General features: G+C 51.2%; 52 protein-coding genes, 2 tRNA genes, 2 other RNA genes, 1 pseudogene and 1 other annotated feature (2 of these 58 only partly in view). Of the genes and pseudogenes, 26 read left to right on the top strand and 31 right to left on the bottom strand.

Annotation, left to right across the window (positions count from 1 at the left end):
• Positions 1-729, bottom strand: the 5' portion of a protein-coding gene (pgpB, locus tag HVZ52_RS10400; RefSeq protein WP_181599206.1) for a phosphatidylglycerophosphatase B. 36 nt of this gene lie to the left of the window's left edge; 729 of the gene's 765 nt are visible here — the first part of the coding sequence; the start codon lies at positions 727-729; its stop codon lies beyond the left edge, outside the window.
• Between the two features lie 202 nt (positions 730-931).
• Here pgpB and ribA point away from each other — a divergent pair, with 202 nt between their 5' ends.
• Positions 932-1,522 (top strand): GTP cyclohydrolase II, encoded by a 591-nt coding sequence (gene ribA / locus HVZ52_RS10395; protein ID WP_016153247.1) that lies wholly within the window; start codon positions 932-934, stop codon positions 1,520-1,522.
• A gap of 50 nt (positions 1,523-1,572) precedes the next feature.
• Here the strand turns inward: ribA and acnA are convergent, their stop codons facing one another.
• The 5 genes from acnA to topA form a co-directional block, all read right to left on the bottom strand.
• Positions 1,573-4,248, bottom strand: coding sequence for an aconitate hydratase AcnA (gene acnA / locus HVZ52_RS10390; RefSeq protein WP_181599205.1), 2,676 nt, complete (start codon positions 4,246-4,248; stop codon positions 1,573-1,575).
• A 267-nt stretch (positions 4,249-4,515) separates the two neighbouring features.
• The gene (locus HVZ52_RS10385; RefSeq protein ID WP_181599204.1) at positions 4,516-4,686 is read right to left on the bottom strand and encodes a hypothetical protein; all 171 of its coding nucleotides are present in this window, start codon (positions 4,684-4,686) and stop codon (positions 4,516-4,518) included.
• A gap of 3 nt (positions 4,687-4,689) precedes the next feature.
• Positions 4,690-4,830 (bottom strand): YmiA family putative membrane protein, encoded by a 141-nt coding sequence (locus HVZ52_RS10380; RefSeq protein ID WP_220132811.1) that lies wholly within the window; start codon positions 4,828-4,830, stop codon positions 4,690-4,692.
• A 314-nt stretch (positions 4,831-5,144) separates the two neighbouring features.
• Positions 5,145-6,119, bottom strand: coding sequence for an HTH-type transcriptional regulator CysB (cysB, locus tag HVZ52_RS10375; RefSeq protein WP_016153251.1), 975 nt, complete (start codon positions 6,117-6,119; stop codon positions 5,145-5,147).
• A gap of 208 nt (positions 6,120-6,327) precedes the next feature.
• On the bottom strand, positions 6,328-8,925 hold the full coding sequence (topA, locus tag HVZ52_RS10370; protein WP_016153252.1) for a type I DNA topoisomerase: 2,598 nt from the start codon (positions 8,923-8,925) through the stop codon (positions 6,328-6,330).
• 397 nt (positions 8,926-9,322) lie between these two features.
• Here topA and HVZ52_RS10365 point away from each other — a divergent pair, with 397 nt between their 5' ends.
• Positions 9,323-9,574 (top strand): YciN family protein, encoded by a 252-nt coding sequence (locus HVZ52_RS10365; RefSeq protein WP_003020616.1) that lies wholly within the window; start codon positions 9,323-9,325, stop codon positions 9,572-9,574.
• Positions 9,575-9,627: 53 nt separating this feature from the next.
• Here the strand turns inward: HVZ52_RS10365 and sohB are convergent, their stop codons facing one another.
• Positions 9,628-10,674: a protease SohB gene (gene sohB / locus HVZ52_RS10360; RefSeq protein ID WP_016153253.1), complete on the bottom strand. Its 1,047-nt coding sequence runs from the start codon at positions 10,672-10,674 to the stop codon at positions 9,628-9,630.
• 210 nt (positions 10,675-10,884) lie between these two features.
• Here sohB and HVZ52_RS10355 point away from each other — a divergent pair, with 210 nt between their 5' ends.
• A complete protein-coding gene (locus tag HVZ52_RS10355; RefSeq protein WP_016156651.1) occupies positions 10,885-11,646 on the top strand; it encodes a YciK family oxidoreductase in 762 nt (253 codons plus the stop codon).
• Positions 11,643-12,233, top strand: a complete 591-nt coding sequence (gene cobO, locus HVZ52_RS10350) for a cob(I)yrinic acid a,c-diamide adenosyltransferase (RefSeq protein WP_016156652.1) — start codon at positions 11,643-11,645, stop codon at positions 12,231-12,233. The genes HVZ52_RS10355 and cobO overlap by 4 nt, the downstream gene beginning before the upstream one ends.
• 83 nt (positions 12,234-12,316) lie before the next feature.
• On the opposite strand, the gene rluB is transcribed toward cobO, so the two are convergent.
• The 3 genes from rluB to rnm all read right to left on the bottom strand — a co-directional run bounded on the left by rluB (position 12,317) and on the right by rnm (position 14,788).
• Complete coding sequence (gene rluB / locus HVZ52_RS10345; RefSeq protein WP_006684306.1) at positions 12,317-13,192, bottom strand: 23S rRNA pseudouridine(2605) synthase RluB; 876 nt, start codon at positions 13,190-13,192, stop codon at positions 12,317-12,319.
• Between the two features lie 100 nt (positions 13,193-13,292).
• On the bottom strand, positions 13,293-13,913 hold the full coding sequence (locus HVZ52_RS10340) for an L-threonylcarbamoyladenylate synthase (RefSeq protein WP_016153256.1): 621 nt from the start codon (positions 13,911-13,913) through the stop codon (positions 13,293-13,295).
• Entirely contained in the window at positions 13,910-14,788 is an 879-nt protein-coding gene (gene rnm / locus HVZ52_RS10335; RefSeq protein WP_029139558.1) for an RNase AM, read from the bottom strand. Before rnm ends, HVZ52_RS10340 begins: the two co-directional genes overlap by 4 nt.
• A gap of 135 nt (positions 14,789-14,923) precedes the next feature.
• On the opposite strand from rnm, the gene trpL reads away from it, so the two are divergent.
• From trpL to trpA, 6 genes are all read left to right on the top strand, one after another.
• Positions 14,924-14,968 (top strand): trp operon leader peptide, encoded by a 45-nt coding sequence (gene trpL, locus HVZ52_RS10330; protein ID WP_012905981.1) that lies wholly within the window; start codon positions 14,924-14,926, stop codon positions 14,966-14,968.
• Positions 14,945-15,039 (top strand) — a sequence feature (Trp leader region). It overlaps the preceding gene by 24 nt.
• A gap of 23 nt (positions 15,040-15,062) precedes the next feature.
• Positions 15,063-16,625, top strand: coding sequence for an anthranilate synthase component 1 (locus HVZ52_RS10325; RefSeq protein ID WP_016156654.1), 1,563 nt, complete (start codon positions 15,063-15,065; stop codon positions 16,623-16,625).
• On the top strand, positions 16,625-18,220 hold the full coding sequence (gene trpD / locus HVZ52_RS10320; RefSeq protein WP_003020639.1) for a bifunctional anthranilate synthase glutamate amidotransferase component TrpG/anthranilate phosphoribosyltransferase TrpD: 1,596 nt from the start codon (positions 16,625-16,627) through the stop codon (positions 18,218-18,220). Before HVZ52_RS10325 ends, trpD begins: the two co-directional genes overlap by 1 nt.
• A 3-nt stretch (positions 18,221-18,223) precedes the next feature.
• On the top strand, positions 18,224-19,582 hold the full coding sequence (gene trpCF / locus HVZ52_RS10315; RefSeq protein ID WP_181599287.1) for a bifunctional indole-3-glycerol-phosphate synthase TrpC/phosphoribosylanthranilate isomerase TrpF: 1,359 nt from the start codon (positions 18,224-18,226) through the stop codon (positions 19,580-19,582).
• Positions 19,583-19,592: 10 nt separating this feature from the next.
• The gene (gene trpB, locus HVZ52_RS10310) at positions 19,593-20,786 is read left to right on the top strand and encodes a tryptophan synthase subunit beta (RefSeq protein WP_003020645.1); all 1,194 of its coding nucleotides are present in this window, start codon (positions 19,593-19,595) and stop codon (positions 20,784-20,786) included.
• The gene (gene trpA, locus HVZ52_RS10305) at positions 20,786-21,592 is read left to right on the top strand and encodes a tryptophan synthase subunit alpha (protein WP_049269468.1); all 807 of its coding nucleotides are present in this window, start codon (positions 20,786-20,788) and stop codon (positions 21,590-21,592) included. The genes trpB and trpA overlap by 1 nt, the downstream gene beginning before the upstream one ends.
• 32 nt (positions 21,593-21,624) lie before the next feature.
• On the opposite strand, the gene HVZ52_RS10300 is transcribed toward trpA, so the two are convergent.
• From HVZ52_RS10300 to ompW, 3 genes are all read right to left on the bottom strand, one after another.
• A complete protein-coding gene (locus tag HVZ52_RS10300; protein ID WP_019076881.1) occupies positions 21,625-23,097 on the bottom strand; it encodes a GGDEF domain-containing protein in 1,473 nt (490 codons plus the stop codon).
• Positions 23,098-23,282: 185 nt separating this feature from the next.
• The gene (locus HVZ52_RS10295; protein WP_016153262.1) at positions 23,283-23,558 is read right to left on the bottom strand and encodes a hypothetical protein; all 276 of its coding nucleotides are present in this window, start codon (positions 23,556-23,558) and stop codon (positions 23,283-23,285) included.
• A 132-nt stretch (positions 23,559-23,690) separates the two neighbouring features.
• Positions 23,691-24,329 carry an outer membrane protein OmpW gene (gene ompW / locus HVZ52_RS10290; protein WP_016153263.1) on the bottom strand — a complete coding sequence of 213 codons (639 nt, stop codon included), beginning with the start codon at positions 24,327-24,329 and terminating at the stop codon, positions 23,691-23,693.
• Between the two features lie 283 nt (positions 24,330-24,612).
• On the opposite strand from ompW, the pseudogene HVZ52_RS23015 reads away from it, so the two are divergent.
• The 4 genes and pseudogenes from HVZ52_RS23015 to yciA form a co-directional block, all read left to right on the top strand.
• Positions 24,613-24,699 (top strand): annotated as a pseudogene (locus HVZ52_RS23015) (YkgJ family cysteine cluster protein); the annotation flags it as partial.
• 28 nt (positions 24,700-24,727) lie between these two features.
• Positions 24,728-25,471, top strand: coding sequence for a YciC family protein (locus tag HVZ52_RS10285; RefSeq protein ID WP_016153264.1), 744 nt, complete (start codon positions 24,728-24,730; stop codon positions 25,469-25,471).
• A 54-nt stretch (positions 25,472-25,525) separates the two neighbouring features.
• On the top strand, positions 25,526-26,065 hold the full coding sequence (locus tag HVZ52_RS10280) for a septation protein A (RefSeq protein WP_019076883.1): 540 nt from the start codon (positions 25,526-25,528) through the stop codon (positions 26,063-26,065).
• 165 nt (positions 26,066-26,230) lie between these two features.
• On the top strand, positions 26,231-26,632 hold the full coding sequence (yciA, locus tag HVZ52_RS10275; RefSeq protein ID WP_016153266.1) for an acyl-CoA thioester hydrolase YciA: 402 nt from the start codon (positions 26,231-26,233) through the stop codon (positions 26,630-26,632).
• 75 nt (positions 26,633-26,707) lie between these two features.
• Here the strand turns inward: yciA and tonB are convergent, their stop codons facing one another.
• Positions 26,708-27,424 carry a TonB system transport protein TonB gene (tonB, locus tag HVZ52_RS10270; protein WP_094762092.1) on the bottom strand — a complete coding sequence of 239 codons (717 nt, stop codon included), beginning with the start codon at positions 27,422-27,424 and terminating at the stop codon, positions 26,708-26,710.
• A 224-nt stretch (positions 27,425-27,648) separates the two neighbouring features.
• Between tonB and HVZ52_RS10265 the strand changes: the two genes are divergently transcribed.
• A complete protein-coding gene (locus HVZ52_RS10265; protein WP_003020675.1) occupies positions 27,649-27,945 on the top strand; it encodes a YciI family protein in 297 nt (98 codons plus the stop codon).
• Between the two features lie 51 nt (positions 27,946-27,996).
• Here the strand turns inward: HVZ52_RS10265 and HVZ52_RS10260 are convergent, their stop codons facing one another.
• Complete coding sequence (locus HVZ52_RS10260; protein ID WP_016153268.1) at positions 27,997-28,170, bottom strand: YciY family protein; 174 nt, start codon at positions 28,168-28,170, stop codon at positions 27,997-27,999.
• Between the two features lie 142 nt (positions 28,171-28,312).
• On the opposite strand from HVZ52_RS10260, the gene cls reads away from it, so the two are divergent.
• Positions 28,313-29,773: a cardiolipin synthase gene (gene cls, locus HVZ52_RS10255; RefSeq protein ID WP_016156727.1), complete on the top strand. Its 1,461-nt coding sequence runs from the start codon at positions 28,313-28,315 to the stop codon at positions 29,771-29,773.
• Between the two features lie 34 nt (positions 29,774-29,807).
• A complete protein-coding gene (locus HVZ52_RS10250; RefSeq protein WP_181599203.1) occupies positions 29,808-30,137 on the top strand; it encodes an HI1450 family dsDNA-mimic protein in 330 nt (109 codons plus the stop codon).
• A gap of 36 nt (positions 30,138-30,173) precedes the next feature.
• Here the strand turns inward: HVZ52_RS10250 and HVZ52_RS10245 are convergent, their stop codons facing one another.
• The 7 genes from HVZ52_RS10245 to ychE all read right to left on the bottom strand — a co-directional run bounded on the left by HVZ52_RS10245 (position 30,174) and on the right by ychE (position 38,099).
• Positions 30,174-31,010 carry an ion transporter gene (locus HVZ52_RS10245; protein ID WP_049269434.1) on the bottom strand — a complete coding sequence of 279 codons (837 nt, stop codon included), beginning with the start codon at positions 31,008-31,010 and terminating at the stop codon, positions 30,174-30,176.
• A 46-nt stretch (positions 31,011-31,056) separates the two neighbouring features.
• On the bottom strand, positions 31,057-32,061 hold the full coding sequence (gene oppF, locus HVZ52_RS10240) for a murein tripeptide/oligopeptide ABC transporter ATP-binding protein OppF (protein ID WP_016156729.1): 1,005 nt from the start codon (positions 32,059-32,061) through the stop codon (positions 31,057-31,059).
• On the bottom strand, positions 32,058-33,071 hold the full coding sequence (oppD, locus tag HVZ52_RS10235; RefSeq protein ID WP_003833364.1) for a murein tripeptide/oligopeptide ABC transporter ATP-binding protein OppD: 1,014 nt from the start codon (positions 33,069-33,071) through the stop codon (positions 32,058-32,060). The genes oppF and oppD overlap by 4 nt, the downstream gene beginning before the upstream one ends.
• An 11-nt stretch (positions 33,072-33,082) precedes the next feature.
• Complete coding sequence (gene oppC, locus HVZ52_RS10230) at positions 33,083-33,991, bottom strand: oligopeptide ABC transporter permease OppC (protein ID WP_003020701.1); 909 nt, start codon at positions 33,989-33,991, stop codon at positions 33,083-33,085.
• Between the two features lie 14 nt (positions 33,992-34,005).
• A complete protein-coding gene (oppB, locus tag HVZ52_RS10225; RefSeq protein WP_003020708.1) occupies positions 34,006-34,926 on the bottom strand; it encodes an oligopeptide ABC transporter permease OppB in 921 nt (306 codons plus the stop codon).
• Between the two features lie 121 nt (positions 34,927-35,047).
• Entirely contained in the window at positions 35,048-36,679 is a 1,632-nt protein-coding gene (gene oppA, locus HVZ52_RS10220) for an oligopeptide ABC transporter substrate-binding protein OppA (RefSeq protein ID WP_016153271.1), read from the bottom strand.
• Positions 36,680-37,451: 772 nt separating this feature from the next.
• A complete protein-coding gene (ychE, locus tag HVZ52_RS10215; protein WP_003020714.1) occupies positions 37,452-38,099 on the bottom strand; it encodes an NAAT family transporter YchE in 648 nt (215 codons plus the stop codon).
• A gap of 487 nt (positions 38,100-38,586) precedes the next feature.
• On the opposite strand from ychE, the gene adhE reads away from it, so the two are divergent.
• Positions 38,587-41,265, top strand: a complete 2,679-nt coding sequence (gene adhE, locus HVZ52_RS10210; RefSeq protein WP_181599202.1) for a bifunctional acetaldehyde-CoA/alcohol dehydrogenase — start codon at positions 38,587-38,589, stop codon at positions 41,263-41,265.
• Between the two features lie 238 nt (positions 41,266-41,503).
• Here adhE and tdk read toward each other — a convergent pair whose 3' ends face one another.
• Entirely contained in the window at positions 41,504-42,121 is a 618-nt protein-coding gene (tdk, locus tag HVZ52_RS10205) for a thymidine kinase (RefSeq protein ID WP_181599201.1), read from the bottom strand.
• Positions 42,122-42,744: 623 nt separating this feature from the next.
• On the opposite strand from tdk, the gene hns reads away from it, so the two are divergent.
• Entirely contained in the window at positions 42,745-43,158 is a 414-nt protein-coding gene (hns, locus tag HVZ52_RS10200; RefSeq protein ID WP_003020723.1) for a histone-like nucleoid-structuring protein H-NS, read from the top strand.
• A gap of 137 nt (positions 43,159-43,295) precedes the next feature.
• Here hns and galU read toward each other — a convergent pair whose 3' ends face one another.
• The 3 genes from galU to rssA form a co-directional block, all read right to left on the bottom strand.
• Complete coding sequence (gene galU, locus HVZ52_RS10195) at positions 43,296-44,204, bottom strand: UTP--glucose-1-phosphate uridylyltransferase GalU (protein ID WP_016153274.1); 909 nt, start codon at positions 44,202-44,204, stop codon at positions 43,296-43,298.
• 204 nt (positions 44,205-44,408) lie between these two features.
• The gene (rssB, locus tag HVZ52_RS10190; protein WP_016153275.1) at positions 44,409-45,422 is read right to left on the bottom strand and encodes a two-component system response regulator RssB; all 1,014 of its coding nucleotides are present in this window, start codon (positions 45,420-45,422) and stop codon (positions 44,409-44,411) included.
• 90 nt (positions 45,423-45,512) lie between these two features.
• Positions 45,513-46,424 carry a patatin-like phospholipase RssA gene (rssA, locus tag HVZ52_RS10185; RefSeq protein ID WP_016156731.1) on the bottom strand — a complete coding sequence of 304 codons (912 nt, stop codon included), beginning with the start codon at positions 46,422-46,424 and terminating at the stop codon, positions 45,513-45,515.
• 111 nt (positions 46,425-46,535) lie between these two features.
• Between rssA and HVZ52_RS10180 the strand changes: the two genes are divergently transcribed.
• The 6 genes from HVZ52_RS10180 (at position 46,536) to HVZ52_RS10155 (ending at position 48,603) form a co-directional block, all read left to right on the top strand.
• Positions 46,536-46,991 carry a YchJ family protein gene (locus HVZ52_RS10180; protein WP_016153277.1) on the top strand — a complete coding sequence of 152 codons (456 nt, stop codon included), beginning with the start codon at positions 46,536-46,538 and terminating at the stop codon, positions 46,989-46,991.
• Between the two features lie 55 nt (positions 46,992-47,046).
• Positions 47,047-47,889: a formyltetrahydrofolate deformylase gene (gene purU / locus HVZ52_RS10175; protein WP_181599200.1), complete on the top strand. Its 843-nt coding sequence runs from the start codon at positions 47,047-47,049 to the stop codon at positions 47,887-47,889.
• 156 nt (positions 47,890-48,045) lie between these two features.
• Positions 48,046-48,130 (top strand) — tRNA-Tyr (locus tag HVZ52_RS10170).
• A gap of 36 nt (positions 48,131-48,166) precedes the next feature.
• Positions 48,167-48,251, top strand: a tRNA-Tyr gene (locus HVZ52_RS10165).
• Positions 48,252-48,295: 44 nt separating this feature from the next.
• Positions 48,296-48,427, top strand: a non-coding RNA gene (locus HVZ52_RS10160) — RtT sRNA.
• Positions 48,428-48,471: 44 nt separating this feature from the next.
• Positions 48,472-48,603, top strand: a non-coding RNA gene (locus HVZ52_RS10155) — RtT sRNA.
• A 166-nt stretch (positions 48,604-48,769) separates the two neighbouring features.
• On the opposite strand, the gene narI is transcribed toward HVZ52_RS10155, so the two are convergent.
• The 5 genes from narI to HVZ52_RS10130 form a co-directional block, all read right to left on the bottom strand.
• The gene (gene narI / locus HVZ52_RS10150) at positions 48,770-49,447 is read right to left on the bottom strand and encodes a respiratory nitrate reductase subunit gamma (RefSeq protein ID WP_181599199.1); all 678 of its coding nucleotides are present in this window, start codon (positions 49,445-49,447) and stop codon (positions 48,770-48,772) included.
• Positions 49,447-50,157, bottom strand: a complete 711-nt coding sequence (narJ, locus tag HVZ52_RS10145) for a nitrate reductase molybdenum cofactor assembly chaperone (RefSeq protein WP_049042853.1) — start codon at positions 50,155-50,157, stop codon at positions 49,447-49,449. Before narJ ends, narI begins: the two co-directional genes overlap by 1 nt.
• Positions 50,154-51,692, bottom strand: coding sequence for a nitrate reductase subunit beta (gene narH / locus HVZ52_RS10140; protein ID WP_003833388.1), 1,539 nt, complete (start codon positions 51,690-51,692; stop codon positions 50,154-50,156). Before narH ends, narJ begins: the two co-directional genes overlap by 4 nt.
• A complete protein-coding gene (locus tag HVZ52_RS10135; RefSeq protein ID WP_181599198.1) occupies positions 51,689-55,432 on the bottom strand; it encodes a nitrate reductase subunit alpha in 3,744 nt (1,247 codons plus the stop codon). Before HVZ52_RS10135 ends, narH begins: the two co-directional genes overlap by 4 nt.
• Before the next feature lie 396 nt (positions 55,433-55,828).
• Positions 55,829-57,220, bottom strand: a complete 1,392-nt coding sequence (locus HVZ52_RS10130) for a NarK family nitrate/nitrite MFS transporter (RefSeq protein WP_016153284.1) — start codon at positions 57,218-57,220, stop codon at positions 55,829-55,831.
• A 340-nt stretch (positions 57,221-57,560) separates the two neighbouring features.
• Here HVZ52_RS10130 and narX point away from each other — a divergent pair, with 340 nt between their 5' ends.
• A protein-coding gene (gene narX, locus HVZ52_RS10125; RefSeq protein WP_016156734.1) for a nitrate/nitrite two-component system sensor histidine kinase NarX crosses the window boundary here: on the top strand, positions 57,561-57,671 show its 5' end (the start). Its footprint extends 1,686 nt past the window's final position; only the first 111 of its 1,797 coding nucleotides appear in the window; it begins with the start codon at positions 57,561-57,563; the stop codon falls past the right edge of the window.

Genomic DNA, 57,671 nt, shown 5'->3' with positions numbered 1-57,671 from the left:
CTCCTGCACTGGTGGGGTTAATGGTCCGCATACCCGCTGTGCAAGCCAGGTTGCCAGCGTCACCAACAGCCACGAAATCAGCGTTGCCACCACCAAATCACGGGGCCAGTGCATGCCTAACAGCAAGCGACTGCCCATCACGCCGGTCGCCCAGATCAGCAAAAACACAATCGTCAGCGTACGTCTGCGCGGCCATAACAGCCCTACGCCCAGTAAAGCCCAACTGGCGGCAAACATCGTATGTCCGGACGGAAAGGCAAAACCCGTTTCTTTTTGCCAGTGCTTGCGTAAAAACGTTGGAATATCCTGCTGTTCAGCCAATTGTTCTTTGACTAAATACCCACGATCTTTACGTTTTAAAGTGTAGAACTCATCAACCGGAATATGGTGCGTTTTTTCCAGCCACACGACAAAAGGTCGCGGTTCTTGCACCCTGTCTTTTACCCAGGACTTCACGCCCTGTCCCACTAAAATCGCCGCTGCCAGAATAGCAAACAGCATTACCGCGGCTTTAAGACGAAAACGCAGGCACCACAGAAACCATACACAAAGCGCAACGTGAGTGATAATTCCCCACGGCTGCGTCACCGTTTCCGTTACCCAGTACAAGGACTTTAACCACCAGACATTGTGCCCTGGCTGCCAGCTCCAGCCTGATACCCATACGGCAACCGGCATGATAAGTAGCAGTCCGGCCCCCACTGCGGTGCGCTTTGCAATAGACAGCATTGCCTCTCCTTTCGTCGATAAGTATCACAATCATAACTGAAAAATTCACACGTCGGGAAAATTGACAATTTTGTGCCATTCCAAAAGCGAATCCGTGGTCGCGATTAGGTGAACGTCGTTGCCTTATGGCAAAATAGTGTAATACAGAACAGAAGCCGACAGGCGAAGGCACGACGAGTGCCAGCATAATCTGGAGAATTACATGCAGCTTAAACGTGTGGCAGAAGCCAAACTGCCAACCCCCTGGGGTGATTTCCTGATGGTGGGATTTGAAGAACTGGCAACCGGACACGATCATGTCGCACTGGTTTTTGGTGATATAACAGGCCAAACACCTGTCCTGGCGCGCGTCCACTCCGAATGTTTGACTGGTGATGCGCTGTTTAGCCTGCGTTGCGATTGCGGTTTCCAGCTTGAAGCGGCCCTCACCCACATTGCTGAAGAAGGGCGTGGCATTCTGCTTTATCACCGTCAGGAAGGACGCAACATTGGCCTGCTCAACAAAATCCGCGCTTACGCGTTGCAGGACCAGGGTTATGATACCGTTGAAGCGAATCATCAGTTGGGATTTGCGGCAGACGAGCGCGATTTCACGCTGTGTGCCGATATGTTCAAGCTGCTGGGCGTGGATGCGGTACGTTTGCTGACCAATAACCCGAAGAAAGTAGAAATCCTGACCGAAGCGGGAATCAATATTGTTGAACGCGTGCCGCTGATCGTGGGCCGTAATCCAAAAAATGAACATTATCTGGACACCAAAGCCGCCAAGATGGGACATTTGCTGGGCAAATAATCGTTGTCACCGCCTATCAAAAAGCCTGCTCTCGCAGGCTTTTTTGCATTTTAATTCAACATATTACGAATCACGTAGTGCAGAATGCCGTCGTTTTGGTAATACGTTAGCTCCGTCGCGGTATCAATGCGACAGCGGCATAGAATCACCTCTTTACGCCCATCTGCGCGTACCATACTCACCGGAACTGTCGCCCCCGGTTTAATGTTTTGTAGGTCCGTAATATCGATCGCCTCCTCACCGGTTAATCCCAGCGTTTTACGCGTGACGCCCTGCGGGAATTCCAGCGGTAAAATGCCCATGCCAATCAGGTTAGAACGGTGAATTCGCTCAAAAGACTCTGCGATAACCACGCGAACGCCCAGCAAACGTGGGCCTTTCGCCGCCCAGTCACGGCTGGAGCCGGATCCATATTCTTTCCCGGCAATCACCGCCAGAGGCACGTTCTCCTGCTGGTATTGCATGGCCGCATCATAAATAGCCACCACTTCGGTTCCCGGCAAATGACGCGTCATGCCACCTTCCACGCCAGGTACCATCTCATTGCGAATACGAATATTGGCAAAGGTACCACGCATCATCACTTCATGATTCCCGCGTCGTGAACCGTAGGAGTTAAAATCTTTACGCTCAACGCCATGGCTTTGCAGATAACGCCCCGCTGGGCTGTCTGGCTTAATACTGCCGGCAGGAGAAATATGGTCGGTGGTAACAGAATCTCCGAGCATCGCCAGAATACGCGCACCGTGAATGTCCTGAACCGGATCCGGCGTAGCCTGCATACCATCGAAGAACGGTGACAAACGGATATAGGTCGAGTCAGACTGCCAGCCATAGGTATCAGCGCGATCAACCTGGATTGCTTTCCATTCTGGCGTGCCTTCAAAGACTTCAGCATACTCTTTATGGAACATGGCGGTAGAGACCTGCTCAACGGCGCGGGCAATTTCCTTGGCTGTCGGCCAAATATCTTTCAGATAAACAGGATCGCCTTTTCTGTCATGGCCTAACGGATCTTTCGTCAGGTTGATATTCATATTCCCCGCCAGCGCATAGGCCACCACCAGCGGCGGAGACGCCAGCCAGTTGGTCTTCACGAGCGGATGGATACGACCTTCAAAGTTACGGTTTCCAGAAAGCACTGCCCCAACTGTAAGATCGCCTTTTTTGATGGCTGTTTCGATAGGATCGGGTAAGGGTCCAGAGTTGCCAATACAGGTGGTACAGCCATAACCCACAAGATTAAATCCCAGCTCATCAAGGTACGGAGTGAACCCAGCCTTTGCCAGATAATCGGAAACCACCTTCGATCCTGGCGCCAACGAGGCTTTCACCCATGGCTGACGTTTCAAACCAAGCGTGACGGCTTTTTTCGCCAGCAGCCCCGCCGCCATCAATACGCTTGGGTTTGAGGTGTTGGTACAAGAGGTGATAGCGGCTATCACCACCGCGCCGTCCGGCAGCTTATACTGCTGACCGCTCATGGTATAGTCCACTGGCTGACGGTCTTTCAGCGAGCTATTCACCTCGAGTTCATTACTCGCCGAAAAGGCTTTCGGCACATCAGCCAGCGCCACCCGATCCTGCGGACGCTTCGGTCCAGCAAGGCTTGCCTCTACGCTGCCCATATCCAGCTCCAACGAACTGGTAAATATAGGTTCATCCCCTGGCTTACGCCACATTCCCTGCGCTTTGGCATAGGCATTGACCAACTCAACCTGTTCCTCACTGCGCCCGCTCAGACGCATATACTCAAGGGTAATGTCATCGATCGGGAAGAAACCGCAGGTTGCGCCGTATTCCGGTGCCATGTTCGCAATGGTTGCTCGATCGGCCAGAGGTAAGGTGTCCAGCCCATCACCGTAGAATTCAACGAATTTACCGACTACACCGTGCTTACGCAGCATCTGGGTGACGGTCAGAACCAGGTCGGTGGCAGTGATGCCTTCCCGCAGTTTACCCACCAGTTTAAAGCCCACAACATCCGGGATCAGCATTGAGACCGGTTGACCCAGCATTGCCGCTTCAGCTTCAATGCCTCCAACGCCCCAGCCCAGCACACCGAGACCATTAATCATCGTGGTATGGGAATCGGTACCGACCAGTGTATCGGGATAAGCCACCCACTCACCGTCCTGTAACTCGCTCCAGACAGCTTTGCCCAGATATTCAAGGTTAACCTGGTGGCAAATCCCCGTACCCGGCGGTACAACGCTGAAGCGACTAAATGCCTGCTGTCCCCATTTCAGGAACACATAACGTTCATGGTTACGTTCCATTTCCAGGCGCACGTTTTCTTCGAAAGCATCATCATCACCGAAACGATCCACCGTTACCGAGTGATCAATGACAAGATCCACTGGCGAAAGCGGATTCACTTTTGCCGTATCCCCACCCAGACGTTTCACCGCTTCGCGCATGGCGGCGAGATCGACCACCGCCGGTACGCCGGTAAAATCCTGCATCAGAACACGAGCAGGTCGATAGGCAATTTCTCGATCGGCATGAGCGGTCTTCAGCCAATGCGCAAGCGCATGAATATCATCTTCGGTAACGGAATTACCGTCCTGCCAGCGAAGCAGGTTTTCCAGCAAAACTTTTAGCGATTTCGGTAAACGGGTGATATCACCCAGTGATTTAGCGGCCAGCGGCAGACTGTAGTAACGGTAGGTTTTATCTTTAACCTGCAATGTGTCCTTACTGGCTTCTCGTAGGGTCGACGACATAGCTCCTCCTTAATGACAGGGTTGGATCCCCTGATTTTCCTCAGGGTTAGTATTAAAGATAACACAAACAAAATGTAACGCTTTGATAACAACTCAAATTGATAAAAGTGGAGGGCTACAAAAGGGGCAACTGAAGTATCTGGCGAGGAGAAAGGTTTAAGCGGTCAAGGTTAATACGGTGATAAGCATGGCTCATCACGATTGCCCGGAATAAAATATTTGCAGTACAAGACAACGGACTAATAATAATTATAAAATTCGTATCAATTATTGTTTCTGTTCATCATCATCCGCAAACAGATCGATAAACGCCCGTTGTTCAGGAGAGAGTTTCCAGGTCGCTGGAATATTCGGCTTATTCTCTGCGCTGTATTGACTCTCTTGTTCAGGGTCATCCGGATATGGCATCACGGTGGAGCGTTGTTCCAGTGTGGACATGACCTACCCCCACACGTTCCAGGCCACGAGCGAGACAATAACCCAGAACACGGCAGAGCCAAGAAACACAGCGAACCAGGCTTTACGTTTCATGACGGGATCCCGGCGTGCTGGCTGGTTTCCTGAAGGCATCGCTAACCTCATACTATCGAAATCACTTATCATTTAAGCACCAAACAATCGGTACAATTAATCATCAGATAGGAGGAATCCTAATAAAAAAGGTCAAAAAAAGCCAGTTAATTTTCATACTCGACCTGATAAATAAATTAATTATTTGATCGGTTATAAATATTTGAGAGGGATTTTTGGCGACCTTACTAATTTGAAACTACTTTAGCAAGTGTTTACCATAAACAATATATGGTTAATATATAGAGGAAAAATATTGAATAGATTCAGACTCTGCCGTCGGTATCGCTTTATGTTTGAGGATACCGACGAGGTAACAGCCGTTATTATTTCTCAGGCAATTTAATATCTTTAAACATGGCTTCAATATCGTCGTTGGAACGCAGCGCCACCGCCGTATCCACCACATCACGCGTCAGATGCGGCGCGAAACGTTGAATAAAATCATACATGTAACTGCGTAAAAAAGTGCTGCGACGAAAACCAATCTTGGTGGTGCTATGGCTGAAGATATCATGGGCATCAACGCGCACCAGGTCAGGGTCGGAGACAGGATCAACCGCCATACTGGCAATTACCCCCACGCCGAGGCCCAGGCGTACATAGGTCTTGATGACATCGGCATCGGTCGCGGTAAAAACTATACGCGGCTCCAGACCCGCACGGTTGAACGCGGTGTCCAGTTCCGAACGTCCGGTAAATCCAAACGTGTAGGTCACCAGCGGGTACTGCGCCAGTTCTTCAATGGATACGGCGGATTTGCCCGCCAACGGATGGTCCGGCGTAACGACAATCGAACGATTCCAGTGGTAGCAAGGCAGCATCACCAGATCGTCATACAGGTGCAGGGCTTCCGTCGCGATAGCAAAATCTGCATTCCCTTTCGAGACGGCTTCGGCGATTTGCGTCGGCGATCCCTGGTGCATATGCAATGAGACGCGAGGATAACGCTCAATAAAGCCTTTAATGACGTTCGGCAAAGCGTAACGCGCCTGAGTGTGCGTGGTGGCGATATACAGTGAGCCTTTGTCCGGCCAGGTATGTTCGCCAGCAACGGACTTAATGGCGTCCACCTTCGACAAAACTTCTCGCGCGATTCGAATGACTTCCTGCCCCGCTGGCGTAACCTGGGTCAGGTGCTTACCGCTACGGGCAAAAATCTGGATGCCAAGTTCATCTTCCAGCATACGAACTTGCTTACTGATACCTGGCTGCGAGGTATAAAGCCCTTCCGCCGTTGAGGAGACATTAAGGTTGTGGTTCACCACCTCAACAATGTAGCGAAGCTGCTGTAATTTCATGTTAAGCCATCCCGATTTGCGCCATCAAATCATCGTTTCAGAGCAGGCTCGTTGGCGCTGCTAATACGATTTAATAATAAAAAGTGTGTTAACTATAACCACTATATCATTTCTATGTGAGCTGTATAGGGATGACAAAAAATAATACGCCAGAAACAAAAAGGGCCGCTTACGCGACCCTTTGAGGAGAAACTCAGCCGGAATGCTGTTATTTCTTCCCTTCTACCCATTTACCGTCAACGAAGAACGCGGACCAGCCGGTCGCCTTACCGTCTTTCTCCGCAGCAACGTATTGCTGCTTGGTTTTACGGCTGAAACGAACCATCGACTTGTTGCCGTCCGGGTCAGTCTGCGGCGCATCTGCCAGATAGCGCAGTTTTTCCGGCAGACGATCGCGGAAGCGGTACAACTCTTCAACCAGCGGCGCACGTGTCTCACGTGATTTCGGGAACGTATTTGCCGCCAGGAAGATACCTGCAGCACCATCACGTAACACGAAATACGCATCAGATTTTTCACACGGCAGTTCCGGCAACGGAACCGGATCCTCTTTCGGTGGAGCAACTTCACCGTTACGCAGGATCTTACGGGTATTTTTGCACTCGTCGTTGGTACACGCCATGTACTTGCCGAAACGTCCCATTTTCAGGTGCATTTCAGAGCCACATTTCTCGCACTCAACGATAGGACCGTCATAACCCTTGATGCGGAATTCGCCTTCTTCGATCTCATAGCCATCACAGGTAGGGTTATTACCGCATACATGCAGCTTGCGCTTAGGATCGATAAGGTAGCTGTCCATCGCCGTGCCGCACTTCTGGCAGCGACGTTTGGCGCGCAAAGCGTTGGTTTCCGCATCGTCGCCTTCCAGCACGTTCAGCACTTCGTTTTCCGGCACCAGGTTAATGGTGGTTTTGCAACGCTCTTTCGGGGAAAGCGCATAGCCAGAACAACCCAGGAAAACGCCGGTGCTGGCGGTACGAATACCCATCTTGCGACCGCAGGTTGGGCAATCAATGCTGGTCAGCACCATCTGGTTCGGACGCATACCGCCCTCTTCAGGATCTTTCTCGGCTTTATCCAGTTGCTGAGTAAAATCAGTGAAGAAGTTGTCGAGTACGCCCTTCCATTCGGCTTCGTGATTTGCCACCTGGTCGAGACTGTCTTCCATCTGCGCGGTAAAGTCGTAGTTCATCAGTTCGCGGAAGTTTTCTTCCAGACGATCGGTGACGATTTCACCCATTTTTTCAGCGTAGAAGCGACGGTTCTCAACGCGAACATAACCGCGATCCTGAATCGTAGAAATGATCGACGCATACGTGGATGGGCGACCAATACCACGTTTTTCAAGCTCTTTAACCAGCGAAGCTTCACTGAAGCGCGCAGGCGGTTTGGTAAAGTGTTGCGCAGGTGTCAGTTCGATGAGCGTCAACGTATCGCCTTTATCCACCGCAGGTAAAATGCGGTCTTCATCGCCCTTACGCAGCGCAGGCATCACTTTCGTCCAGCCATCGAAGCGCAGAATACGACCACGCGCCTTCAGACGGAAATCACCCGCACCCACCGTCAGCGTGGTGGAATCATATTTAGCAGGCGTCATCTGACAGGCAACAAACTGGCGCCAGATCAGCTGATACAGTTTTTGCGCATCCGCTTCCATATCTTTCAGCGATTCCGCCTGAACGGCGACATCGGAAGGACGGATAGCTTCGTGCGCTTCCTGCGAGTTCTCTTTGCTGGCGTACTGGTTCGCGCTCTCCGGCAGATACTTTTTGCCGAAATTATCGCTGATGTAATCGCGAACCATGTTCACCGCATCCTGGCTCAGGTTGGTTGAGTCAGTACGCATATAAGTGATGTAGCCCGCTTCATACAAGCGCTGCGCCATCATCATGGTTTTCTTCACGCCGAAGCCCAGACGCGTGCTGGCGGCCTGCTGTAGCGTGGAGGTGATGAACGGCGCACCCGGCTTGCTGCTGGTCGGCTTATCTTCGCGTTCCAGAACGCTGTAGCGCGCTTTTTCCAACAGGCTAACGGCGGCAAGCGTTTGTTCCCGGTTGACCGGACGGAACGGTTTATCATTCTGATGCGTCACCTCAAGCGGTAACGCGTCACCGCCTGGCGTCGTCGTGTTAGCATCAATTTCCCAGAACTCTTCTGGAACGAATGCTTTGATTTCGCGTTCACGCTCAACCACCAGACGCACGGCAACCGACTGTACGCGGCCTGCTGACAGGCCTCGCGCAATTTTTTTCCACAGCAGCGGCGACACCATATAGCCCACAACACGGTCCATAAAGCGGCGCGCCTGTTGCGCATTGACGCGGTCGATGTTCAGCTCGCCCGGCTTTTCAAACGCCTGACGAATAGCGTTTTTGGTAATTTCGTTAAACACCACGCGACTGTAGCGGGTGTCGTCGCCGCCGATCACTTCCCGCAGGTGCCACGCAATGGCTTCCCCTTCGCGGTCAAGGTCGGTTGCGAGATAGATGTGGTCGGCTTTTTCAGCCAGTTGCTTCAGTTCAGAAACAACTTTTTCTTTACCGGGCAGCACTTCATAGCGCGCATCCCAGTTGTGCCACGGGTCAACACCCATACGATTGACGAGAGCGCCACGTTCATCCTTTTTGGGCTTTTTAGCCGTTTTGGTGGAGGTTGAGTCGGCGCTCTTTTTAGTTGCTGAGCCACTGGTCGGCAAATCACGGATATGACCGACGCTGGATTTCACCACGTAGTCATTACCCAGATACTTGTTGATCGTTTTGGCTTTTGCCGGGGACTCAACGATGACAAGAGCTTTACCCATATTCACCTTTACCTAATTTGATTCTTCCAGAATGCGTCGCACGTTGATTCACCTTCCACTGGCGACGAGACATCGATATGGTCTCTGCGTCGGCGGATATCAACCCTTAAACTGATTCGCGATTGTAATGTAACTCTCATGTAACTGAGTTAACAGGCTTTTTCGCTCACAAACGCTATAGCACGACGGAGTAATGGTCGAATGTCAAGCAAATCTGTTGCCAGATTGACGAAAGCGTCACACTGTACCTGATAAAATGCGTTACGCAACTTTATTAGCATGCAAAAACAAATCTCGCCACTTGCAACACTGTCGTAAGACCTTCATTTAAGTCAGGGAATATTTGCCCATAAGCCGGGCTCGGCGTAGACTAATGTCCTTGTTTAAGGAGTAAATAATGCATAAAGACACTCAACCCATCGATCGCGAAACACTGCTGATTGAAGCCAACAAAATCATTCGTGAGCATGAGGACACGCTGGCGGGGATTGTCGCCACCGGCGTAACGCAGCGAAATGGCGTGCTGGTTTTCAGCGGAGATTACTTTTTAGACGAGCAAGGGCTACCGACGCCCAAAAGTACGGCGGTGTTTAATATGTTTAAACATCTGGCGCACGTACTTTCTGAAAAGTATCACTTGATCGATTAACACGAGAAATGATTTGCCGGATGACGGCTGCGCCTCATCCGGCAATTACAATTTTACATCAGCGGTTTTTGTCCTCGCTGCCACCAGCGCATCAGTAAACGATCGGCGCTCTCGGCGGCACTGCCGGTAAAACGGTCCATCAGTTTTTTACGCTGCAGATAACGTACGTTCAATACGTCACGACCGTCCATCAGTCCGAGGATCACCTCATCACTGGTATTGATCTCATCCACCAGCCCGTTGGCCAGCGCCTGTTGACCAAACCAGTGTTCACCCGTGGCAACCTGCTCAATGTCCAGAGCCGGACGCATGCGCTGTACAAAATCTTTAAACAGATGATGCGTTTCATTCAGGTCTTCGCGGAATTTCTGCCGCCCTTCTTCCGTGTTTTCACCAAGTAAGGTCAGCGTACGCTTGTACTGTCCGGCGGTGTGCAGTTCGATATCAATATCTTTCCCTTTCAGGAAGCGGTGAAAGTTCGGGATCTGTGCCACAACGCCAATAGAGCCGACAATAGCAAACGGCGCCGAGACAATTTTATCCGCCACGCAAGCCATCATATATCCGCCGCTCGCAGCGACTTTATCTACCGTAACGGTCAGCGGGATCTGCTTATCGCGCAGACGTTGTAACTGGGACGCGGCCAGGCCATAGCCGTGTACTACGCCGCCCGGACTTTCCAGACGAACCACGACCTGATCCTGGGGTTTAACGACCGCCAGCACTGCCGTCACCTCTTCGCGTAATGCGCTGACCTCATGGGCATCCATACTGCCTTTAAAATCAAGTACCCATACCCGTGGTTTATCAGATGACGTACTGTCTCCCAGTTTCGCTTTTGCCTTAGCGGCCTTCGCCTCAAGCTTGTGTTTCTTTTTCTGCGCCTTATGCCAGAATTTTTGCTGATGCCCATCCAATAAGGCCAGCGACAGGTCTTCTTTCATCTCTTTATATTGATCGCTGAGATTAATAACCCGCAATTCCCCACGCTGACGTTTGCGTTGTGTCGCGTTTACGATCAGCATAACTACCACCGCAATAGCCACCACGACAGTGACAATTTTTGCCAAAAACAACCCATATTCAGACAACAATTCCACGTGACCCACCTTGGTTAAACAACGCTACTTTCGCTCAGTGTACAACAGCCTTGTTAACCCGTCTTGCTTCATCCATTCAGTAAAAAGCATGACAACGCGTTCATTTTGCGGTGTTATTGCCTTTGGCTGATTGAAAAAGAACAGGCTTTAAGGCATAAAGCCCAAAAGTTATCGCGAACGAGATGGCCAGGACGTCGCCGAGGAGTAGCCGTGCATTATCAACCGAAACAAGATCTTCTACAGGACCGCATTATTCTGGTCACCGGTGCCAGCGATGGTATCGGGCGTGAAGCCGCACAGACCTACGCGCGTTACGGCGCGACCGTGATTCTGTTAGGGCGTAACGAAGAAAAACTGCGTCAGGTTGCCCGCTCCATCGCCGAAGAAAAAGGTACGCAACCACACTGGTTCACGCTGGATTTGCTCACCTGTACGTCTGACGAATGCCACCAGCTCGCACAGCGCATTGCCGCGCATTTCCCGCGTCTGGATGGCGTATTGCATAATGCCGGATTGCTCGGTGACATTTGCCCGATGAGCGAGCAAAACCCGCAGGTATGGCAGGACGTGATGCAGGTAAACGTGAACGCCACCTTTATGCTGACTCAGGCATTGCTGCCGTTGTTGCTCAAATCCGATGCCGGATCGCTGGTCTTTACCTCCTCCAGCGTCGGTCGCCAGGGGCGCGCCAACTGGGGGGCATACGCCACCTCCAAATTTGCTACCGAAGGAATGATGCAGGTTCTGGCTGATGAATATCAGAACCGCCACCTGCGCGTAAACTGTATCAATCCTGGTGGAACGCGTACCGGCATGCGAGCCAGCGCGTTCCCGACGGAAGATCCGCAAAAATTGAAAACCCCCGCCGATATTATGCCGCTCTACCTGTGGCTGATGGGCGATGACAGCCGCCGTAAAACCGGTATGACTTTCGATGCCCAGCCGGGCCGTAAACCAGGAATCGCCCAATGAGTGAAGAACGCTATCAGCAGCGCCAGCAGCGCGTAAAAGACCGGGTTGACGCCCGTGTTGCCGCCGCCATAGACGAGCGCGGGATTATTATTGTGTTCACCGGAAATGGTAAGGGTAAAACCACCGCCGCGTTCGGTACCGCCACGCGCGCAGTAGGCCACGGTAAAAAAGTCGGCGTAGTGCAATTTATTAAGGGGACGTGGCCAAACGGTGAACGAAACTTACTCGAACCCCACGGCGTTGAGTTTCAGGTCATGGCGACAGGATTTACCTGGGAAACGCAGAACCGCGAGTCCGACACCGCAGCCTGCATGGCAGTGTGGGAACACGGCAAGCGGATGCTGGCCGACGCTGAGCTGGATATGGTGATACTGGACGAGCTGACCTATATGGTTGCATACGACTATCTGCCACTCGACGAGGTCATCAATGCCCTAAACGCGCGCCCTGCCCATCAAACGGTCATTATCACCGGTCGTGGATGTCATCGCGATATTCTGGAGTTAGCGGATACGGTCAGCGAACTGCGGCCGGTTAAGCACGCCTTTGAAGCGGGCGTGAAAGCCCAGATGGGGATCGATTACTGATAGTAGGCCGGATAAGGCGCTTACGCCGCATCCGGCTCCACGCTAACGCCTGATGGCGCGTTGCTTATCAGGCCTACTCATGATTAACCGTTGTTGCTGCGACCGCCCGGACGACGGCTGCCGCCAACCTGCGAGTGGCGCTTCACCGCACGGCGGATCTGGTTTGCCTTCATACGGCGACGATCTTTCTCGACGGCAACTTTAGAGGTGGTTTCCGGCTTCAGTTCCACCAGTTCACGCAAATAGTTGGTCTGCGCGAGGTCAAGTTCCGTCCAGCCGCCACGCGGCAGGCCCTTCGGCAGTGGGATATCACCGTAACGTACACGGATAAGACGACTTACCTGCACGCCCACGGCTTCCCACAGGCGACGGACTTCACGGTTACGCCCTTCGGTCAACGTGACGTTATACCACTGGTTGATCCCTTCACCGCCGCTGAACTTGATCGTTTTAAATGCGGCCGGACCATCTTCCAGCTGCACGCCACGACTCAGATCGCGCAGTTTTGCGTCATCAACCTGACCAAACACACGCACCGCATATTCACGTTCAACTTCGCGGCTTGGGTGCATCAGACGGTTCGCCAGTTCGCCATCGGTGGTAAACAGCAGTAAACCACAGGTATTCACGTCCAGACGTCCCACGGCAATCCAGCGCGCATCGCGCAGTTTTGGCAGACGATCAAACACGGTCGGACGACCTTCCGGGTCGTTACGGGTACACAGTTCACCTTCTGGCTTGTAATAAGCCAGAACACGGCAGATTTGCTCCGCAGATTCTTTCACCGAAATCAGATGACCGTCGATACGGATTTTCAGACCCGGCGTAACTTCAACGCGATCGCCGAGCGTGGCAATTTTGCCATCAACACTCACGCGACCCGCGGCAATTATGGATTCAATTTCACGGCGAGAACCGTGGCCAGCGCGCGCCAGCACTTTTTGTAACTTTTCGCTCATAGAGCTTCCTTTAGATGTCGCCTTCACAGGCGTCGAACAGGAGAATCAACGGCGCCAGTCAGCGCCATTTTAAGGCCGCGTAGTATAGCGGTTCGCGCCCTTATAAGAAAGGTTTAACGTCGCCGACGCCTTCGCGCAATACCACCGGGGAATCATCGGTTAAATCAATGACCGTGGTTGGCTGCTGGCCGAGATATCCACCGTGGATAATCAAATCCACCACTTTCTCCAGACGATCTTTGATTTCTTCCGGATCTGACTCGGTAAATTCGCTGCCCGGCAGCATCAGTGATGTAGAGAGCATAGGCTCGCCCAGCGCTTCCAGCAGCGCCAGCGCAATCGGATTCGAGGGTACACGCAAACCGATGGTCTTACGTTTTTCCTGCAACAGTCGACGTGGTACTTCTTTCGTCCCCTTCAGGATGAACGTGTAGTTGCCCGGCGTGTTGTTTTTAATTAAACGGAAGGCCACGTTGTCGACAAACGAATAGGTCGACAGTTCGGACAGGTCACGACACATCAGCGTAAAGTTGTGCCCGTCCGGCAGGTGACGGATGCGACAAATGCGCTCCATTGCGCCTTTATCTTCAATTTTGCAACCCAACGCATAGCCGGAATCAGTTGGATAGACGATCACCCCTCCTTTACGCACGATTTCAACGGCCTGATTGATCAGTCGCTGCTGTGGGTTTTCGGGATGAATATAAAAAAACTGGCTCATACTTTCCTCTCTGTGGTCTCGGGCTGTTCCCAAAGTTGCCAGACGCCTTCTACGCCTGCGGGCAACCAGAGTTTACGACCCAGCTCAATCCATGGGCAGGGTAGATGAAAATCAGACCCTTGCGATGCCCACAGTTGATGCTGACGCGCAAGCGTCGCCAGATGGGTGCGTTCATTGGGAGACTGCTGGCACTGTGCCACTTCCATCGCGTCGCCGTGATGTTCAGCAAAATGCGCAACCAGTCTTTTCAGCCACTTAGCGCTAAGATCGTACCGCCCAGGATGAGCCAGAACTGCCTTACCGCCAGAATGATGAATGACATCAATAGCTTGTTCTATTGTACACCACTGTGGCGGAACGTAACCGGTTTTCCCACGAGCAAGATATTTTTTAAAGACATCCGCCATGGTTGTGGCTTTTCCGCACTCCACCAGGAAACGCGCGAAATGCCCCCGAGTGATCGCCCCGCCATCAGCCAGGCGTAATGCCCCTTCCCACGCGCCGGGAATATGCGCTTTGTCGAGTCGTTCAGCAATCAGGCGCGCGCGCTGCTGACGACGTTCCGTTTGCTGCGCCAGAAATTCGCACATCATTGGATGGGCGATATCAATGTTCAGACCCACGATATGGATCTCATGGTTTTCCCAGACTGTTGATATCTCGACGCCAGGGATCAAATTTAACGCTAAACCCGCACGTGAAATTTCTTCTCTTGCCGCCGCAATACCCGCCGTGGTGTCATGATCGGTGATCGCCAGTGTACCGACTCGCATCTCTACCGCACGGTGTACTAAGGCTTCTGGCGTTAATCGCCCATCGGAGGCTGTAGTATGACTGTGCAGGTCATAAATCACTGCGTAATTCGTGTCGCTCAATGCGGCTCCCGTTTCACTAAATGTCTTAACCCGCTCATCATAGCGGTTTAGACAAATATACTGAAATCAGGTGTTGACTTTATTCCATTGAACTAGTTAACTAGTACGCAAGTTCACATGAAGAAGGTATCTGAGATGAAAGCAACATTTGTTCTGCACGGTTGGTGGCGCACTTCCTGATTTCGGGCAGTGTCTTACGTCTGCAATATGCAACCAGATACCCGGCCCGCCAAATGAGCGGGCTTTTTTTTGAACAAAATTAATGAGAATAACGATGCAAACACAAAAACCGACACTCGAACTGCTTGCCTGCGATGCCGCCTACCGTGAAAATCCGACGGCGCTGTTTCATCAGGTGTGTGGCGCACGTCCAGCAACGCTGCTGCTGGAATCTGCCGATATCGACAGCAAAGACGATCTGAAGAGCTTGCTGCTGGTCGACAGTGCATTACGCATTACCGCCATCGGTGACACTGTCACCATTCAGGCATTATCCGCTAACGGCGCATCGCTGCTGCCGCTGCTGGATGCTGCCCTGCCCGCGGGCGTTGAGAACAAACAACAGCCGAATGGTCGCCATCTGCGATTCCCTGCCGTTAGCCCGCTGCTGGATGAAGACGCCCGCTTATGTTCCCTGTCCGTATTTGATGCCTTCCGTTTATTGCAGGAGCTGGTTAATGTTCCTGCGCAAGAACGTGAAGCGATGTTCTTCGGCGGTCTGTTTTCCTACGACCTGGTTGCCGGTTTTGAAGATTTACCTCAGCTTGAAGCGGGCAACCGTTGCCCTGACTACTGCTTCTATCTGGCAGAAACGCTCATGGTCATCGACCATCAGAAGAAAAGCACCCGCATTCAGGCCAGCATATTTACCCCCAGCGATGCAGAAAAACAGCGTCTTAATGCCCGTCTGGCGCAACTGAGCCAGCAGCTTACCGAACCTGCGCCGCCGCTGCCCGTCACTGAAGTTCCGCACATGCGCTGCGAATGCAATCAGAGCGATGAAGAGTTTGCCGCCGTGGTTCGTGGTATGCAAAAAGCCATTCGCGCTGGCGAAATTTTCCAGGTGGTTCCATCCCGTCGTTTCTCGCTGCCCTGCCCGTCACCGCTGGCGGCCTACTATGTGCTGAAGAAAAGTAACCCCAGCCCGTACATGTTTTTTATGCAGGACAACGATTTCACACTGTTCGGCGCCTCTCCGGAAAGCTCGCTGAAATACGATGCCACCAGCCGGCAGATTGAAATCTACCCGATTGCCGGGACCCGCCCACGCGGTCGTCGTGCGGACGGTTCGCTGGACCGCGATCTCGACAGCCGTATTGAGCTGGAGATGCGTACCGATCATAAAGAGCTTTCCGAACACCTGATGCTGGTAGACCTGGCACGTAACGACCTGGCGCGCATCTGTACGCCCGGCAGCCGCTACGTTGCTGACCTCACCAAAGTGGATCGTTATTCCTTCGTTATGCACCTGGTTTCCCGCGTAGTCGGCGAGCTGCGTAGCGATCTGGATGTGCTGCATGCTTACCGCGCCTGTATGAACATGGGCACGCTAAGCGGCGCGCCGAAAGTTCGCGCCATGCAGCTTATCGCCGAGGCCGAAGGCCGTCGTCGCGGCAGCTATGGCGGCGCAGTGGGTTACTTCACGGCCCATGGCGATCTGGATACCTGTATTGTGATTCGTTCCGCCCTCGTGGAAGACGGTATTGCCACCGTACAGGCTGGCGCCGGAATTGTTCTGGATTCCGTTGGGCAGTCAGAAGCCGATGAAACCCGTAATAAAGCGCGTGCGGTTCTGCGTGCTATCGCCACCGCACACCACGCACAGGAGACCTTCTAATGGCTGACATTCTGCTGCTCGATAATATCGACTCTTTTACCTATAACCTGGCAGATCAGCTGCGTACTAACGGTCATAACGTGGTGATTTACCGCAACCATATTCCGGCCCAGACATTAATAGACCGCTTAGCGACCATGAAAAATCCGGTGCTGATGCTCTCCCCAGGTCCAGGTGCGCCAAGCGAAGCGGGCTGCATGCCGGAGCTGTTAACCCGCCTGCGCGGCAAGCTGCCGATCATCGGCATTTGTCTGGGGCATCAGGCCATTGTCGAGGCCTATGGTGGATACGTGGGACAGGCTGGGGAAATCCTGCACGGCAAAGCGTCCAGCATTGAACACGATGGTCAGGCAATGTTCGCCGGTCTGGCAAATCCGCTGCCAGTGGCGCGCTATCACTCGCTGGTTGGCAGCAACGTTCCGGCCGGATTGACCATCAACGCCCACTTTAACGGCATGGTGATGGCGGTACGTCACGATACCGATCGCGTATGTGGCTTCCAGTTCCATCCAGAATCCATTCTGACCACCCAGGGCGCACGTCTGCTGGAGCAAACGCTGGCCTGGGCGCAACAGAAACTCGAACAGACCAATACCCTGCAACCTATTCTGGAGAAACTGTATCAGGCCCAGACGCTGTCTCAGCAGGAAAGCCACCAGCTGTTCTCCGCCGTGGTACGCGGTGAACTGAAGCCGGAACAACTGGCTGCGGCGCTGGTGAGCATGAAAATTCGTGGCGAGCACCCGAATGAAATTGCCGGTGCGGCAACCGCGCTGCTGGAAAACGCCGCCCCGTTCCCGCGACCTGATTATCTGTTTGCCGATATTGTCGGTACCGGTGGTGACGGCAGCAACAGTATCAATATTTCCACCGCCAGCGCCTTTGTGGCGGCCGCTTGCGGACTGAAAGTCGCCAAACACGGCAACCGCAGCGTCTCCAGCAAGTCGGGCTCTTCGGATCTGTTAGCGGCTTTTGGCATCAATCTGGATATGAACGCCGATAAATCCCGTCAGGCACTTGACGACCTCGGTGTGTGTTTCTTGTTTGCGCCGAAATACCACACCGGTTTTCGCCATGCTATGCCGGTACGCCAACAGTTGAAAACCCGTACGCTGTTTAACGTCCTCGGCCCGTTGATTAACCCGGCACATCCGCCGCTGGCGCTGATCGGCGTTTACAGTCCGGAACTGGTGCTGCCGATTGCCGAAACGCTGCGCGTGTTGGGGTATCAGCGGGCAGCCGTGGTGCACAGCGGCGGCATGGATGAAGTTTCCCTGCATGCACCGACCATTGTGGCAGAGTTGCATGATGGCGAAATCAAGAGCTATCAACTGACGGCGGAAGACTTTGGCCTGACGCCTTACCACCAAGAACAGCTGGCTGGCGGCACGCCGGAAGAAAACCGTGACATTCTTAGTCGCTTGTTACAAGGTAAAGGTGAAGCCGCTCATGAAGCTGCTGTTGCCGCGAATGTCGCCATGTTAATGCGCCTGCACGGTGAAGAAGATTTAAAAGCCAATGCGCAAACCGTGATTAATGTACTGCGCAGCGGCGCGGCCTATGACCGTGTCACTGCACTGGCAGCAAGAGGGTAAATGATGCAAACCGTTTTAGCGAAAATTGTCGCAGACAAGGCGATTTGGGTAGAAGCCCGCAAACAGCAACAACCGCTGGCCAGCTTTCAGAATGATGTTCAACCCAGCTCTCGTGATTTCTACGATGCGCTGCAAGGTGCACGCACCGCCTTTATTCTGGAGTGCAAAAAAGCGTCTCCGTCAAAAGGCGTGATCCGTGATGACTTCGACCCGGCACAGATTGCGGGCGTATATAAACAATATGCTTCTGCGATTTCCGTACTGACCGATGAGAAATATTTCCAGGGGAGCTTTGATTTCCTGCCCATCGTCAGCCGCATCGCACCGCAACCGATTCTGTGTAAGGACTTTATTATCGATCCTTACCAGATTTACCTGGCGCGCTTCTATCAGGCGGACGCCTGTCTGCTGATGCTGTCGGTACTTGATGATGAGCAATATCGTCAACTCGCCGCCGTCGCCCACAGTTTGAAAATGGGCGTACTGACCGAGGTCAGTAACGATGAAGAGCTGGAGCGTGCTATCGCACTGGGTGCCAAAGTCGTCGGTATCAACAACCGTGATTTACGCGACCTGTCGATCGATCTGAATCGCACCCGCCAACTGGCGCCGCGACTGGGTCATGGCGTAACCGTCATCAGCGAGTCCGGTATCAATACCTATGGTCAAGTGCGAGAACTCAGCCACTTCGCCAACGGTTTTCTGATTGGCTCCGCGTTGATGTCGCATGATGATCTGCATGCTGCCGTGCGTCGCGTTCTGCTCGGCGAAAATAAAGTCTGCGGTTTAACCCGGCCTCAGGATGCAAACGCGGCATACGAAGCGGGTGCCATATACGGCGGGTTGATTTTTGTGTCCACATCGCCACGCGCGGTCAGCGTTGAACACGCGCGCGAGGTCATGACCGGCGCACCGCTGCAATATGTCGGGGTGTTCCGCAACACAGAGATCACCGACGTGCGCGAAACAGCGGTGGCTCTGGGGCTAACAGCCGTGCAATTGCATGGTAGCGAAGACCAGGCCTATGTTGACGCCCTGCGCGACGCGCTACCCGAACAGGTGCAAATCTGGAAGGCATTAAGCGTCAGCGAAACGTTGCCAGCTCGTGATTATCAGCACGTCGATAAATACGTATTCGACAATGGTCAAGGCGGCAGTGGTCAACGCTTCGACTGGTCACTTTTAGGCGGACAATCGCTGGATAACGTTTTACTGGCTGGCGGACTCGGCGCTGATAACTGCGTTGACGCGGCAAAAACCGGCTGTGCCGGTCTCGATTTCAATTCTGGCGTAGAGTCACAGCCGGGCATCAAGGATGCACGTCTTTTGGCTTCGGTCTTTCAGACGCTGCGCGCATATTAAGGAAAAGGACATGACAACATTACTCAATCCGTATTTTGGTGAATTTGGCGGTATGTATGTGCCACAGATTCTGATGCCTGCCCTGCGCCAGCTGGAAGAAGCTTTTGTCAGCGCGCAAAAGGATCCTGAATTTCAGGCGCAGTTTACAGACCTGCTGAAAAACTATGCTGGTCGTCCAACTGCACTGACCAAATGCCAGAACATTACTCAAGGCACCAACACTACGCTATATCTCAAACGTGAAGATTTGCTGCACGGCGGCGCGCACAAAACCAACCAGGTGCTGGGCCAGGCATTGCTGGCGAAACGTATGGGGAAAACGGAGATCATCGCCGAAACCGGCGCGGGCCAGCACGGTGTTGCATCAGCTCTCGCCAGCGCACTGCTGGGGCTGAAATGCCGTATTTATATGGGTGCAAAAGACGTTGAACGCCAGTCGCCAAACGTTTTCCGTATGCGTCTGATGGGGGCTGAAGTTATCCCGGTTCACAGCGGTTCTGCAACGCTGAAAGATGCCTGTAACGAAGCGCTGCGCGACTGGTCTGGCAGCTACGATACCGCGCACTATATGCTCGGTACGGCGGCGGGTCCACATCCCTTCCCGACCATTGTTCGTGAATTTCAGCGCATGATCGGCGAGGAAACTAAAGCGCAGATCCTTGAAAAAGAAGGTCGCCTGCCGGACGCGGTTATCGCCTGCGTGGGCGGCGGTTCTAACGCCATCGGTATGTTCGCGGACTTTATTAATGAAACCAGCGTCGGTCTGATTGGCGTCGAGCCTGGCGGTCATGGGATTGAATCAGGGGAACATGGCGCACCGTTGAAGCATGGTCGTGTCGGGATTTACTTCGGCATGAAGTCCCCGATGATGCAGACCGAAGAAGGACAGATTGAAGAGTCTTACTCTATTTCCGCGGGGCTGGATTTCCCGTCTGTCGGGCCGCAGCATGCGTATCTGAACAGCATTGGTCGCGCCGATTATGTTTCGATCACCGACGACGAAGCGCTCGAGGCCTTCAAAACGCTGTGTCTGCACGAGGGGATTATTCCGGCGCTGGAGTCCTCCCATGCCCTGGCACACGCATTGAAAATGATGCGTGAAAACCCGGAAAAAGAGCAGTTACTGGTGGTTAATCTCTCCGGTCGCGGCGACAAAGACATTTTCACCGTACACGATATTCTGAAAGCGCGAGGGGAAATCTGATGGAACGTTACGAAAACCTGTTTGCACAGCTGAAGGACCGCAAAGAAGGTGCTTTTGTCCCCTTCGTAACCCTGGGCGATCCGTCTGTTGAGCAGTCACTGAAAATCATTGATACGCTGATTGAAGCCGGTGCTGATGCCCTTGAGCTCGGTATTCCGTTCTCCGATCCGCTGGCTGACGGTCCAACCATTCAGGAAGCCACCCTGCGTGCGTTTGCCGCCGGCGTCACGCCGTCGCAATGCTTTGAAATGCTGGCGCTGATTCGCCATAAGCACCCTACGATTCCCATTGGCTTGCTGATGTATGCCAACCTGGTGTTTAGCAAGGGCATTGACGAGTTTTACGCCCAGTGTGAAAAAGTGGGCGTGGATTCCGTGTTAGTGGCCGATGTTCCCGTTGAGGAGTCCGCGCCATTCAGAGCTGCGGCGCTCCGCCACAACATTGCGCCAATTTTTATCTGCCCACCGAACGCTGATGAAGAACTGCTGCGCCAGATAGCCTCTCATGGCCGCGGCTATACCTATTTGCTTTCGCGTGCGGGCGTGACCGGTGCAGAAAATCGAGCGGCGTTACCGCTGCATCACCTGGTCGAAAAGTTGAAAGCATATGATGCTCCGCCTTCTTTACAGGGGTTTGGTATCTCTGCGCCTGAGCAGGTAACCGGCGCTATTGACGCTGGCGCTGCCGGCGCAATTTCCGGCTCGGCAATAGTGAAAATCATTGAGAAAAATGTTGCGGCACCGGAACAGATGCTGGCTGAGCTGAAAGCTTTTGTCAGCGCGATGAAAGCCGCCACCCGGCAGTAAGCTAAATCAACCGCCAGAGACTTCTGGCGGTTTTACGCTTCTTTCGTGTGCTTCATTTTATACATGGCGCTATCTGCATTCTGAATAGCCACATCCAGTTCACCGTTCACCTCTGCAATCCCCCACGATACTGACAATGGCACGGTATGACCGTCCACTACAAACACATGGCTGGTCACCTGCCCGCTGATACGTTGAGCAATTGCGATGGCATCAGTTGCCTGCGAGCGAAACAGCAGGATCATAAATTCATCCCCGCCGGTACGAATCACAATATCGTGGCTGGTGCGGGTGTTTGATAACATCCTGTTGGCGATAATTTGCAGCGCACGATCGCCTGCCGCGTGACCCCAGGTATCATTGACGGCCTTGAACTTATTGCAGTCCAGTAGCACCACCGAACAGTGTGATAAATCTCGGCGCTTGATGATGTCGAGTATTCGGCGATTAAAGCAACCGGTCAGGGTGTCTATATAAACCTTCAGGTCGCTTTCGTTTAGCCATGATTTTAGCGAGAAACTAATCATGATGAAAAAGAACGGCGCCAGCAGGATCACGATCCCGGCATGGGTATCGCGCGTCATAAAACGGCCTAATGAAAGCGAATAGTGCAGCGCATATTTCTCCGAAAAATTGCGCACTAAAAAACGGGATTGACCTGTACATTTACCGGATAAACAAAGACTTTCATTGTTGGTCAAATTTACCAATTCCACATTCAACTCTGGTGGGAGCTGGTAGTCAAATGCTTGAGCCAACGCTTCCTGCAATTCGGGCTTTGAATGGTCATAAACCAGATAGGCCACGATTTGGTCTGATATCTCTTTGCCAGACAGATCGTAGATATAGCTCACCACGCTGTAAGCTTTTTCACCGGTAATTTTATCGGTATAGAAGTTCGTTGAACTAAGGGCTTTGTTTTTGACGTTTTTTTGCAACAGTCGGGTATAGAAATCGACCGGCGGATAGAAAAAGTTGGTGAGATCCCGCGCCATTTCAGAATTTGAGAAACTGAAGTTGCGCGAATCGGAAGCCATAAACCAGTAAAAATAATCTGAATTTTTGGCGATAATATAACGATGTGCATCGAAGCTGCCCGGATTTAGCTCATTAACCATACCACGAATAAATTCCGCCGCCGTATACATACACAGCGCGTTGTGGCTGGCTTGCTGGGCAATAATTGTCCCTGTTACCGAATGCAGACGCTTTGGGTCGGCGTTAATTCCCCATTCATTCTCATTGCGGGGAACAAATTGTGAAATATCGCCACATTGCTCACCCGATTTAATATGGTGATAGCGCTCACCAATCGCATCGGCGATCAGCTCATTATCGTTAAAAATGTCCATCATGCGCGCTTGCATGCGGTTAACACCGTCACTGACTGCAGCCATCCGCTGCTCATAAATTATAAACAGAAACAACGACGTAAATATCAACGTAATGAGCCCTGATACCAGCAGTGCCTGCCTGTTTCTGAGCTTGTCCTGCACAATCTTCACGAGTTCACCCTGATAGTTAACATATTGCCAAACCGGTTACCCGTTTCTGTCGTTGCATAACTGCGCTGTATGTTGATTAAGAATGTTAACCGTCCCTAAGCTGATGCCTTAGAAGCCCGCCGTTGTGTGCGCTAAAGTTACAGACTTATACAATAAAAGCACATTTTTGTTAACATAAATGCAAACTAATCATCACCCTCAATCGGATACCCTGCCCGACGAATGGCCTCACGACAATCGCTCACGCCTGCGGCATAGCCCGCTTCAATCTCACAAACAGGACTGGCGCTGCAATAAGGTAGTTTAACCGGAGTCGCAATGCGTTTCTCCAGTACTTCAATTTTATCCATAAAATTCAATAAGTCACGCGCGGCACTCACGGCGAACTCTGCCGTTTCATCTCCGGTGAATGGTTCCAAAAGTGTGATTTTTTGTTGTAGCAGGTGGCGAGTCAACATCATCGTCAATGCCCTCAAAGCCAGTTTGCTTAAAGAGTAGCATTACATCGACGGGGAGAAAGGCAGGAAGAAATAAACTGGTAATAAAAAAGCTGACCGTGGAACGATCAGCTTTTCAGTATTTTAATCACGGACTTAGAAGCGATAACCCGCGGAGAACATAAACACCCACGGATCGAGGCGGACGCTGTCATGCTGCTGCGCGCCAGCCAGTTTGTAGCTCGCGGTGGTGTCGATATCCATGTACCAGACCGACATGTTAATCAGCCAGTCGCGGTTAATCAGATAGTCCATACCCACTTGCCCTGCTGCGCCCCAGGAGTCTTTCAGGCTCAGGTCAGATAAACCGGTTTCTTTGCCGTTATTGTTAAAACCTTCGTCAAAGAAGGTGGTGTAGTTCACACCGACACCAACGTACGGACGCAGTTTGCTGCTGGAATCGCCGAAATACCACTGTGCCATTAAGGTCGGCGGTAAATGGTGAACGGTCGCAATATCACCTGTTGTGGCAGTGCCAATTTTATGGCGGAACGGCGTGGCTGCCAGTAATTCAACACCGATATTGTCGGTTGCCATGTAGGTAAATGTCAGACCCAACTGCGTGTTATTGCTGACATCAAAGCCACCCAGGCTCCCCAGCGTACCACCCGCGCCTTCCGTCGGTCTGACGGTGGCAGAACCTGCACGAATAAAGAATTCTCCGGCTTCATGCGCAAATACGTTACCAGAGAGAAGAGTTGTTAAAGCCACTGCTGCAACTGTTAATTTTTTCATGTCCGCTCCATCGTTATGGTTATAAAAGCGGAACGAATATACCCACATTGGAGTAATAAGTGATCTAACCTGGATCACATTGACTTTGATAATTTAACATTTATTGATCCAGATTAAGTTAGAACTTGCATTCAAAATCCTGGTTAACCTAATTCAGATCAATTTTGATATATTTTCGCCACGCAAGTACCTGGCCTCCGTTGCAGAATGGCGATGGTTATTTGTTCGTGATGCGCAGAGAACAACCAACGTTCTTGCATGACGCTGAAGTCATAGTCAAAAATTACCGGGGCTTTACAAAGATATGCTTTTCCATACACCGCGCGATGCTGCCACTGTAGAGTTATCCAGGGTACAATTGCCCACAAATGAACACCTGCAAAACTCAAGGAGAGTGCATGTCTATCACGGCGAAATCCGTTTACCGTGACACGGGAAACTTTTTCCGTAATCAATTCATTACCATCTTGCTGGTATCGTTGTTGTGCGCGTTTATCACAGTGGTGTTAGGGCATGCCTTTTCTCCCACCGACGCACAAATTGCGCAACTCAGTGAAGGCGATCAGTTAACCAGCAGCGTGGGATTGTTCGATCTGGTGCAAAACATGACCCCGGAGCAACAGCAAATTTTGCTACGCGCTTCCGCGGCGTCGACGTTTTCCGGTCTGATTGGTAATGCCATCCTCGCCGGGGGTATTATCCTGATGATTCAACTGATTTCAGCCGGTCATCGGGTCAGCGCATTACGCGCCATCGGTGCCAGCGCGCCGGTTTTGCCGAAGCTGTTTATTCTGATTTTTCTGACTACTCTGCTGGTGCAAATCGGTATTATGCTGGTGGTGGTACCCGGTATTCTGCTGGCTATCCTGCTGGCACTTGCACCGGTGATGTTAGTACAGGACAAAATGGGTGTCTTTGCCGCGATGCGCAACAGTATGCGTCTGGCGTGGTCGAATATGCGCCTGGTTGCACCAGCAGTGATCGGTTGGCTGTTGGCAAAAACGTTGTTGTTGCTTTTTGCGCCAAGTTTTGCGGTACTTACGCCAAATGTAGGCGCGGTATTGGCGAATACGCTGAGCAATATGATCTCCGCCGTGTTGCTGATCTATTTGTTCCGCCTGTACATGCTAATTCGCCAATAAACCCTGAACGCATTCCGGGCTTGTCCCCGGTGCTTTTGATGACGGAATCGAAGAATGAAGCAGTTTCTTGATTTTTTACCGCTGGTTGTCTTTTTTGCTTTTTATAAGCTCTATGACATCTACGCGGCGACCTCGGCGCTGATTGTTGCGACGGCTGTGGTTTTGATTTACAGCTGGGTCCGCTATCGCAAGGTCGAGAAGATGGCATTGATCACTTTTGTTCTGGTAGCCGTGTTCGGTGGCCTGACCATTTTCTTCCACAATGATGAATTCATTAAGTGGAAAGTAACGGTGATTTACGGGCTGTTTGCCGGTGCGCTGCTGGTTAGCCAATGGGTAATGAAAAAGCCGCTGATTCAGCGCATGTTAGGTAAAGAGCTGAGCTTGCCACAGCCGGTTTGGATAAAACTTAACTTCGCCTGGGCCGTCTTCTTTATCCTGTGCGGTCTGGCGAATATCTATATCGCGTTTTGGCTACCGCAGAATATTTGGGTCAACTTTAAAGTATTCGGCCTGACCGCCCTGACTTTACTATTTACGTTACTGAGCGGAGTCTATATTTACCGCCACCTTCCGCAGGAAGATAAATCGTAATAAATGCTCGCCAGATCTCCGGATCTGGCGAATTTTTATCCCTTCGCGTTCCTTGTTGCCATCAACCTGGCTTACTTCCGCCGCGCAGGCCGCATCCCCTCTGTTCTCAGCGCGTAAATTCTAGTAGCATCGCGCCTGTAATCTTTCTCTATAGTCGGTTCTACAATGACAACAACGAATAACACTCCCCAGGGCGAACTGGTTTTACGCACTCTGGCTATGCCTGCCGATACCAACGCAAACGGTGATATTTTTGGCGGCTGGCTGATGTCACAAATGGATATAGGTGGCGCTATTCAGGCCAAAGAGATCGCACATGGTCGCGTGGTAACGGTGCGGGTTGAAGGAATGAGCTTTTTGCGCCCGGTTGCCGTGGGCGATGTGGTTTGTTGCTATGCACGCTGCGTGAAACGCGGGACGACCTCGATCAGCATTAATATTGAAGTCTGGGTGAAGAAAGTCGCTTCAGAACCTATCGGCCAGCGCTATAAAGCTACCGAAGCCCTGTTTATCTACGTTGCCGTTGATAAAGACGGTAAACCGCGGCCGATTCCCTCCCTGGCCTGATAGCACGCGCAAGCATCGCCATCCGGCAATCATTCTGCCGGATTTGGCGGCGTAACGCCAAATCCGGCCTGATGCTTACTCGATCTGTGTTGTGCCGTTCAGGCGGAAAACAATATTCACCACCAGCCCGGAGCCTGGCTTACCGGCTTCATAACGCCATCTGCGCATCGCATTTTTCACTTCACGCTCAAACATATTCGCAGGCTGTGCGGACAGAACTTCCACATTTTCAACCCGGCCATCCGAGGTCACGTCAAATTTGACCTTCACACGGCCTTCAATGCGCAACGCCTGTGCACGTGCCGGATATTGAGGCTGATTACGACTTAAGGCTCGCGGACCCGATGGTACGCTCACCGCCGGTTTAGTGGTTGCCGGAGCGGTACTGGTTGTTGGACGAGCAGGCGCCGTATTTTCAAACGGGGATGCCGGACGCGGCTCTGCTGGTTTAACATCACGCTTCGGCTGCTCTTCCACCTTTTTCACCGGTTTTGGCTTCGGTTTAGGCTTGGGCTTCGGTTTCTCAATCACTACCGGCGCTTCTTTTGGCGGTTCGGGGATCGGTTCTGGCTCCGGTTCAGGCTCGACGACGGGTTCCGGCGGCGGCTGAACGGCCTGAGGCGGTTCAAGATCGGCAGGCGCAACCATCGTAACGGAGATCGGCTGCGCTGGCGCAGGCAGTTCAATAACCTGATGTACCGAGGTATACAGCAAACCTGCCACTACAGCACCATGAATGCCGACAGAAAGTAACGTAGGCCAGGGAAAGCGACGAGGTAAATCAAGGGTCATTGAAGTCATAATCGTTTCAGTAAAAAAACCAGGCCCTGATTTTAAATGCAAATAGCAATCATATTCAATAAGACCGTGAAGCTAACTGGCATTTAAAACGCGATTTTATGATAAAAAACCATTTTCAAAGTATGGCCTTAACATATTAGTTATCTTTCCGTTGCAGTTACCAGGCCTTTCCAATAACGTAAATATGACCTTTTACCGTTCAAGGAGCTCTACCCGTGCTGTACGTTATTTACGCTCAAGATATCGCAGACTCTCTCGAAAAACGTCTTTCCGTACGCCCTGCTCACCTGGCTCGTCTGCAACTCCTTCATGACGAAGGCCGTTTGCTCACGGCGGGTCCCATGCCAGCGGTTGACAGTAACGATCCGGGCGCCGCAGGCTTTACCGGCTCAACGGTGATTGCAGAATTTGAATCTTTAGAAGCCGCGCAGGCGTGGGCGGAAGCCGATCCCTACGTGGCGGCAGGTGTTTATGCGCAGGTTTCAGTAAAACCGTACAAAAAAGTATTTTAAAAACAAAACGAAAAGCAGACATTGGGCACCGACAGCGGTGCCCTTTTGAGATCAGATGTTGTGGATCGCAAACAGCAACGAGTTACGTTGATGGTTGAGAATACACTTTCTGATGGTATGGATACGCATATTACGGCGCGATTGTCCTTCAAGCCAACGTGCTTTACGGCGGCTAGCCTGACGCAGCATCCGCCAGCGTCCCACTTCCGTTCTACTACGCTTCATGTTTACTACTCTTTCAGTCACTGAGCGGCCATTATAACGCCACACCGAATGCAGACCAGTGGTTTTCCCGTGTTTTTATTTGCCAGATTAATCCTGATGCGTAAACTCTTAACAATACGCTTTCAAAAGGATTTTTAAATTTATGACAACCTTCTACACCGTGGTGAGTTGGCTGGTCATTCTGGGTTACTGGGTACTCATTGCTGGCGTAACATTACGCATTCTAATGAAACGACGCGCAGTGCCCTCCGCAATGGCCTGGCTTTTGATCATCTATATTCTGCCATTGGTAGGGATCATTGCTTATCTGTCCTTCGGTGAGCTCCACCTGGGTAAACGTCGCGCCGAACGCGCCCGGGCAATGTGGCCGTCAACGGCCAAGTGGCTGAACGATCTAAAAGCCTGTAAGCATATTTTTGCGCAGGAAAACAGCAGCGTCGCGTCATCCTTATTTAAGCTGTGCGAGCGTCGTCAGGGAATCGCTGGCGTTAAAGGGAATCAATTGCAGTTGCTCACCAGTTCAGAGGACGTGATGCAGGCATTGATCCGTGATATTCAACTGGCGCGTCACAACATCGAGATGGTGTTCTACATCTGGCAACCAGGTGGTATGGCCGATCAGGTCGCCGAGTCATTAATGGCTGCCGCAAGGCGTGGAATTCACTGCCGCCTGATGCTGGACTCCGCGGGTAGCGTGGCGTTCTTTCGCAGCCCATGGGCTGCGATGATGCGTAACGCGGGTATCGAGGTTGTTGAAGCGCTGAAAGTAAACCTGATGCGTGTATTTTTACGCCGTATGGACCTGCGTCAGCACCGCAAAATGATCATGATCGATAACTATATTGCTTATACCGGCAGCATGAACATGGTCGATCCCCGTTTCTTCAAACAAGATGCAGGCGTCGGGCAATGGGTGGATTTGATGGCGAGAATGGAAGGCCCGGTAGCCACCGCTATGGGCATTGTCTATTCCTGCGACTGGGAAATTGAGACCGGCAAGCGCATTCTGCCCCCGCCGCCAGACGTCAATATCATGCCGTTTGAGCAGGCCAGCGGCCACACCATTCACACTATCGCTTCGGGACCTGGTTTCCCTGAAGATTTGATTCATCAGGCGCTGTTAACCGCAGCTTATTCGGCGCGTGAATATTTAATTATGACCACGCCCTACTTCGTTCCCAGCGACGATCTGCTGCACGCGATCTGTACGGCGGCGCAGCGCGGGGTCGACGTCAGTATTATTCTTCCACGCAAGAATGATTCCCTGCTGGTTGGCTGGGCAAGCCGGGCCTTTTTCACTGAGTTGCTGGCGGCTGGCGTTAAAATCTATCAGTTCGAAGGTGGCTTACTGCACACCAAGAGCGTACTGGTCGATGGCGAGCTGAGCCTGGTCGGTACCGTTAACCTGGATATGCGCAGTCTGTGGCTCAATTTTGAAATCACGCTGGTCATTGATGATGCCGGATTCGGTGGCGATCTCGCAGCAGTACAGGATGATTATATTTCGCGTTCTCGTCTGCTTGATGCCCGTTTGTGGGTAAAACGACCACTCTGGCAGCGGATCGCTGAGCGACTGTTTTACTTCTTTAGTCCGTTGCTGTAAAACGTGCCCATCAGACAGTAAACAGGTAGTCATTATGGATATGGATTTGAACAATCGCCTGACTGAAGACGAAACGCTTGAGCAGGCTTACGATATTTTTCTCGAACTGGCTGCGGACAACCTGGAGCCAGCCGACATCATTCTGTTCAATTTACAGTTTGAAGAGCGCGGTGGTGCCGAGTTATTCGACCCGGCAGAAGACTGGCAGGAGCATGTTGATTTTGACCTGAACCCTGACTTCTTTGCCGAAGTGGTGATTGGTCTGGCAGATACAGAAGACGGCGAGATTAACGATATTTTTGCGCGCGTTTTATTATGTCGCGAAAAAGATCACAAACTCTGCCATATTCTCTGGCGCGAGTAACAAACAAAAAAGCTGCTCTCGCAGCTTTTTTCATTTTTATCCCGGCAGTTTACTTCCGCAGCGGTTACAAAACTGCGCACTATGTTCATGCTGCGCCTGCTGACACTGTGGGCATCTACGCTGATATCCGCGCTGTTGGAACGCACTGCTCATGTGTGTGGTTATCAATCCGGTCGGTATCGCAATCACAGAGTATCCAATCAGGATAAGCACTGACGCCACCATGCGTCCCAACGGCGTGTGCGGTGTAATGTCACCGTAGCCGACGGTGGTGACCGTAACAATTGCCCAATACACAGACGCATTCAGCGTAGTAAAGCCATATTTGGGCCCTTCTATCAGATACATCATCGCGCCGAAAACAACCATCAGAATGGCAATAAAGGAATAGAACAACATCAGTTGATGACGGGCGCTTTTTAACGCATTCCAGAACACTCGCAGAGAAGGCATAAAACGCAGCAGCTTGAGAATACGCAAGACGCGCAGGACACGCATCGCTCGCCAGGCGAAGACATAGCTCAGACTGATTTCAGGCCATAGCCACATCACGTACAGCGGTAAAATGGTGGCCAGATCGATAATCCCCCAGAAGCTAAACACATATTTTGCGGGATTGGCCCAACTGCATAAGCGAAGAAAATATTCGAGGGTAAAGACCAGAGTAATAAAGATCTCCAGCCAGACAAAAATGCGCCATTCCTCAAAGGTTAAATGGTATTGCGTCCCGACCCCGGACTCAATGAAGATAACAATAACGCTGAGCAAGGCGAACAGCGCGCACATACCTTCAAAGCGACGCCCTGAACGGGTGTTTAAATCGAATAATTTGCGATAGAGCGCGCGGCGGACAGAAGAGACTAAACCTGACACATATACCTCACCAAAAAGAAGGGCTGACCTTTGTCAGCCCTCTGGATTATAGCGGGTCTACTTTCAGGCAGGAAACTGCGTGACGGAAACTTCCTTCGAGAACCGGGCGGGTTTTTGCGCATTCCGGTCCGGCAATCGGGCAGCGCGTACGGAACACGCAGCCGGAAGGAGGGTTAATCGGCGACGGCAATTCGCCTTCCAGCAACTGGATAACCTTGTTCCTTTCCTGATCCGGGTCGGGAATCGGCACTGCAGACATCAACGCTTTGGTATAAGGGTGCAGCGGATTATGGTACACCTCATCATAAGTCCCTAATTCCACCGCGTGTCCGAGATACATGACCAGCACGCGATCGGAGATATGTTTCACCACCGCCAGGTCGTGAGCAATGAAGATTAACGATAATCCCATTTCACGCTGGAGCTGTTGTAACAGGTTCACCACCTGGGCCTGAATGGATACGTCCAGCGCCGAAACCGGTTCATCGCAAATAATCAGCTTCGGCTCGAGGATCAGCGCCCGGGCAATACCAATACGCTGACACTGACCGCCAGAAAACTCATGCGGGTAGCGGTTAATCAGATTTGGCAGCAACCCCACCTTCATCATCATCGCCTTCACACGGTCGCGGACTTCCTGACCAGACAGGTTCGGATGATAAGTCCGCAGCGGTTCGGCAATGATTTCACCGATGGTCATGCGCGGGTTCAGTGATGCCAGAGGATCCTGGAAAATCATCTGAATATCGCTACGCACTTCCCTCCACTCATCGGGTTTCATGCCCAGCAAATCTTTACCCAGCCAGGCGACTTTTCCATCGGTGGCTTTCACAAGGCCAATAATCGCACGGGCAAAAGTCGATTTTCCACAGCCTGATTCGCCGACCACGCCCAGGGTTTCACCTTCATACAGTCGCAGAGTCACGCCATCAACCGCTTTCAGGGTTTTAGACGGCTGCCAGAACCACTGCTTGCCGTCTTTAATGTCGAAATGGACTTTAAGATCGGCAATTTCAAGGAGCACTTTTCGTTGTTCGGTGACCGCATTCATACCAGTTCCTCCACCGGTTTAAAGCAGGCGCGCAGGCGGCCCGGACTAAACTCTTCCAGTGGCGGAGCACTGCTACAGATTTCCATCGCATGCGGGCAACGCGGTTGGAATGGGCAACCTTTTGGTAAACGCAACAGGTTCGGCGGGTTGCCCGGGATAGTCAGCATCTCTTCCCCTTCGGCATCCAGACGAGGTACGGCATTCAGCAAACCAATCGAATACGGATGAACGGGCTTATAAAAGACATCCCGCGCACTGCCATATTCCATGGTACGTCCGGCGTACATCACCAAAACTTTATCGCAAATACCGGCAACTACTCCCAGATCGTGGGTGATCATGATAATCGCAGTGTTGAATTCGCTTTTCAGTTCATTCAGCAGGGTCATGATTTGCGCCTGTACCGTAACATCGAGCGCAGTAGTCGGCTCATCGGCTATCAGTAATTTAGGCCTGCACAACAGTGCCATGGCGATCATCACGCGCTGACGCATCCCGCCGGAGAATTCATGCGGATACATTTTCATACGCTTACGCGCTTCCGGCATTTTCACCGCATCCAGCATTCTGACCGATTCTTCAAAGGCTTCCGCTTTGCTCATGCCTTTATGCAGCATGAGAACTTCCATCAACTGCTCGCCGACTCGCATGTACGGATTGAGAGAGGTCATCGGGTCCTGGAAAATCATCGAGATTTGCTCGGCGCGCAGTTTGTTCAACTCACGTTCCGGTAAATTCAGAATTTCACGTCCGTTGAAGGTTGCAGAACCTCCAATACGGCCATTTGCTGCCAGAAGGCCCATCAGGGCAAAGGCCGTTTGCGATTTCCCTGAACCGGATTCCCCAACAATACCCAGCGTTTCTCCAGCTCGCAGAGAAAAGTTTAAATCGTTTACCGCAGTCACATCGCCGTCGGGGGTGGCAAACGTCACGCGCAGATCTTTAACGTTCAGCAGTGCGTTAGCCTGTTGTTGCGCGAGCGGCGCGGTTGAGGTTTCAATTACGCTCATGGCTGCACTCCTTAACGGTCTTTCGGGTCGAGGGCATCACGCAGGCCATCGCCAATAAAGTTAAAACAGAACAAAGTGACCACCAGGAAGCCTGCCGGGAACAGCAGTAGCCATGGTGAGACTTCCATCGAGTTGGCACCATCACTCAGCAACGCCCCCCAGCTACTTAACGGCTCCTGCGTCCCTAATCCCAAAAAGCTCAGGAAGGATTCAAACAGGATCATGCTGGGCACCAGCAACGAAGCGTACACCACCACCACGCCCAGCACGTTCGGCACAATATGACGGATAACGATGCGCACGGTAGATACCCCGCCCACTTGCGCTGCTTCAATAAACTCTTTGCGCTTGAGACTCAGAGTTTGTCCACGCACGATACGCGCCATATCCAGCCAGGATACCATCCCAATAGCGACAAAAATCAGCAGGATATTTTGCCCAAAGAAGGTGACCAGCAGAATCACGAAGAACATGAACGGGAAGGAGTTGAGGATTTCCAGCAGACGCATCATCACCGAGTCGATTTTACCGCCGAGGTAGCCCGACAGAGAACCGTATAGCGTGCCGACAACTACCGCGACCAACGCCGCGGCAATGCCGACCATCAACGAGATGCGACCGCCAATCGCCACACGAACCAGCAGGTCTCGACCTGACGAGTCGGTGCCGAAATAGTGTCCAGATTCTGTATCCGGCGCGCTGGACATCATGCCCCAGTCGGTATCGAAGTAGGTAAACTGCGACAGCATCGGCGCCAGCGTCACAAACAGCGCAATAATCACCAGCACTACCAGGCTTGCTACCGCCGCGCGGTTATGCATAAAGCGTCGACGCGCGTCCTGCCACAGACTGCGGCCCTCGACCTCCAGCTTTTCACTGAAATTTTCCAGCGCTTCGCTGTTTTTCTTACTTAACATCATAGCGAGCTCCAGTATCAGTAACGAATTTTCGGGTCGATAACGGCATACAGCACGTCAACAATCGCGTTAAACACGATGGTCAGCGTCCCTACCAGTATGGTGAGGCTCAGGACCAGCGAATAGTCGCGGTTTAACGCGCCATTGACGAACAGCTGGCCAATGCCCGGCAAACCATAGATGGTTTCAATAACCATCGAACCGGTGATAATGCCGACAAATGCTGGTCCCATATAGGACAGCACGGGCAACAGCGCAGGTTTTAACGCATGGCGGAAAATAATCCGCCGCATCGGCAACCCTTTAGCGCGCGCGGTACGAATAAAGTTAGAGTGCAGCACTTCAATCATCGAACCGCGGGTAATACGGGCGATACTGGCGATATAAGCCAGTGACAAGGCCACCATCGGCAGGATCATAAATTTCAACGCCCCGCCATTCCAGCCGCCTCCGGGCAGCCATTTCAAGGTTATGGCAAATATCATGACCAATAAGGGAGCGACCACGAAACTGGGGATAACCACCCCGGTCATTGCCACCCCCATCACCGTGTAGTCCCAGCGCGTATTTTGTTTCAGCGCGGCTATCACCCCGGCGCTAACGCCAACGAGGACCGCCAGAATAAAGGCCGCAGCTCCCAGCTTCGCAGAAACCGGAAAGCTCGAGGCCACAAGGTCGTTTACCGTATAGTCTTTATATTTAAAAGATGGCCCAAAATCGCCATGTGCCAGCTGCTTAAGGTAGCTGAAGTACTGCGTCGAGATAGGATCGTTAAGATGATATTTCGCTTCGATATTAGCCAGTACCTCTGGCGGTAACGCGCGTTCCCCGGTGAATGGACTTCCCGGCGCAAGGCGCATCATAAAGAATGAAATCGTAATAAGTATAAACAGCGTCGGAATCGCTTCCAGACAGCGACGTAATATAAATTTTAACATTGCCCGTACCTTCTGGCGTGTGCCTTTACACCTCTTCTACCCCGACGTTCAGGTAAAGCGGTGTTAATAGTTCGAAGAAAAAAGACACTGTGGGGCAAAATGATTGCCCCACGTCTTGCCATTAATGCTTGATAATATACAAGTCTTTAACGTGGATATTATCCATCGGGTCTTTACCGGAGTATCCGCCAACCCATGGTTTTACCAGGCGGGCGTTAACATAGTAATAAACCGGTACAATCGCAGAATCTTTATCCAGCTGCTGTTCCGCTTTCGAATACAGTTCGCTGCGCTGCGCTTCATCAGTCACTTTCAGCGTATCCGCAATCAGCTTATCAAACGCCGGGCTCTTATAGTGGACGGTGTTGTTGGAGCTGTCAGACAGCACCATATTCAGGAAGGATGTTGGTTCGTTGTAATCCGCACACCAGCCCGCACGCGAAACATCGTAGTTACCCTGATGGCGCGTATCGAGGAATGTTTTCCATTCCTGGTTTTCCAGCTTCACATTGGCGCCCAGATTTTTCTTCCAGATAGATGCCGCAGCGATGGCCAGCTTTTTATGCAGGTCTGAGGTGTTATACAGCAGGTCAAAGGTCAACGGCTTTTCAGCGGTATACCCGGCTTCAGCCAGCAGTTTTTTCGCTTCTTCATTACGTTTTTCCTGAGACCATTTGAACCACTCTGGTTCAACCAGTTTCGCGCCATCGGTGTAAGGAGGAGTAAAGCTATACGCCGGCAGGTCCCCCTGGTTTTTAACTTTGTTGACGATAATGTCACGATCCAACGCCAGTTTCAGGGCGGTACGAACACGAACATCGTTGAACGGTGCTTTCTGGTTGTTGATTTCGTAATAATAGGTGCACAGATACGGGTCAACGTGAACTTCGTTCGGGATCTCTTTTTTCAGTTTCTGGAATAACTCGATCGGCATGTTGTTATAGGTCATGTCGATTTCGCCGCTGCGATAGCGGTTAACGTCAGTCACTTCAGAAGAAATTGGCAGGTAGGTAACCTGGTTAATAACCGTTTTGGCGTTGTCCCAGTAGTTGGTGTTACGCTCAAGTACAATGCGCTCGTTGACCACCCAGTCTTTCAGCTTATAGGCGCCGTTGGTGACGATGTTAGCGGGCTGGGTCCATTTCTCACCGTATTTTTCAACCGCTGCTTTAGGAACCGGAGAAACGGATGAGTGCACAAGCAATTTGTAGAAATAAGGAACCGGCTCGCTCAGGGTGACTTCAAATGTATGATCGTCGAGAGCTTTGACACCGAGATCGGTGATCGGCTTTTTGCCGGCGATAATATCGTCAATATTGACAATGTGACCGTACTGTAAATAACTGGCGTACGGTGACGCGGTATTTGGATTAGCCAGGCGTTGCCAGCTATACACGAAATCTTGCGCGGTAACAGGCGTGCCGTCAGACCACTTAGCGTCCTTACGCAGATGGAATGTCCACACCTTAAAGTCTTTATTTTCCCACTTTTCAGCCACGCCAGGCGATGGTTTGCCATCGACATCGCTGATTAATAAACCTTCAAACAGGTCACGGTTGATATTGGATTCAGGTACACCTTCGATTTTATGTGGATCGAGTGACTGAACTTCCGAACCGTTATTACGCACCAGAGTCTGCTTTTCAGCAAGCTGCACACCTGCTGGCACAACTGCCGCCGTAGCAACATTCCCAGCGATTAGCGCAGTTAGGATCCCCGCAGCTACTAAACTTTTTTTAGTGATGTTAGTCATTGTGTTTGTACTCCCTCATTATTATGGCTGGTTTTTTAACCAGACTGTTAATCCTGTCAGGATCCCTGTACGGCACCGGAGATTTTCTGCCGTCAGGTAGTTTCTTGTTTTACTGCTTGCTATCACCGACTTTATTTATTTCTGGCGATTCGTATGACCGCCTTGCGTCGATTATCTACGTGCCTCCCCTGCCGGAAACACGCTATTACCCTGTTGAGAGAAACTAATTGAAAATGATTCTCATCAACGTGAATTCTTCTGCATAATACCTGGCCGGAAAGTATCAAATGCGTTTCTTAACCGCCAATACATTTTACAAATTTGTTAACCAATTCTCTTTTATTGGAAATAAATCTCACTAAAAAAGTCTTACGAATGAAAGATTATGACAATAAAACGATAAAAATCAATATATTGCATAACGCGCAGTGTTAACTCCCCAGTCCTGTGTCAACACCACGCCAAAATGCACATAAATTTAACAATTGGTTATTAATTAGCACATTCATCTAAAAAAAACGCTGAAATAACTAATAACATTTCGATAATCCTTCAGCAAGCCCCAGAGTATGATGTTAATAAAATAACAGTGACATCGGGATCCCTCTGATGGACCATTGAGTGTTATATCCATAAAATCAATGAATAAATCAATGAATAACCATCAGGTATTTTTATATTTCTATACTGATTTTCAACTTTAGTGAGAAGTTTTACTAATAACGAAAGGAAACGGAGCCGAAAGAGGCTCCGTTGATACCTAAGAGGAATATCAGGCAAGTAAACCGGGGAAAATGGACTTGATTCCAGTCACAATGAATTCGATCCCTAAGGCCATTAACAACAATCCCATAATACGCGTAATGACGTTGATACCGGTTTGGCCCAGCAGCCGAACCAGCCACGGTGCCATGCGGAACAGTCCCCAACAGCACAGGGCAAACAACGCAATCGCCACAAAAAAACCAAACAGGTTAATCGCACTGTGATAACGCGTACCCCAAACAATAGTTGAGCTTATCGCCCCTGGCCCCGCCATCAGCGGCAATGCCAGCGGCACTACGCCGATACTTTCGCGGATTGCTGTTTCTGATTTTTCCTGTTTGTTTTGCTTATCTTCGCCCAGTTTTCCGCTAATCATGGACATTGCGATAGTCACCACCAGAATGCCGCCGGCAATCCTGAACGAATCTATCGAGATACCGAAGAGCTGCAGAATACCGTCACCAAGGAACAGCGAAGTCCACAGGATGATGGCAACCGACAGGTTTGCCGTAAGGTTGGTTTTATTTCGCGCAGCAGCCGTTTGATAGCTGGTCATACTGATAAAGACAGGGATGATCCCGACCGGGTTAACCAATGCGAATAACCCAATGAAAAATTTAAAATAGACAGGAAAATCAAATAGCGTTTGGATCACGGTTAGCTCCGAAGCGTTAGCCGGATAAAATGAGTCATAAAAATTGATAAAATCCGCGCTGAAGATACGCCTTTTGTCAGCATACTTCACCTTCTATCTGTGTATATCTACGTAAATACACTTCCAATACTTAGTGTTATTAATATGTATTAAATATGCTAATGTTAATGACATTCACCAAATCAATTTATTAACACTTACCGATAAACGCTAAAAGGGCCTGCTGAAAGGTGTCAGCTTTGCGAAATTTTGATCCAGATCACGCAATTACTACTCAGAAGTGAGTAATCTTGCTTACGCCACCTGGAGGTAGCGCGTTAGAATTAAGTGGCGCTAGCGTATAAGCTCTTTTAGTAAATCAAGGTAAAGTGGACGTTAATTAACCGTTTGATTTTCAAAACGTTACACAAATTTTCGTCGATCTGTCTATACTCTCGTATCGAGCAGATGATTTACTAAAAAAGTTTAACATTATCAGGAGAGCATTATGGCTGTTACTAATGTCGCTGAACTTAACGCACTTGTAGAGCGCGTAAAAAAAGCCCAGCGTGAATATGCCAGTTTCACTCAAGAACAGGTTGACAAAATCTTCCGTGCCGCCGCTCTGGCTGCCGCAGACGCTCGAATCCCTCTCGCGAAAATGGCCGTTGCCGAATCTGGCATGGGCATCGTCGAAGATAAAGTGATTAAAAACCACTTTGCTTCCGAATACATTTATAACGCATATAAAGACGAAAAAACCTGTGGTGTGCTGGCTGAAGACCACACTTTCGGTACCATTACCATCGCTGAACCGATTGGTATCATCTGCGGTATCGTTCCAACCACTAACCCGACTTCTACTGCAATCTTCAAATCACTGATCAGCCTGAAGACGCGTAACGCCATCATCTTCTCTCCGCATCCGCGTGCTAAAGATGCCACTAACAAAGCGGCTGATATCGTTCTGCAGGCAGCAATTGCTGCTGGCGCACCGAAAGATCTGATCGGCTGGATCGATCAACCTTCCGTAGAACTGTCAAACGCGCTGATGCACCACCCGGACATCAACCTGATCCTTGCGACCGGTGGTCCAGGCATGGTTAAAGCAGCATACAGTTCCGGTAAACCGGCAATCGGTGTAGGCGCAGGTAACACCCCTGTGGTTATCGATGAAACCGCTGATATCAAGCGTGCTGTTGCATCTGTTCTGATGTCTAAAACCTTCGATAACGGCGTAATTTGTGCTTCTGAACAGTCCGTTGTTGTCGTTGACTCTGTATACGACGCAGTGCGTGAGCGTTTCGCGACTCACGGCGGCTACATGCTGCAAGGCAAAGAGCTGAAAGCCGTTCAGGACGTTATCCTGAAAAATGGCGCGCTGAACGCGGCTATCGTTGGTCAGCCGGCATACAAAATTGCTGAACTGGCAGGCTTCTCCGTACCAGAAACCACTAAGATTCTGATCGGTGAAGTGACAGTTGTTGACGAAAGCGAACCGTTCGCTCACGAAAAATTGTCTCCGACGCTGGCAATGTACCGTGCGAAAGACTTCGAAGACGCCGTTATTAAAGCTGAAAAACTGGTTGCGATGGGCGGTATCGGTCATACCTCTTGCCTGTACACCGACCAGGACAACCAGCCAGAACGTGTTGCTTACTTCGGTCAGATGATGAAAACCGCACGTATCCTGATTAACACCCCAGCTTCTCAGGGTGGTATCGGTGACCTGTACAACTTCAAACTCGCGCCTTCCCTGACTCTGGGTTGTGGTTCCTGGGGTGGTAACTCCATCTCTGAAAACGTTGGTCCTAAGCACCTGATCAACAAGAAAACCGTTGCTAAGCGAGCTGAAAACATGTTGTGGCACAAACTTCCGAAATCTATCTACTTCCGTCGTGGCTCTCTGCCAATCGCACTGGATGAAGTGATTACCGATGGTCACAAACGTGCGCTGATCGTGACCGACCGCTTCCTGTTTAACAATGGCTATGCTGACCAGATCACCTCCGTGCTGAAAGCTGCTGGCGTTGAAACCGAAGTGTTCTTTGAAGTGGAAGCTGACCCAACTCTGACCGTTGTACGCAAAGGTGCTGAGCTGGCTAACTCCTTTAAACCAGACGTGATCATCGCGCTGGGTGGCGGTTCCCCGATGGATGCCGCGAAAATCATGTGGGTTATGTACGAACACCCAGAAACCCACTTCGAAGAACTGGCACTGCGCTTTATGGACATCCGTAAACGTATCTACAAGTTCCCGAAAATGGGCGTAAAAGCGAAGATGGTTGCCGTCACCACCACTTCTGGTACCGGTTCTGAAGTTACTCCGTTTGCGGTTGTTACTGACGATGCAACTGGTCAGAAATATCCGCTGGCAGACTATGCGCTGACTCCGGATATGGCGATTGTTGACGCCAACCTGGTGATGGATATGCCTAAGTCCCTGTGTGCGTTCGGTGGTCTGGATGCCGTCACTCACGCCCTGGAAGCTTACGTATCCGTGCTGGCTTCTGAGTTCTCCGACGGTCAGGCTCTGCAAGCGCTGAAACTGCTGAAAGAAAACCTGCCAGCGTCCTACCACGAAGGTTCTAAGAACCCGGTAGCGCGTGAGCGTGTACACAGTGCAGCAACCATCGCCGGTATTGCGTTTGCTAACGCCTTCCTGGGTGTATGTCACTCAATGGCGCACAAGCTGGGTTCTCAGTTCCACATTCCTCACGGTCTGGCGAACGCCCTGCTGATCAGCAACGTTATTCGTTATAACGCGAACGACAACCCGACTAAACAGACTGCATTCAGCCAGTACGACCGTCCGCAGGCTCGTCGTCGCTACGCTGAAATCGCAGACCATCTGGGTCTGAGCGCACCGGGCGACCGTACTGCTGCAAAAATCCAGAAACTGCTGGGCTGGCTGGAAGAAATCAAAGCTGAACTGGGTATTCCTAAGTCTATCCGTGAAGCTGGCGTTCAGGAAGCTGACTTCCTGGCACACGTGGACAAACTGTCTGAAGATGCGTTTGATGACCAGTGTACTGGTGCTAACCCGCGTTACCCGCTGATTTCTGAACTGAAACAGATCCTGATGGATACCTACTACGGTCGCGAATACAGCGAAGATCAAACCGCCATTAAGACTGAAGCCGTAGCAGCGCCGAAAGCTGAGAAGAAAGCGAAGAAATCCGCTTAATTCAACCAGATAAGTTTTAGTTTCACCATAAACGGTCCCAAATTGGGGCCGTTTTTTTTTACATCTTTCGTTATCAGAATCGATACATGACCAATTCAGCGACGTGTAAAGGATGGACCTGTAAAAGGATGCTTAGGAGGATGCGAGAATAGCGTCAGGAGAGTGTCTGACAGGGTAGCGAACATTAGCGAATGTCGTAGCCTACCCTGTGCTAATAAGCGCCCAGAAGCGCGTAGAGTTAATCGTTGTTGTGTCGTTCTTGTATCGCCGTCAGAGAGCCCTCAGACTGTGCTTGCTTATAATGCTTACGGCATACCGATACATAACGTTCGTTCCCGCCAATCACCACCTGTTCGCCCTCGTTATAAGGTCGTCCTGCCTGATCAAGACGTAACACCATGCTGGCCTTACGCCCACAGAAACAAATGGTTTTTAATTCAACCAGTTTATCTGACCACGCCAACAGGTATTCGCTGCCGCCAAATAACTCACCACGAAAATCGGTACGCAAGCCGTAGCACAACACGGGAATATCCAGTTGATCGACAACTTCAGATAATTCATAAACCTGCTGTCGAGTCAGAAACTGCGACTCATCAACCAGTACACAGTGAATTCTTTGCTGCTCATTCTCAGCCCGAATCTCTTCGAACAATGATGAATTTTGGTTAAACAATTTTGCAGGTGACGACAGACCTATACGCGAACTTACTTTTCCAGCACCAAAGCGGTCATCAATTTCCGCTGTATATACCACGGCACGCATCCCACGTTCCTGATAATTGTACGAAGATTGCAGCAATGCAGTCGACTTACCGGCATTCATTGCAGAATAGTAAAAATATAGCTGTGCCATTGACCGTAGGCCCTCACCTGGGGAAATAAATATGGGCAGGATTGTACCATATTTCACGAACGTGTCGGTGTAGCGTTGCCTGCATAGGCGTATAAATAGGCGTTCAGACTCGCTCAGTGTCGCCTAAATAACCGATCCTTTAAGTGACATGGGAGCGCTAGTACACTCCAGTCATAGCCCAGGTAGCCTGAAACTGGACGGGTATATACACACTCTTTCACAAATAGTGCTCATGAAATTTATCCATACCTCTTATCTTCTTACGGCAATAAAGAAACCCTTCCCTTATTGTTATTGAATCTACCCACTGTCGCCATGTATTAGCGAATTCATGTAAGCAAAACTAATACAAAAGGTTGAAATCACTGCAAAGAGGTACTATTTGAACACCATAAAATGTGACCTGAATCTTGAATTTTTACTCTCAGCCGCTGAGAAGCCCCCTCACCAATAAGCCTTTTTTATGCCCAACGTCGCGAAGAATTTAAGACAGATGAATTAATTCTGATACTAAATAAAGCGCAATTTTGAATTCCTTACATTCCTGGCTATTGCACAACTGAATTTATCGCTCTATTATTAGCTCAACAAACCACCCCCAATATAAGTTTGAGATTACTACAATGAGCGAAGCACTTAAAATTCTGAACAACATCCGTACTCTTCGTGCGCAGGCAAGAGAATGTACTCTGGAAACGCTTGAAGAAATGCTGGAAAAATTAGAAGTTGTTGTTAGCGAGCGCCGTGAAGAAGAAAGCGCTGCAGCTGCTGAAGTTGAAGAACGTACTCGTAAACTGCAACAATATCGTGAAATGCTGATCGCTGACGGCATTGACCCGAACGAACTGCTGAATAGCATGGCTGCTGTTAAATCTGGCACCAAAGCTAAACGCGCTGCACGTCCGGCTAAATATAGCTATGTTGACGAAAACGGTGAAACTAAAACCTGGACTGGTCAGGGTCGTACACCGGCAGTGATCAAAAAAGCGATGGAAGAACAAGGTAAACAACTGGACGATTTCTTAATCAAAGAATAATTCAGAAATAGTTTGCTTAAAATCCCGCCAGTGGCGGGATTTTTTTTACCTGTACTTCGCACAGTCCCTACCCAGTTCAGGTATAAAAAAACGGTGCTGGATTAACAGCACCGTTCAGACCTGATAATACCAGGAGGTTACTTCTTAATACCCATCTCATCTTCCAGCCAGGCTTTAAATTCAGCGCCGAGAGTATTATGGCGAATACCATATTCAACGAACGCCTGCATATAGCCCAGCTTATTACCACAGTCATGGCTTTTGCCCTTCATGTGATAAGCTTCAACCGTTTCTTTTTCAATCAGCATATCGATAGCATCAGTCAGCTGAATTTCGTCACCGGCTCCCGGAGGCGTTTTTGCCAGCAGAGGCCAGATATCCGCGCTAAGGACGTAACGCCCCACGACGGCCAGATTAGATGGCGCCACATTCGCTTTCGGCTTTTCAACAACGCCAACCATCGGTACGCTTTCGCCCGGCGCTAATTCAACGCCTTTACAATCAACAACACCATAAGCGGTAACATCTTCTACCGGCTCAACCATAATCTGGCTGCTGCCTGTTTCATCGAAACGATGAATCATTTCGGCAAGGTTGTCGCGTGATAAATCAGATTCGTATTCGTCAAGAATGACGTCCGGCAAGATAACCGCAACGGGCTCATCGCCAACCACCGGGTGCGCGCACAATACCGCGTGGCCCAGACCTTTGGCCAGTCCCTGACGCACCTGCATAATAGTGACATGTGGCGGACAAATAGATTGCACTTCTTCCAGAAGCTGGCGTTTTACACGTTTTTCCAGCATAGCTTCAAGTTCAAAGCTGGTATCGAAGTGGTTTTCAATCGAATTTTTAGACGAGTGAGTTACAAGTACAATTTCAGTGATGCCCGCAGCAATACATTCGTTTACGACGTACTGAATTAATGGCTTATCAACCAACGGTAGCATCTCTTTCGGGATTGCTTTCGTAGCCGGTAACATCCTGGTTCCTAATCCCGCAACCGGGATAACGGCCTTTTTGACTTTTGAATTAAGGGCAGCCATTTAAAACTCTCCTGGACTGTTCATGTATTGAACGTGTTCATCAATCTGTATCGCATCCAAGTATATCAGTACCGCGACAAGCTTCTGGTCTGAAAAGGACGCGCGTCGGTATAATTAAGATAAATACGAATAAATCTGGCGCTGATAGTAGCACTCACAGCATGAGTGGAGTGAGTCAATTTCATTCTCACTCCACTCGGTTGTTCATTCTGCAGACAACATCAGGCGCAGCCGACCACCGGCCCCCCAAATTTGGCATTGCCAGGATTCGCAACGTTGGCTCAGTTGATTAAGATACGCATTCCCTAGGGTTCCCAACGGAACGCCATTGCTGATTTGTACATTGTGGGAACCTGTATTTAATGTCGCATTCAGCCCTGCTGATACCAGAATCAGGTTTTTTAATCCGCTGTGGTAATAACCCACCAGCAAAGGGAATTGTCCGGGCAAATTAGCCTGGCGCAATAAATGGTTAACCTGTTTCAATAACGCACCGAGCTCCGGCAATCGTTGATTTTGATGCGCGAGCTGTTCCTGCAGCAAACCGTTAAATAGCGCCCGCAGTAACAATGCTGCCAGAACGCCATTATCCCCTGCCCGCGTCACATCCAGACAATAAAACGCAAGGTCATGGTCCGATAGCGGTGCAATATCCAGTACCAGCCCCGGCTGATCGGCAGCCACCAATTGACGATAGTTGATCCGACATCGTGAAATAACTTGCGACACAGGAGGCTGTAATTCTTGCAACAGCTTTGCTGCAGCGGCGGGATCACCAACCATCGCATCCCAGTCACGAAACAGCCGCTCTTCTTCTTCCACGCGTGAATTAAACATATTCGGATACAGACACGCAAAGACGGTTTCGCGTAGGCGGTTCAGGTCCTTTACCGGCTTTAGCAGCACATCATCCACACCCAATCGCAGTGCTTTGGCTATATCAGACATGTTTTCCGTCGCTGATATCACCAGGATGGGGGTCTGATCGCCACGATTACGCAGATACTCTACTAGCTTAAGGCCGTTCATTCGTGGCATAGCCAGGTCGCAGATAATCAGGTCGGGGTTAAAGTGCCCGAGTAATTCAAGTGCTTCAAGTCCATCGCCAGCTACCGCCGTTGTCGCTCCCAAAGAGGAAAACCATGAGTCCATGAGTGAGCGAAATACCGGCTCATCCTCAACGATAAGAATCTGTTTTCCGACCAATGGCTGCGTCATATTCTCCCCCCTGACTGGCTTTAGTAAATAGTGGCATGCTATTGCTACTCACGCCTGTCAGAATTTGCTTAAGTGTTGATAAAAAATGCGTTAGATGTTGGTTTTCACCAGGGGTAGAAGTTCATCCATTTTCTTCTCGACCGCCAGTTGTCCAGCAGCAATTGCTGCGCTGGCGCGGTGAAAATCCAGCGTGGATATTTGCGGACAAAACGGCTGGATCAGGATATCTGGCGGGTCACCGGCCATGCGGTTACGTTTCAGACGGTTTTCCAGAACCTGAATAGAAGTCGTCATGATCTCCATCGCCGTCGGCGCGGTTACCGCACGCCTGGCCGTTATGTTGCTCAAGCGCTCTTTCAGTCGGGCACGCCATGAAAGCGCGTCGACATCATCACCCGTTTCGGCATCACTGCTGACGTTGAAGGAGAGTAAATCTTGCTGCATAAGATGCGCATCGTGTTGCAGATCGACGGCAATAACGATGTCAGCGCCCAGCGCGCGAGTTAAGGATACAGGAACGGGATTCACCACCGCGCCATCGACCAGCCAGTAACCATTATGCGCTACAGGGGACATCAGACCAGGAATACTGCAGGAGGCCCGAACAGCCAGGTGCAAATCACCTTCCGTGAACCAGAGCTCCCGACCCGTACTCAGATTAGTAGCCACAGTTGCGAAACGGCGAGTGCATTGCTCAATTGCTTCTACCGGCATGACATTACGGTACTGATTGAATACCCGTTCACCACGCAGTAAACCGCCCCTGCGCCACGAGAGATCCATCAGACGTAAGACATCCCAATAGCTGAAAGAACAAACCCATTGTTCGAGAGCAGGTAACTTATTGCATGCGTAGGCTGCACCAACCAGCGAACCAATGGAGCACCCTGCCACAATATCAACATCAATGCCCATATGCTTTAGGGCTTTAATAACGCCAATATGCGACCAACCTCGCGCCGCGCCGGAACCTAGCGCCAGCCCAATTTTTATTTTTCTCATTGTACGTACAAACTTCCCCTGGCTTGCAGACGTAGCAACATCGCTACCGCTCAGTTAACATAGTGCTACCCTGGCGTTTTTACGCCGTTTTTTTATTCCAGGGAGTACTTTGTGTCTCAGCTTTGTCCCTGTGGTAGCGCTGTCGAGTATAGCCTATGTTGCTACCGTTATGTGTCCGGCGCGCAAGTAGCACCTACGCCGTCACATCTCATGCGTTCTCGTTACTGTGCTTTTGTGATGAAAGACGCAGATTACCTTATCAAGACCTGGCATCCGGACTGTCATGCAGCCGCGTTTCGCGACGACATTATCGCAGGATTTAGCCACACTGAATGGCTCGGGCTGACCGTTTTTGAACAACAAACGGCAGACACAGAAAATATCGGCTATGTCAGCTTTGTTGCGCGATTTTCTGAACAAGGTAAAACAGGTGCAATTATCGAGCGCTCTCGTTTTTTAAAAGAAAACGGTCAGTGGTACTATATAGACGGTACACGCCCTCAAATTGGACGAAACGATACCTGCCCTTGTGGCTCCGGTAAAAAATTTAAAAAGTGCTGCGGCTAATCAACGCCCGACAGTATCAATTTTGCAAACATTCTCAACAGGATCACCGCTGCAAATGCATTCATTACAACGAAAAGTGCTGCGTACTATTTGCCCGGACCAAAAAGGTCTGATCGCGCGCATTACGAATATCTGTTACAAGCATGAACTGAACATCGTGCAGAACAATGAGTTCGTGGACCACCGTACCGGGCGCTTTTTTATGCGTACCGAACTGGAGGGTATTTTTAACGACGTCACGCTGCTTGCCGATCTGGATAGTGCCCTTCCAGATGGCTCCATTCGTGAATTAACGCCAGCAGGACGCCGCCGTATCGTCATTTTGGTCACCAAGGAAGCACATTGTCTGGGTGATCTGTTAATGAAGGCCAATTATGGCGGGCTGGATGTTGAAATCGCCGCTGTGATCGGCAACCACGAGACGCTGCGACCTTTGGTTGAACGGTTTGATATCCCGTTTGAGCTGGTCAGCCACGAAGGTTTAACGCGTGACGAACATGACCTGAAAATGGCCGACGCTATCGACGCGCACCAACCTGACTATGTCGTGCTGGCAAAATACATGCGCGTTCTGACGCCAACATTTGTTTCACGCTTCCCGAATAAGATTATCAATATTCACCATTCATTCCTGCCAGCGTTTATTGGCGCTCGCCCTTACCATCAGGCTTATGATCGCGGTGTGAAGATCATCGGTGCGACAGCCCACTACGTGAATGATAACCTCGATGAAGGCCCAATCATTATGCAAGACGTAATTCATGTGGATCACACCTACACCGCGGAAGACATGATGCGTGCGGGCCGCGACGTTGAGAAAAATGTATTAAGCCGCGCGCTGTATCAGGTTCTGGCTCAACGCGTCTTTGTTTACGGTAACCGAACGATTATTCTGTAATCGATTGATAATTGAATTGGTTACCTTTACATCTTTACGCGTAAAAATCAGGCAACCAGTTCTTTTTTATCAACGGAATACTTTACAGGGGCGCATCATTTGATATGATGCGCCCCGCTTCCAACGGAAGCAGGCCAGTAACTAGCATTACCCCGTGGTGGGGTTCCCGAGCGGCCAAAGGGAGCAGACTGTAAATCTGCCGTCATCGACTTCGAAGGTTCGAATCCTTCCCCCACCACCATTCATTCCGATTGATTCATAAAATTAGTATACCCCTGGTGGGGTTCCCGAGCGGCCAAAGGGAGCAGACTGTAAATCTGCCGTCATCGACTTCGAAGGTTCGAATCCTTCCCCCACCACCATCACTTCATAACGCACCAGCATCCAATCCATCTGTTATGTCTCATATTCTGCCCAGACGGGAAGGATGAGAAGCTTCGACTAAGGTTCGATTCGAGCGTTAGCGAGAAAGCGTTGCCGCAGGCAACGACCCGAAGGGCGAAGCGCACCGCGCTGAGTAATCCTTCCCCCACCACCATCACCTCATAAAGCACCAGCATCCAATCCATCTGTAATGTCTCATATTCTGCCCAAGCGGGAAGGATGAGAAGCTTCGACTAAGGTTCGATTCGAGCGTTAGCGAGAAAGCGTTGCCGCAGGCAACGACCCGAAGGGCGAAGCGCTCCGCGCTGAGTAATCCTTCCCCCACCACCATCACTTCATAACGCACCAGCATCCAATCCATCTGTAATGCCCCATACCTTGCCCTCGATCAAGCCTCAATTCGGGTCGGCAATTTGCCTGATGCACAATGCTTATCCGGCAATTAGTCGTAAAAAAACCCCGCCGGAGCGGGGTTTTGTCTTACACAGATAACCGATTAATGACGCGCACGAACAATCTGGTATTTGCGCGTCAGATATTCGACCGGAACGCTCCAGATGTGCACCAGACGCGAGAACGGGAACAACAGGAACAGCGTCATACCCAGCACCAGGTGCATACGGAAAATGAACGCGACGCCATCCAGATATTGAGACGCCCCACCCTGGAAGGTCACCACTGTCTGCGCCCAGTTCACCAGCTTCATCATCTCGCTGCCGTCCATATGCTGGGCGGAGAACGGAATGGTCAGCAGGCCCAGCACACATTGGATCACCAGCAGGGAGAGGATCAGAATGTCCGCTCCGGTAGTGGTCGCCCGCACACGTGGGCTGAACAGGCGGCGTTTCAGCAGCAGGACGCCGCCAATCAAACACATCACACCACTGGCACCACCCGCGAACATCGCCATCTTTTGTTTCACTTCAAGCGGCAGCCACGCTTCATACATCCAGTGTGGTGTCAGCATGCCAAGGAAGTGCCCGGCAAAAATCCCCAGGATCCCGATGTGGAACAGGTTTGACGCCAGGTTCATCCCTTTGCGATCCAGCATCTGACTGGAAGCCGCGCGCCAGGTATACTGCCCATAGTCATAACGCAGCCAACTGCCAATCAGAAAGACAGAACCCGCGATGTATGGATAGATGTCAAAGAAGAACGTATTCAGGAAGTGCATTATTGCTGTCCTCCGGTGGTGATATTCAGATACTGCGGCGCAACAGCCCCGGCAAAACGACGCTGGTGAGCGGAAATTTCCGACTCACCACACCCCTGATCGGCGAAGAATTTCACCTGCTCTTCTTCCCAGACCGCATCCAGCGCTTGTGGGGTATCGTCACGCGCTTCATCTGCAATTTTTTCAGCCACTTTATCGCTGTCGATAACGGTATTCGCCAGTTTTAACAGCAGATCGAACAGCACCGCATAACGGCTTTCACGCTGTTGCAAGCGAGCGCTGAGCAGCGCCAGAATCGGCGCGATATCCTGTAACCCCCCTAATGCTTCGCTTTTCGGCAACTGCGCAAGGTATTCCAGATACAGCGGCAGATGATCGGGAAGTTCGCGGCTGTCGAGCTGCAGACCGTGCTGTTCATACTGCGCCATCAGGTCAACCATAGCCTGACCACGATCGCGGGACTCGCCGTGTACATGTTCAAACAGCAACAACGAGGTGGCGCGGCCACGGTCAAACAGTTCGCTATAGCTTGCCTGCACATCCAGCATGTCCTGCGCGGTGAGATCGCGCAGGAAAACGCCCAGAGTCTGGGCATCCTCTTTATCCAGGTTCTCAGATGACGCGAGTGCATCGAAAAGTTCCTGCTGATGCTGCCACAAGGCAGCATCCGGGTACTCGAGCAGACGCGAAACAATGACAAGTTCAATCATTGGTGCGGCTCCGTTTTGCTGGTCACATCGACAGCGTCGATGCGGCGGCTGTTGAACAGATTGAATTTAGTATCAGAACCGTGGCAACCGTCACCGAAGGTAAAGCCACAACCGCTTTTCTCCGGGAACGCGTCACGCGCCAGTTCACGATGGCTGCTCGGTACCACGAAACGATCTTCGTAGTTAGCAATCGCCAGATAACGATACATTTCCTGTGCCTGCGCTTCGCTTAAGCCCACCTCTTCCAGCGCACGGGTATCAACTTTACCGTCAACGGTTTCCGCACGTTTGTAGTGACGCATCGCCAGCATACGTTTCAGCGCCAACAGTACCGGCTGAGTGTCGCCTGCGGTCAGCAGGTTCGCCAGGTACTGAACCGGGATACGCAGACTGTCAACGTCCGGCAGAATACCGTTGCTGCCCAGCTCGCCCGCATCGGCGGCAGACTGGATCGGTGACAAAGGCGGCACGTACCAGACCATCGGTAGCGTGCGGTATTCCGGATGCAGCGGCAGCGCCAGCTTCCAGTCCATCGCCATTTTGTAAACCGGCGACTGCTGTGCAGCATCAATGACGCTCAGCGGAATACCATCTTTCAGCGCTTGTTCAATAACAGCCGGATCGTTTGGATCGAGGAACACGTCCAGTTGACGCTGGTACAGATCTTTCTCGTGCTCCGTGCTTGCCGCACTTTCGATCGCATCTGCGTCATACAGCAGTACGCCGAGGTAACGAATACGGCCTACGCAGGTTTCGGAACAAACGGTCGGCTGACCGGCTTCGATACGCGGGTAGCAGAAAATGCACTTCTCAGATTTCCCGCTCTTCCAGTTGAAGTAGATCTTCTTATACGGGCAGCCAGTGATACACATACGCCAGCCGCGGCATTTATCCTGGTCGATCAGCACGATGCCATCTTCTTCACGCTTGTAGATAGCGCCGCTTGGGCAGGTCGCCACGCACGCCGGGTTAAGGCAATGCTCACACAAACGCGGCAGATACATCATGAAGGTATTTTCGAACTGACCGTACATCGCCTTCTGCATGTTTTCGAAGTTCTGGTCTTTGGCGCGTTTTTCGAACTCGCCCCCCAAAATTTCTTCCCAGTTCGGACCGCTGGTGATTTTATCCATCCGCTGACCGGTGATCAGCGAACGCGGACGGGCAATCGGCTGCGCCTTACTGTCTGCTGGGGCGTTGTGCAACGTTTGGTAGTCAAAATCAAACGGCTCATAGTAATCATCCATGCCCGGCAGATGCGGGTTAGCAAAGATTTTACCCAGCAGCAGTGCTTTGTTACCCATGCGCGGCTGCAGCTTGCCATTGATTTTACGGATCCAACCGCCCTTCCATTTTTCCTGGTTTTCCCAGTCGTTCGGGAAGCCAACGCCAGGCTTACTTTCGACGTTGTTGAACCAGGCGTACTCCATACCTTCACGGCTGGTCCAGACGTTTTTGCAGGTCACTGAACAGGTGTGGCAGCCGATGCACTTATCGAGATTCAGCACCATGCCGACTTGTGAACGAATTTTCATTTTACGCTCTCCTGTACCTGGTCATTGCCTTCGCCATCCAACCAGTTAATGTTCTTCATCTTACGTACAACTACGAACTCATCGCGGTTTGAACCGACGGTACCGTAGTAGTTAAAGCCGTATGCCAGTTGCGCATAACCACCGATCATGTGAGTTGGTTTCGGCGTAATACGGGTTACCGAGTTGTGGATCCCGCCGCGCTGCTGGGTGATTTCAGAACCCGGCAGGTTAACAATACGTTCCTGCGCGTGGTACATCATGGTCATCCCGGCCGGCACACGCTGGCTGACAACTGCACGCGCCGTCAGCGCCCCGTTGCTGTTGAATACTTCGATCCAGTCGTTATCTTCGATACCAAGATCCTTCGCATCAACTTCACTCATCCACACAATCGGACCACCGCGAGACAGCGTCAGCATCAGCAGGTTGTCGCTGTAGGTGGAGTGGATACCCCATTTCTGGTGCGGCGTCAGGAAGTTGAGCGCTTTTTCCGGGTTACCGTTAGATTTCTCGCCGATCACCGCTTTCACCGAACGGGTGTCGATTGGCGGACGATACACCAGCAGGCTCTCACCGAAGTCACGCATCCACTGGTGATCCTGATACAACTGCTGGCGACCAGACAGCGTACGCCATGGGATCAGCTCATGAACGTTGGTATAACCGGCGTTATAAGACACATGTTCATCTTCCAGACCTGACCAGGTCGGACTGGAGATAATTTTGCGCGGCTGCGCCTGGATGTCGCGGAAACGAATTTTTTCGTCTTCTTTATTCAGCGCCAGATGCGTATGGTCACGACCAGTAAATTCACTCAGCGCCGCCCAGGCTTTAACGGCAACCTGACCGTTAGTTTCCGGAGCCAGCGTCAGGATCATCTCAGCAGCATCAATTGCGGTATCCAGCATCGGTTGGCCTTTCGCCGGACCGTCAGCCTTGGTGTAGTTGAGCTTACGCAGCAGATCCATTTCGCTCTGGGTGTTCCAGGCAATCCCTTTACCGCCGTTACCAATTTTTTCCATCAGCGGACCAATGGAGGTGAAACGCTCGTAGGTTGCCGGATAATCACGCTCAACGGTCATGATGTGCGGTGCCGTAACACCTGGAATCAGGTCGCATTCCCCTTTTTTCCAGTCCTTCACGTCCAGCGGCTGCGCCAGTTCAGCGGCGGAGTCGTGCTGTATCGGCAGCGTAACGACGTCGGTTTCTTTACCGAGGTGCCCCACACAAACTTCAGAGAATTTCTTGGCGATGGCTTTATAGATTTCCCAGTCGCTCTTCGATTCCCAGGCCGGGTCAACGGCCGCAGACAGAGGATGAATAAACGGATGCATATCCGAGGTATTCATGTCGTCTTTTTCATACCAGGTAGCGGTCGGCAGCACGATATCGGAATACAGACAGGTACTCGACAGGCGGAAGTCCAGCGTAACGACCAGATCCAGTTTGCCGTCCAGTCCGTTATCCTGCCATTCCACTTCTTCTGGCTTCACGCCGCTCTGCTGGCCGAGATCTTTGCCCTGAATACCATGTTCAGTACCCAGCAGATACTTGAGCATGTACTCGTGGCCTTTACCGGAAGAACCGAGCAGGTTTGAACGCCAGATAAACAGGTTACGCGGATGGTTTTTACCGTTTTCCGGCTGCTCTGCCGCAAAGCGAATAGAACCTTCTTTCAGGGATTTAACGGTGTAGTCCACCGGCGTCATACCTGCTTTCTGCGCTTCTTTCGCGATATACAGCGGGTTAGTCCCTAACTGCGGCGCAGACGGTAACCAGCCCATACGTTCAGCGCGAACGTTAAAGTCAATCAAATGACCGCTATAGCGGGATTTGTCTGCCAGCGGAGACAGCAGTTCCTGCGCAGTCACCGTCTCATAGCGCCATTGGCTGGAGTGGTTATAGAAGTAGGAGGTACTGTTCATATGACGAGGCGGACGCTGCCAGTCAAGAGCAAACGCCAGCGGCTGCCAGCCAGTTTGCGGACGCAGTTTTTCCTGCCCTACGTAGTGGGCCCAGCCGCCGCCGCTCTGGCCGATACAGCCACAGAACACCAGCATATTGATCAGGCCACGATAGTTCATATCGAGGTGGTACCAGTGGTTCAAACCGGCGCCGACGATAATCATCGAACGACCGTGCGTTTTATCTGCGTTATCCGCAAATTCACGGGCGATGCGCACAATCTGAGAACGTGATACGCCTGTAATTTTTTCTGCCCACGCTGGCGTGTACGCTTTCACGTCATCGTAACTGGTCGCGCAGTTTTCATCGTTCAGACCACGTTCCAGGCCGTAGTTGGCCATAGTCAGATCGTAAACGGTGGTCACCAGCGCCGTAGATCCATCGGCCAGTTGCAGGCGTTTAACGGGCAATTTATGCAGCAGAATGTTTTCCAGTTCGACTTTACTGAAGTGCTCGGTGCCTTCGCCACCAAAGTACGGGAAGCCCACTTCAGCGATATCATCCTGGCTACCCAGCAGGCTGAGCTGCAGTTCGGTTTCATCACCGGACGTGCCGTCGCGCTGCTCAAGGTTCCATTTGCCTTTTTCGCCCCAACGGAAACCAATTGAACCGTTTGGCGCAACCATTTCGCCGTTGCTGTTGATAGCGACAGTTTTCCATTCCGGGTTATTTTCCTGCCCCAGAGAGTCAACCAGATCCGCAGCACGCAGCATACGACCAGCAGCATAGTAGCCGTCGCGCTCTTCGAGCATCACCAGCATTGGCATGTCGGTATAACGACGAACGTAGTCGGTGAAATATTGGCTCGGGTTATCGAGGTGGAACTCGCGCAGCATGACATGACCCATCGCCATTGCCATCGCCGCATCGGTTCCCTGCTTCGGAGCCAGCCACAGGTCGCACAGTTTGGCGATTTCTGCGTAGTCCGGAGTAATTGCTACTGTTTTGGTGCCTTTATAACGAACTTCAGTAAAGAAGTGCGCATCCGGGGTACGGGTCTGCGGTACGTTAGAGCCCCATGCCAGAATGTAGCTGGAGTTATACCAGTCGGCAGATTCCGGTACGTCGGTCTGCTCGCCCCAGGTCTGCGGGGAGGCTGGCGGCAGGTCACAGTACCAGTCATAGAAGCTCAGGCAGGTCCCGCCAATCAGCGACATATAACGTGCGCCGGACGCATAAGAAACCATCGACATCGCCGGGATCGGCGAGAAGCCTGCGACGCGGTCAGGACCATAGGTTTTGATGGTGTAAACGTTAGATGCGGCAATCAGCTCATTCACTTCCTGCCAGGAAGAACGAACGAATCCACCACGACCACGCGCTTGTTTGAAGCTTTTTGCTTTGTCGGCGTCTTCGATAATGGATGCCCATGCATCTACCGGATCGCGGTGCAGTCTTTTTGCTTCACGCCACATCTTCATCAGACGTTTGCGCATCAGCGGGTATTTCAGACGGTTAGCGCTGTAGAGATACCATGAATAGCTTGCACCACGCGGGCAGCCGCGAGGCTCGTGGTTGGGCATATCTGGACGAGTGCGTGGGTAGTCAGTTTGCTGGGTTTCCCAGGTCACCAGACCATTTTTCACATAGATTTTCCAGCTGCATGAGCCGGTGCAGTTTACACCGTGGGTTGAACGCACGATTTTGTCATGCTGCCAACGCTGGCGGTATCCATCCTCCCAGTCCCTGTTGGTATTGAGAAGCTGGCCGTGCCCATCGGCAAAGGTTTCGCCCTTCTGCTTGAAGTAGCGAAACCGGTCCAGGAATTTACTCATCGGTTTTCTCCTGTAGGAGCCTGACGGCTCTCTGATAAATCGACATTGCTTGATTGAGAGCGAAGGTAACGCTCTGAAAGGGCGTGAGAATTGATAACGATCAAGGCAGGCAGGGATGAAAATTGAGGGCCGATTTTGACATACCCCCTTAGTGGGATATCGATAAATCAATCAACATATTGAATTTTATTGATTTTTTTAAACTCACTTATCATACAAATGTTAAATTCTTTATAAGTGGGTATTAAGGGGTATCCCCCCTGTTTAGCATATTACGAGCACCGTTCTAACAGGCTGTTGTCGTGCCACAACATAAAAGTATGTTGTAACTAATTGCAGGCAAAAAAAAAGCGCGGTCTAACACCGCGCAATGGATAATCAACAGTTACTACTTTTTTACTTTTTAGAATGACGTCCGTACACCGCCCAGGTGATAACCACACAGGCGACATAGAAGATCAGGAATACTTTCATCGCATCGACCGGAGAGCCAGTTAATGCCAGGGACGTACCGAATGCTTTCGGGATAAAGAAGCCGCCGATCGCACCAATAGCTGAGATAAAGCCCAGCGCTGCCGCAGTGTCGGTCGCCGCCTCGCGCATCGCTTTCTCTTCTGAACCGCCTTCAGCTTTCACTCTGTCCATCGTCAGCTTGCGAAAGATAACGGAAATCATCTGGAAGGTTGAACCACTCCCCAGACCAGCCGTCAGGAACAGCGCCAGGAACACCGCAAAGAAGGCGATGAAGTTGCCACCGACACCGTTTGATGGCAGCGTCAGGAACAGTAAGGCACTGAAAATAGCCATCAGCACGAAGTTCACCAGCGTTACGCGGGTCCCCCCCAGTCGGTCAGAGATTGCGCCGCCTGCTGAACGTGCCAGGGCGCCAATCAACGGTCCAAAGAAGGCGTAATGCAGGATCTGTACCTCAGGAAACTGCGTTTTTGACAGCATCGCGAAACCGGCAGAGAAACCGATAAATGAACCGAAGGTTGCCAGATACAGCAGGCTCATAATCCACAGGTGCCCGCGTTTCAGCACCGGCAGTTGCTCTTTCAGCGAAGCTTTTGAGGTTGCCAGTTCATTCATACCAAACCATGCGGCCAGCGTTAATACAGCCAGGAACGGTACCCAAATCCATGCGGCGTTTGCCAGATACAGCTGCGTACCATCCGGTTGTTCAACACCCTGGCTGCCAAATGCGGCAAAGATTGACAGTGAAACCACCAGCGGAGCGACTAACTGCATCACGCTGACGCCCATGTTACCCAAACCACCGTTCAGACCCAGCGCGCCGCCCTGTTTCTGTTTTGGAAAGAAGAAGCTGATGTTTGCCATGCTGGAGGCAAAGTTCGCACCGGCAAAACCGCACAACAGCGAGATAATGATAAAGGTACTAAATGGCGTGGAGGTATCCTGCACCGCAAAACCTAACCATACGCAAGGAATGATCAGGATACCGGTGCTGAACGCCGTCCAGCGACGTCCACCAAACAGGGGGACCATAAAGGAGTACGGTACACGCAGCAGCGCGCCGGACACCGAAGGTAATGCCGTCAGCATGAACAGTTGTTCAGTGGTGAAATCAAATCCGACTTTCGGTAAGTTCACCGCCACGGCGCTAAATAACATCCACACGCAAAACGCCAGCAGCAAGCAAGGGACGGAAATCCACAGGTTACGGCTGGCGATTCGATGACCACGCTGCTGCCAGAAGGCGGGATCTTCCGGCCGCCATTCGGTAATTACAGCTCCAGATGCCCTTTCCGGGGCAGATGAGTGACTCATAGACACCTCTGATACTTGTTTCGATGCCTGCCACATTAGGGTTTACAGCTGGAGGTAAGTTGATATAAATCAAAGGAAAAGGTGTCATTATTGATGACTGAAATTTATCATCATCCTAAATGAGTACATAACTTCGGTAAAAAAGATGTGGTTTTTCACGCTTCTGTCGTCCCCTACTCCCCCTCGTTTAGGATCTCTCCCTCTGGCGGCAATTAAGGGGTAGCCCGTTTGAGGTATGGGTATACTCCAGTGTATCGCCGAGAATAACGCCACTGCCTGCAGCAGAATCGTCATTCAATAAGGTTTTCGGTTTTACGAAAACCCGAAGGAACAAGTCACCATGTTTAAACGTTGTCTTTCCCCGCTTACGCTGGTCAACCAGGTGGCGCTGATTGTTTTATTGTCTACTGCCATCGGCGTGGCGGGTATGGCAGTCTCTGGCTGGCTGGTT

The organism is Citrobacter sp. RHB36-C18 (genome assembly GCF_013814485.1).
GTDB lineage: Bacteria > Pseudomonadota > Gammaproteobacteria > Enterobacterales > Enterobacteriaceae > Citrobacter > Citrobacter braakii.
The sequence above is the reverse complement of the archived record's forward strand: the minus strand, read 5'-3'. Positions and strand labels throughout refer to the sequence as shown.

Bases quoted from the DNA above. Each gene is read 5' to 3' on its own strand.
- ribA (WP_016153247.1), top strand. From the start codon at position 932: ATGCAGCTTAAACGTGTGGCAGAAGCCAAACTGCCAACCCCCTGGGGT.
- acnA (WP_181599205.1), bottom strand. From the start codon at position 4,248: ATGTCGTCGACCCTACGAGAAGCCAGTAAGGACACATTGCAGGTTAAA.
- HVZ52_RS10385 (WP_181599204.1), bottom strand. From the start codon at position 4,686: ATGTCCACACTGGAACAACGCTCCACCGTGATGCCATATCCGGATGAC.
- HVZ52_RS10380 (WP_220132811.1), bottom strand. From the start codon at position 4,830: ATGAGGTTAGCGATGCCTTCAGGAAACCAGCCAGCACGCCGGGATCCC.
- cysB (WP_016153251.1), bottom strand. From the start codon at position 6,119: ATGAAATTACAGCAGCTTCGCTACATTGTTGAGGTGGTGAACCACAAC.
- topA (WP_016153252.1), bottom strand. From the start codon at position 8,925: ATGGGTAAAGCTCTTGTCATCGTTGAGTCCCCGGCAAAAGCCAAAACG.
- HVZ52_RS10365 (WP_003020616.1), top strand. From the start codon at position 9,323: ATGCATAAAGACACTCAACCCATCGATCGCGAAACACTGCTGATTGAA.
- cobO (WP_016156652.1), top strand. From the start codon at position 11,643: ATGAGTGAAGAACGCTATCAGCAGCGCCAGCAGCGCGTAAAAGACCGG.
- rluB (WP_006684306.1), bottom strand. From the start codon at position 13,192: ATGAGCGAAAAGTTACAAAAAGTGCTGGCGCGCGCTGGCCACGGTTCT.
- HVZ52_RS10340 (WP_016153256.1), bottom strand. From the start codon at position 13,913: ATGAGCCAGTTTTTTTATATTCATCCCGAAAACCCACAGCAGCGACTG.
- HVZ52_RS10325 (WP_016156654.1), top strand. From the start codon at position 15,063: ATGCAAACACAAAAACCGACACTCGAACTGCTTGCCTGCGATGCCGCC.
- trpD (WP_003020639.1), top strand. From the start codon at position 16,625: ATGGCTGACATTCTGCTGCTCGATAATATCGACTCTTTTACCTATAAC.
- trpCF (WP_181599287.1), top strand. From the start codon at position 18,224: ATGCAAACCGTTTTAGCGAAAATTGTCGCAGACAAGGCGATTTGGGTA.
- trpB (WP_003020645.1), top strand. From the start codon at position 19,593: ATGACAACATTACTCAATCCGTATTTTGGTGAATTTGGCGGTATGTAT.
- trpA (WP_049269468.1), top strand. From the start codon at position 20,786: ATGGAACGTTACGAAAACCTGTTTGCACAGCTGAAGGACCGCAAAGAA.
- HVZ52_RS10295 (WP_016153262.1), bottom strand. From the start codon at position 23,558: ATGATGTTGACTCGCCACCTGCTACAACAAAAAATCACACTTTTGGAA.
- ompW (WP_016153263.1), bottom strand. From the start codon at position 24,329: ATGAAAAAATTAACAGTTGCAGCAGTGGCTTTAACAACTCTTCTCTCT.
- HVZ52_RS10285 (WP_016153264.1), top strand. From the start codon at position 24,728: ATGTCTATCACGGCGAAATCCGTTTACCGTGACACGGGAAACTTTTTC.
- HVZ52_RS10280 (WP_019076883.1), top strand. From the start codon at position 25,526: ATGAAGCAGTTTCTTGATTTTTTACCGCTGGTTGTCTTTTTTGCTTTT.
- yciA (WP_016153266.1), top strand. From the start codon at position 26,231: ATGACAACAACGAATAACACTCCCCAGGGCGAACTGGTTTTACGCACT.
- tonB (WP_094762092.1), bottom strand. From the start codon at position 27,424: ATGACCCTTGATTTACCTCGTCGCTTTCCCTGGCCTACGTTACTTTCT.
- HVZ52_RS10260 (WP_016153268.1), bottom strand. From the start codon at position 28,170: ATGAAGCGTAGTAGAACGGAAGTGGGACGCTGGCGGATGCTGCGTCAG.
- cls (WP_016156727.1), top strand. From the start codon at position 28,313: ATGACAACCTTCTACACCGTGGTGAGTTGGCTGGTCATTCTGGGTTAC.
- HVZ52_RS10250 (WP_181599203.1), top strand. From the start codon at position 29,808: ATGGATATGGATTTGAACAATCGCCTGACTGAAGACGAAACGCTTGAG.
- oppF (WP_016156729.1), bottom strand. From the start codon at position 32,061: ATGAATGCGGTCACCGAACAACGAAAAGTGCTCCTTGAAATTGCCGAT.
- oppD (WP_003833364.1), bottom strand. From the start codon at position 33,071: ATGAGCGTAATTGAAACCTCAACCGCGCCGCTCGCGCAACAACAGGCT.
- oppC (WP_003020701.1), bottom strand. From the start codon at position 33,991: ATGATGTTAAGTAAGAAAAACAGCGAAGCGCTGGAAAATTTCAGTGAA.
- oppB (WP_003020708.1), bottom strand. From the start codon at position 34,926: ATGTTAAAATTTATATTACGTCGCTGTCTGGAAGCGATTCCGACGCTG.
- oppA (WP_016153271.1), bottom strand. From the start codon at position 36,679: ATGACTAACATCACTAAAAAAAGTTTAGTAGCTGCGGGGATCCTAACT.
- adhE (WP_181599202.1), top strand. From the start codon at position 38,587: ATGGCTGTTACTAATGTCGCTGAACTTAACGCACTTGTAGAGCGCGTA.
- tdk (WP_181599201.1), bottom strand. From the start codon at position 42,121: ATGGCACAGCTATATTTTTACTATTCTGCAATGAATGCCGGTAAGTCG.
- hns (WP_003020723.1), top strand. From the start codon at position 42,745: ATGAGCGAAGCACTTAAAATTCTGAACAACATCCGTACTCTTCGTGCG.
- galU (WP_016153274.1), bottom strand. From the start codon at position 44,204: ATGGCTGCCCTTAATTCAAAAGTCAAAAAGGCCGTTATCCCGGTTGCG.
- rssB (WP_016153275.1), bottom strand. From the start codon at position 45,422: ATGACGCAGCCATTGGTCGGAAAACAGATTCTTATCGTTGAGGATGAG.
- rssA (WP_016156731.1), bottom strand. From the start codon at position 46,424: ATGAGAAAAATAAAAATTGGGCTGGCGCTAGGTTCCGGCGCGGCGCGA.
- purU (WP_181599200.1), top strand. From the start codon at position 47,047: ATGCATTCATTACAACGAAAAGTGCTGCGTACTATTTGCCCGGACCAA.
- narI (WP_181599199.1), bottom strand. From the start codon at position 49,447: ATGCACTTCCTGAATACGTTCTTCTTTGACATCTATCCATACATCGCG.
- narJ (WP_049042853.1), bottom strand. From the start codon at position 50,157: ATGATTGAACTTGTCATTGTTTCGCGTCTGCTCGAGTACCCGGATGCT.
- narH (WP_003833388.1), bottom strand. From the start codon at position 51,692: ATGAAAATTCGTTCACAAGTCGGCATGGTGCTGAATCTCGATAAGTGC.
- HVZ52_RS10135 (WP_181599198.1), bottom strand. From the start codon at position 55,432: ATGAGTAAATTCCTGGACCGGTTTCGCTACTTCAAGCAGAAGGGCGAA.
- HVZ52_RS10130 (WP_016153284.1), bottom strand. From the start codon at position 57,220: ATGAGTCACTCATCTGCCCCGGAAAGGGCATCTGGAGCTGTAATTACC.